Origin of the sequence: Pseudomonas sp. KCJK9000, from assembly GCF_046230725.1 — a bacterium.
Lineage (GTDB): Bacteria > Pseudomonadota > Gammaproteobacteria > Pseudomonadales > Pseudomonadaceae > Aquipseudomonas > Aquipseudomonas promysalinigenes.
Map to the genome: position 1 here is coordinate 1 of NZ_JBJJLN010000037.1, position 45,342 is coordinate 45,342.

General features: G+C 61.5%; 44 protein-coding genes and 1 tRNA gene. 25 read left to right on the forward strand and 20 right to left on the reverse strand.

What is annotated here, in order from left to right:
- Positions 1–8: 8 nt before the first annotated feature.
- Entirely contained in the window at positions 9–1,337 is a 1,329-nt protein-coding gene (locus ACK59H_RS16155; protein WP_060478704.1) for an OprD family outer membrane porin, read from the reverse strand.
- Between the two features lie 487 nt (positions 1,338–1,824).
- Between ACK59H_RS16155 and tauA the strand changes: the two genes are divergently transcribed.
- The 4 genes from tauA to tauD are packed head-to-tail and all read left to right on the forward strand — an operon-like array spanning position 1,825 to position 5,329.
- Positions 1,825–2,796 (forward strand): taurine ABC transporter substrate-binding protein, encoded by a 972-nt coding sequence (gene tauA, locus ACK59H_RS16160; protein WP_060478703.1) that lies wholly within the window; start codon positions 1,825–1,827, stop codon positions 2,794–2,796.
- Between the two features lie 24 nt (positions 2,797–2,820).
- On the forward strand, positions 2,821–3,609 hold the full coding sequence (gene tauB / locus ACK59H_RS16165) for a taurine ABC transporter ATP-binding subunit (RefSeq protein WP_060478702.1): 789 nt from the start codon (positions 2,821–2,823) through the stop codon (positions 3,607–3,609).
- A complete protein-coding gene (gene tauC, locus ACK59H_RS16170) occupies positions 3,606–4,445 on the forward strand; it encodes a taurine ABC transporter permease TauC (RefSeq protein WP_060478701.1) in 840 nt (279 codons plus the stop codon). Before tauB ends, tauC begins: the two co-directional genes overlap by 4 nt.
- Positions 4,446–4,495: 50 nt before the next feature.
- Positions 4,496–5,329 (forward strand): taurine dioxygenase, encoded by an 834-nt coding sequence (tauD, locus tag ACK59H_RS16175; RefSeq protein ID WP_060478700.1) that lies wholly within the window; start codon positions 4,496–4,498, stop codon positions 5,327–5,329.
- A 56-nt stretch (positions 5,330–5,385) separates the two neighbouring features.
- On the opposite strand, the gene betT is transcribed toward tauD, so the two are convergent.
- Both betT and epsC read right to left on the reverse strand, forming a co-directional pair.
- Positions 5,386–7,347 (reverse strand): choline transporter BetT, encoded by a 1,962-nt coding sequence (gene betT, locus ACK59H_RS16180; protein WP_196375139.1) that lies wholly within the window; start codon positions 7,345–7,347, stop codon positions 5,386–5,388.
- Positions 7,348–7,562: 215 nt separating this feature from the next.
- The gene (epsC, locus tag ACK59H_RS16185; protein WP_060478698.1) at positions 7,563–8,495 is read right to left on the reverse strand and encodes a serine O-acetyltransferase EpsC; all 933 of its coding nucleotides are present in this window, start codon (positions 8,493–8,495) and stop codon (positions 7,563–7,565) included.
- A gap of 273 nt (positions 8,496–8,768) precedes the next feature.
- Between epsC and tcyJ the strand changes: the two genes are divergently transcribed.
- From tcyJ to ACK59H_RS16230, 9 genes are all read left to right on the forward strand, one after another.
- Complete coding sequence (gene tcyJ, locus ACK59H_RS16190) at positions 8,769–9,563, forward strand: cystine ABC transporter substrate-binding protein (protein ID WP_060478697.1); 795 nt, start codon at positions 8,769–8,771, stop codon at positions 9,561–9,563.
- A complete protein-coding gene (gene tcyL, locus ACK59H_RS16195; RefSeq protein WP_060478696.1) occupies positions 9,560–10,228 on the forward strand; it encodes a cystine ABC transporter permease in 669 nt (222 codons plus the stop codon). The genes tcyJ and tcyL overlap by 4 nt, the downstream gene beginning before the upstream one ends.
- Position 10,229: 1 nt before the next feature.
- Positions 10,230–10,988, forward strand: a complete 759-nt coding sequence (gene tcyN / locus ACK59H_RS16200) for an L-cystine ABC transporter ATP-binding protein TcyN (protein ID WP_060478695.1) — start codon at positions 10,230–10,232, stop codon at positions 10,986–10,988.
- A gap of 291 nt (positions 10,989–11,279) precedes the next feature.
- Positions 11,280–12,521, forward strand: coding sequence for an SfnB family sulfur acquisition oxidoreductase (locus tag ACK59H_RS16205; protein ID WP_060478694.1), 1,242 nt, complete (start codon positions 11,280–11,282; stop codon positions 12,519–12,521).
- Positions 12,522–12,628: 107 nt separating this feature from the next.
- Positions 12,629–13,810 carry an SfnB family sulfur acquisition oxidoreductase gene (locus tag ACK59H_RS16210; protein ID WP_060478693.1) on the forward strand — a complete coding sequence of 394 codons (1,182 nt, stop codon included), beginning with the start codon at positions 12,629–12,631 and terminating at the stop codon, positions 13,808–13,810.
- Positions 13,810–15,201, forward strand: a complete 1,392-nt coding sequence (locus ACK59H_RS16215) for an LLM class flavin-dependent oxidoreductase (protein WP_060478692.1) — start codon at positions 13,810–13,812, stop codon at positions 15,199–15,201. Before ACK59H_RS16210 ends, ACK59H_RS16215 begins: the two co-directional genes overlap by 1 nt.
- Positions 15,194–15,994, forward strand: a complete 801-nt coding sequence (locus ACK59H_RS16220; protein WP_409264631.1) for a MetQ/NlpA family ABC transporter substrate-binding protein — start codon at positions 15,194–15,196, stop codon at positions 15,992–15,994. Before ACK59H_RS16215 ends, ACK59H_RS16220 begins: the two co-directional genes overlap by 8 nt.
- A gap of 1 nt (position 15,995) precedes the next feature.
- Positions 15,996–17,105 (forward strand): methionine ABC transporter ATP-binding protein, encoded by a 1,110-nt coding sequence (locus tag ACK59H_RS16225; protein ID WP_060478690.1) that lies wholly within the window; start codon positions 15,996–15,998, stop codon positions 17,103–17,105.
- Positions 17,095–17,739 carry a methionine ABC transporter permease gene (locus ACK59H_RS16230; RefSeq protein WP_060478689.1) on the forward strand — a complete coding sequence of 215 codons (645 nt, stop codon included), beginning with the start codon at positions 17,095–17,097 and terminating at the stop codon, positions 17,737–17,739. Before ACK59H_RS16225 ends, ACK59H_RS16230 begins: the two co-directional genes overlap by 11 nt.
- Before the next feature lie 68 nt (positions 17,740–17,807).
- Here the strand turns inward: ACK59H_RS16230 and dibA are convergent, their stop codons facing one another.
- Positions 17,808–19,703 carry a phosphodiesterase DibA gene (gene dibA, locus ACK59H_RS16235; RefSeq protein ID WP_409264632.1) on the reverse strand — a complete coding sequence of 632 codons (1,896 nt, stop codon included), beginning with the start codon at positions 19,701–19,703 and terminating at the stop codon, positions 17,808–17,810.
- Positions 19,704–19,851: 148 nt separating this feature from the next.
- On the opposite strand from dibA, the gene desA reads away from it, so the two are divergent.
- Both desA and ACK59H_RS16245 read left to right on the forward strand, forming a co-directional pair.
- Positions 19,852–21,036, forward strand: a complete 1,185-nt coding sequence (gene desA, locus ACK59H_RS16240; RefSeq protein WP_060478687.1) for a delta-9 fatty acid desaturase DesA — start codon at positions 19,852–19,854, stop codon at positions 21,034–21,036.
- A gap of 142 nt (positions 21,037–21,178) precedes the next feature.
- A complete protein-coding gene (locus tag ACK59H_RS16245; RefSeq protein WP_060478686.1) occupies positions 21,179–22,165 on the forward strand; it encodes a sensor domain-containing diguanylate cyclase in 987 nt (328 codons plus the stop codon).
- Positions 22,166–22,189: 24 nt separating this feature from the next.
- Here ACK59H_RS16245 and ACK59H_RS16250 read toward each other — a convergent pair whose 3' ends face one another.
- The 3 genes from ACK59H_RS16250 to gabD form a co-directional block, all read right to left on the reverse strand.
- Positions 22,190–23,452, reverse strand: a complete 1,263-nt coding sequence (locus ACK59H_RS16250; RefSeq protein ID WP_060478685.1) for a response regulator — start codon at positions 23,450–23,452, stop codon at positions 22,190–22,192.
- Between the two features lie 137 nt (positions 23,453–23,589).
- Positions 23,590–24,867, reverse strand: a complete 1,278-nt coding sequence (gabT, locus tag ACK59H_RS16255) for a 4-aminobutyrate--2-oxoglutarate transaminase (protein WP_060478684.1) — start codon at positions 24,865–24,867, stop codon at positions 23,590–23,592.
- A 181-nt stretch (positions 24,868–25,048) separates the two neighbouring features.
- Positions 25,049–26,491 (reverse strand): NADP-dependent succinate-semialdehyde dehydrogenase, encoded by a 1,443-nt coding sequence (gene gabD / locus ACK59H_RS16260; RefSeq protein ID WP_060478683.1) that lies wholly within the window; start codon positions 26,489–26,491, stop codon positions 25,049–25,051.
- A 631-nt stretch (positions 26,492–27,122) separates the two neighbouring features.
- Between gabD and ACK59H_RS16265 the strand changes: the two genes are divergently transcribed.
- The 5 genes from ACK59H_RS16265 (at position 27,123) to ACK59H_RS16285 (ending at position 29,480) form a co-directional block, all read left to right on the forward strand.
- A tRNA-Arg gene (locus tag ACK59H_RS16265) sits at positions 27,123–27,199 on the forward strand.
- Between the two features lie 212 nt (positions 27,200–27,411).
- Entirely contained in the window at positions 27,412–27,915 is a 504-nt protein-coding gene (locus tag ACK59H_RS16270) for a hypothetical protein (RefSeq protein ID WP_060478682.1), read from the forward strand.
- Between the two features lie 11 nt (positions 27,916–27,926).
- Entirely contained in the window at positions 27,927–28,457 is a 531-nt protein-coding gene (locus ACK59H_RS16275; protein WP_060478681.1) for a DUF5384 family protein, read from the forward strand.
- 57 nt (positions 28,458–28,514) lie between these two features.
- On the forward strand, positions 28,515–28,838 hold the full coding sequence (locus tag ACK59H_RS16280; protein WP_060478680.1) for a hypothetical protein: 324 nt from the start codon (positions 28,515–28,517) through the stop codon (positions 28,836–28,838).
- 204 nt (positions 28,839–29,042) lie between these two features.
- Positions 29,043–29,480, forward strand: a complete 438-nt coding sequence (locus ACK59H_RS16285) for a CBS domain-containing protein (protein ID WP_060478679.1) — start codon at positions 29,043–29,045, stop codon at positions 29,478–29,480.
- A 7-nt stretch (positions 29,481–29,487) separates the two neighbouring features.
- Here ACK59H_RS16285 and ACK59H_RS16290 read toward each other — a convergent pair whose 3' ends face one another.
- The 4 genes from ACK59H_RS16290 to abc-f form a co-directional block, all read right to left on the reverse strand.
- On the reverse strand, positions 29,488–30,126 hold the full coding sequence (locus ACK59H_RS16290) for a hypothetical protein (protein WP_060478678.1): 639 nt from the start codon (positions 30,124–30,126) through the stop codon (positions 29,488–29,490).
- Positions 30,127–30,195: 69 nt separating this feature from the next.
- Positions 30,196–30,438 carry a DUF2789 domain-containing protein gene (locus tag ACK59H_RS16295; RefSeq protein ID WP_060478677.1) on the reverse strand — a complete coding sequence of 81 codons (243 nt, stop codon included), beginning with the start codon at positions 30,436–30,438 and terminating at the stop codon, positions 30,196–30,198.
- A 211-nt stretch (positions 30,439–30,649) separates the two neighbouring features.
- Positions 30,650–31,282 (reverse strand): LysE family transporter, encoded by a 633-nt coding sequence (locus tag ACK59H_RS16300; protein ID WP_060478676.1) that lies wholly within the window; start codon positions 31,280–31,282, stop codon positions 30,650–30,652.
- A 150-nt stretch (positions 31,283–31,432) separates the two neighbouring features.
- Positions 31,433–33,343, reverse strand: a complete 1,911-nt coding sequence (gene abc-f, locus ACK59H_RS16305) for a ribosomal protection-like ABC-F family protein (protein WP_409264633.1) — start codon at positions 33,341–33,343, stop codon at positions 31,433–31,435.
- 50 nt (positions 33,344–33,393) lie between these two features.
- Here abc-f and ACK59H_RS16310 point away from each other — a divergent pair, with 50 nt between their 5' ends.
- Positions 33,394–33,876 carry a TIGR02444 family protein gene (locus ACK59H_RS16310; protein ID WP_060478674.1) on the forward strand — a complete coding sequence of 161 codons (483 nt, stop codon included), beginning with the start codon at positions 33,394–33,396 and terminating at the stop codon, positions 33,874–33,876.
- Here the strand turns inward: ACK59H_RS16310 and ACK59H_RS16315 are convergent.
- Positions 33,852–34,817 (reverse strand): AlgP family protein, encoded by a 966-nt coding sequence (locus ACK59H_RS16315; RefSeq protein WP_060478673.1) that lies wholly within the window; start codon positions 34,815–34,817, stop codon positions 33,852–33,854. The genes ACK59H_RS16310 and ACK59H_RS16315 overlap by 25 nt on opposite strands.
- A gap of 224 nt (positions 34,818–35,041) precedes the next feature.
- Between ACK59H_RS16315 and ACK59H_RS16320 the strand changes: the two genes are divergently transcribed.
- Positions 35,042–35,707 carry an FKBP-type peptidyl-prolyl cis-trans isomerase gene (locus ACK59H_RS16320; protein WP_060478672.1) on the forward strand — a complete coding sequence of 222 codons (666 nt, stop codon included), beginning with the start codon at positions 35,042–35,044 and terminating at the stop codon, positions 35,705–35,707.
- Positions 35,708–35,716: 9 nt separating this feature from the next.
- Here ACK59H_RS16320 and ACK59H_RS16325 read toward each other — a convergent pair whose 3' ends face one another.
- The 7 genes from ACK59H_RS16325 to ACK59H_RS16355 all read right to left on the reverse strand — a co-directional run bounded on the left by ACK59H_RS16325 (position 35,717) and on the right by ACK59H_RS16355 (position 42,099).
- Positions 35,717–36,187: an Rsd/AlgQ family anti-sigma factor gene (locus ACK59H_RS16325; RefSeq protein ID WP_060478671.1), complete on the reverse strand. Its 471-nt coding sequence runs from the start codon at positions 36,185–36,187 to the stop codon at positions 35,717–35,719.
- A gap of 239 nt (positions 36,188–36,426) precedes the next feature.
- Entirely contained in the window at positions 36,427–36,933 is a 507-nt protein-coding gene (locus ACK59H_RS16330) for a disulfide bond formation protein B (protein ID WP_186478349.1), read from the reverse strand.
- 220 nt (positions 36,934–37,153) lie between these two features.
- A complete protein-coding gene (locus ACK59H_RS16335; protein WP_060478669.1) occupies positions 37,154–38,392 on the reverse strand; it encodes a heme biosynthesis HemY N-terminal domain-containing protein in 1,239 nt (412 codons plus the stop codon).
- Positions 38,389–39,489 carry a uroporphyrinogen-III C-methyltransferase gene (locus ACK59H_RS16340; protein ID WP_060478668.1) on the reverse strand — a complete coding sequence of 367 codons (1,101 nt, stop codon included), beginning with the start codon at positions 39,487–39,489 and terminating at the stop codon, positions 38,389–38,391. The genes ACK59H_RS16335 and ACK59H_RS16340 overlap by 4 nt, the downstream gene beginning before the upstream one ends.
- Before the next feature lie 31 nt (positions 39,490–39,520).
- Entirely contained in the window at positions 39,521–40,303 is a 783-nt protein-coding gene (locus tag ACK59H_RS16345; RefSeq protein WP_060478667.1) for a uroporphyrinogen-III synthase, read from the reverse strand.
- Positions 40,300–41,241, reverse strand: a complete 942-nt coding sequence (gene hemC / locus ACK59H_RS16350; RefSeq protein WP_060478666.1) for a hydroxymethylbilane synthase — start codon at positions 41,239–41,241, stop codon at positions 40,300–40,302. The genes ACK59H_RS16345 and hemC overlap by 4 nt, the downstream gene beginning before the upstream one ends.
- Before the next feature lie 114 nt (positions 41,242–41,355).
- Complete coding sequence (locus ACK59H_RS16355) at positions 41,356–42,099, reverse strand: LytTR family DNA-binding domain-containing protein (RefSeq protein WP_060478665.1); 744 nt, start codon at positions 42,097–42,099, stop codon at positions 41,356–41,358.
- Positions 42,100–42,408: 309 nt separating this feature from the next.
- On the opposite strand from ACK59H_RS16355, the gene argH reads away from it, so the two are divergent.
- Complete coding sequence (gene argH / locus ACK59H_RS16360; protein WP_060478664.1) at positions 42,409–43,803, forward strand: argininosuccinate lyase; 1,395 nt, start codon at positions 42,409–42,411, stop codon at positions 43,801–43,803.
- 82 nt (positions 43,804–43,885) lie between these two features.
- Here argH and ACK59H_RS16365 read toward each other — a convergent pair whose 3' ends face one another.
- A complete protein-coding gene (locus tag ACK59H_RS16365; protein WP_060478663.1) occupies positions 43,886–44,548 on the reverse strand; it encodes a glutathione S-transferase in 663 nt (220 codons plus the stop codon).
- 147 nt (positions 44,549–44,695) lie between these two features.
- Between ACK59H_RS16365 and ACK59H_RS16370 the strand changes: the two genes are divergently transcribed.
- Both ACK59H_RS16370 and ACK59H_RS16375 read left to right on the forward strand, forming a co-directional pair.
- Positions 44,696–44,995, forward strand: coding sequence for a hypothetical protein (locus ACK59H_RS16370; protein ID WP_060478662.1), 300 nt, complete (start codon positions 44,696–44,698; stop codon positions 44,993–44,995).
- 69 nt (positions 44,996–45,064) lie between these two features.
- Entirely contained in the window at positions 45,065–45,310 is a 246-nt protein-coding gene (locus ACK59H_RS16375; protein ID WP_060478661.1) for a TIGR02647 family protein, read from the forward strand.
- The last annotated feature ends 32 nt before the right edge of the window (positions 45,311–45,342 follow it).

The following is a 45,342-nucleotide window of genomic DNA, read 5'->3' on the forward strand; positions in this document are numbered from 1 at the left end:
ACTAAGACTTACAGGAAGCTGTAAGTGTAGTTCACGATGAAGCGAGTCTGGTCCTGATCGGCAGAGGACTCACCCTGACCACGGAACACGCCCTGGCGCAGGCTGAAGCCAAGGCCTTTGAGGGTGCCTTGCTGAACGGTGTAGTCGATGCGCGCATCACGTTCCCACTCGTTGTAGGTGCCGTGGCCGGACTTGTAACGGATGTCATCACCGCGCAGGTACGAAACCGAGGCCTTCAGGCCTGGTACGCCCAGCGAGGCGAAGTCATAGGCGTATTGACCGAAGTTGGTGTTCTCGCCAGCACGGGCGAACTGGTTGATCATGCTGTCGGTGAACAGGTAGAAGCTGGAACCGCCAGCGCCTTCGCCACGGCCGTTGCCGTCAACTACGTTACCCTGGTTCAGCCAGACGAAACCGCCGTCATCGCTGACTTGCTGACGACCCAGCATGAGCGAGTGACCGCCCAAGGTGTAGGTGAACATGGCAGTCCAGGTCTTGTTGTCGACCTTGCCATTGTTCTTGGCATAACCACCGTTGTTGTTGAAGTTGTAGCCGCCGCCGTGGCCGTTGTTACCGTCGCTGCTGCTGTCGAAGTAGCGCAGGTCGGTCTTGAACGACTGGTTGTCAGCGATCTTGAAGATGTGGGTCGCACCCAGGAAGTGCTGCTTGTAGAAGTCTTCCAGGTTCGAGTAGTAGTACTGCAGGGTCAGGTCTGGAGTGAGCTTGTAGTCCAGGCCGCCATAGCGGAACTTGTTGCTGTCGGCAGTGGCACCAGCGATCGACAGGCCAGTACGGTTGCTCGAAGCACGGCCCATGGCGTGAGTCAGCTGACCGGCGTTGATGGTCAGGTTGTCGATTTCCTTCGACTGGATGGTGCCACCCTCGAAGGTTTGTGGCAGCAGTCGACCGTCGTTGGCCACCAGGATCGGCAGGTTAGGGGCCAGGGCGCTACCGTAGTGAACTTCGGTCTTGGAGAAGCGAGCCTTGGCGTTGGCACCGGCACGTGCCCACTGGCTTACCGCCGAACCGTCGGTATCGCTTGGGAAGAAGGAGCTGTTGTCGGGGTGCTTACCGCGACCGCCGTCCAGGTGAATACCCCAAAGGGCCTGGGCATCGACACCGAAACCAACAGTGCCTTGAGTGAAACCGGAGATGTAGTCGAGCTTGAAGCCCTGACCCGACTCACGGTTATCGGCACCACCTTCACGGTTGTCACCGTTGAAATACATGGTACGCGAGCTCACCGACAGCTTGCTGTCTTCTACGAAACCGGCGGCACCTGCTGCTTGGGCGAAAACCCCCACTGCCACGGCCAGAGCCAGGCTGGACTTGTACATGTTTTGCTCCTCTACGTTCTAATTCTTGTGTATCACTGGCGGCAGGGTCTTGTGCCCCGCTCGGCCGTGGATGGGCGATTAGCCCCAAACCGTGACCGTTTAGTCAATAGTTTCTAAACATTTCTCGACTTTGGTCTAAGACGGCCCTGCGCTACAGGATAATGACAATCCTATAAATCCAAAATGACCGTTTTGTGAATTTGTAAGATTATTACGGAATATCAAAGGAACCAATCCTACAAAAAGTTGTATCGTCGCCTTCAACCATATCTTTAGGTTATTTGCAAACGTTTGCTGACCAGCGCGCAGTCTTTCCATAGGCGGTGAAGGAACAGGAGCCTAGCAGCGCATTTGCATTGCGCCACTGCCGTTGGGCGTAAAGCGATTGCCTCCTAAGCTAATTCTAAAAGGTTATTTATATTTGATTTCTTAGATCATTTAGTCTTTTCGTCATTCAGCTCATTCTTTGCCCGACGAGAGGTCCTTCATGATCCCGCATGCTCCGCTGCGCCTGTTCGCTGCCATCGCTGTGGTTGGCGCCACCTGGCCGGTTCAGGCCGCCGACCTTACCGTTGCCTACCAGACCACCGTCGACCCAGCCAAGGTTGCCCAGGTCGATGGGGACTACGAAAAAGCCAGCAAAACCAGTATCGACTGGCGCAAGTTCGATAACGGCGCAGATGTGATAACCGCTGTGGCCAGCGGCGACGTGCAGATCGGCTACCTCGGCTCCAGCCCATTGGCCGCCGCGGCCACCCGCAAGCTGCCAGTCGAAACCTTCCTCATCGCTACCCAGATCGGTGCCGGCGAGGCCCTGGTGGCCCGCGACGGTATTCAGACCCCACAAGATTTGATTGGCAAGAAAGTCGCCGTGCCGTTCGTCTCCACCGGCCACTACAGCCTGCTCGCCGCGCTGAAGAACTGGAACATCGACCCGTCCAAGGTGCAGATCCTCAACCTCGCACCACCGGCGATCATCGCCGCCTGGAAGCGCGGCGACATCGATGCCACTTACGTGTGGGACCCTGCCCTGGGTGTGGCCAAGGAAAACGGCAAGGTGCTGATCACCTCGGGTGATCTGGCCAAGAAGGGCGCGCCGACCTTCGATGCCTGGATCGTGCGCAAAGACTTCGCCGCCAAGCATCCCGATGTGGTCAAGGCATTCGCCAAGGTCACCCTGGACGCCTATGCCGACTATCGCAAAGACCCCAGAGCGTGGCTGGCCAACCCGGACAACGTGGCCAAGCTGGCCAAGCTGTCCGGCGCCAAACCTGCGGATATCCCGGTGCTGCTGCAAGGCAACGTCTACCCGCTGGCCGCCGACCAGGCCAAAGAGCTGGGCGCACCGACCACTCAAGCGCTGACCGATACGGCTACCTTCCTCAAACAGCAAGGCAAGGTCGAAGCAGTGCTACCCGACTACTCGCCCTACGTCAGCGCGCAGTACATCCCGCAGTAAGACTGCAACCACACGGAGCCTGCCATGGCCTTGCTAGAGCTGGAGCGCATCAGCGCACAGTACCCCGGCGCCACCTCCCCGGTGCTGGCCGATATCAACCTAAGCCTGGGGCCACGCCAACTGCTGGTGGCCCTGGGACCATCGGGCAGCGGCAAAACCTCGCTGCTCAACCTTATCGCCGGCTTCGTTAGCCCCAGCGCTGGGCGCATCACCCTTGATGGCGCACCGGTACAAGGCCCCGGGGCCGAGCGGGGCGTGGTGTTTCAGGACGACGCCTTGCTGCCGTGGCAGAACGTGTTGGGCAATGTTGCCTTCGGCCTGGAGCTGGCCGGTGTACCACGCGCCGAGCGCGAGGCCAAAGCCCGCGAAATGTTGACCCTGGTGGACCTCGACGGCTTCGCCGATAGGCGCATCTGGCAGTTGTCCGGCGGCCAGAAACAGCGTGTTGGCTTGGCCCGTGCGCTGGCCGCCGACCCGCGCGTGCTGTTGATGGACGAACCCTTCGGCGCCCTCGATGCCTTCACCCGTGAACAGATGCAAGAGCTGCTGCTGCAGGTTTGGCAGCGCACCGCCAAGCCGGTTTTCCTGATTACCCACGACATCGAAGAGGCGGTGTTCCTGGCCACCGAGCTGGTGCTGCTGGCGCCCAACCCTGGGCGTGTGGTCGAGCGCCTGCAACTGGATTTCGGCCAGCGCTACGCGGCTGGGGAGTCGGCTCGGGCCATCAAGTCCGACCCAGCTTTCATCGAAACGCGCGAGCACGTTCTGGCCCGCGTGTTCTCCCAACGCCAAAGCCTGCAGGAGCGCCCATGAGCAGCCTGGATCTGCCGATTGCCGGCAAACACACTTCCCATAAACGCCCGGCGCATAAGGCTAGGCCCTGGCTGTCAACCCGCTGGATCAGCAGCCTGACCCTGGCCAGCCTACTGCTTGTATGGTGGCTGGTGACGGCAGCAGGATGGGTCGAGCCGCTGTTCCTGCCCTCCCCTGGGGACATCGCGGCCAAGGCCTGGGGCCTGCTCACCCAAGGCTACATGGACGCAAGCCTGTGGCAGCACCTGGGTGCCAGCCTCGGCCGTATCGGCCTGGCCCTTGCTGCAGCGACCTTGACCGCCATCCCGGTGGGCATCGCCATCGGCTACAACCGTGTGGCGCGGGGGATTCTCGACCCACTGATCGAGTTCTACCGGCCCATTCCCCCGCTGGCCTACCTGCCACTGATCGTTATCTGGTGCGGCATCGGCGAGTTGTCCAAGGTGCTGCTGATCTATTTGGCGATATTCGCGCCCATCGCGATTGCCACGGCCACCGGCGTGCGCACGGTAGACCCCGCTAAGCTGCGGGCGGCGCAATCGCTGGGCGCCACCCCCACACAACTGATTCGCCACGTGATCCTGCCTAGCGCCCTGCCAGACATTCTGACTGGCATCCGGATCGGCCTGGGGGTCGGTTGGTCGACCTTGGTCGCCGCCGAGCTGATCGCCGCCACCAGCGGCCTGGGCTTTATGGTGCAGTCGGCGGCGCAGTTCCTGGTCACTGACGTTGTGGTGCTGGGCATTCTGTTGATCGCCCTGATCGCCTTCGCCCTTGAAATGGGCCTGCGCGCCCTGCAACGCAAGCTGGTGCCCTGGCATGGGCAGAACCACTGAGCATCCGACTGACCACGCCGGCAACCCGGCGCCTGATTGAAGAGACCGCCATGAGCCTGACCATTACCCCACTCAGCCCTGCGCTCGGCGCGCAAATCAGCGGCGTGGACATCAGCCGCGACATCACTGACCCACAGCGAGATGCCATCGCGCAGGCGCTGCTTGAGCATCAGGTACTGTTCTTTCGCGATCAGCCGCTCACCCCAGAGCAACAGGCACGGTTCGCCGCATACTTTGGCGACCTGCACATTCACCCGATCTACCCCAACGTGCCAGAGACGCCCCAGGTGCTGATCCTCGATACGGCGGTCACGGACGTGCGTGACAATGCGGTCTGGCATACCGACGTAACGTTTCTGCCGACCCCGGCACTGGGTGCGGTGCTCAGCGCCAAACACCTGCCGGCCTATGGCGGCGACACGCTTTGGGCCAGCGGTATTGCAGCGTTCGAAGCACTTTCGGCGCCACTGCGCGAAATGCTCGATGGCCTGAGCGCCACCCATGACTTCACCAAGTCATTTCCGCTGGAGCGCTTCGGTACCACGGCACAAGACCTGGCCCGCTGGGAGGCCACGCGGCGCAACAACCCGCCGTTGTCGCACCCGGTGGTGCGCACGCACCCGGTCAGCGGGCGCAAAGCGTTGTTCGTCAATGAGGGGTTCACCACGCGCATCAACGAATTGAGCGAAACGGAGAGCGAGGCGCTGCTGCGACTGCTGTTCGCCCATGCAACACGGCCGGAATTCAGCATTCGCTGGCGTTGGCAAAAGAATGACATGGCGTTCTGGGACAACCGCGTGACCCAGCATTTCGCTGTGGATGACTACCGGCCTCAGCGCAGGGTGATGCACCGAGCGACCATACTGGGGGATGCGCCTTTCTGAGACATCCTGCTCGGGCCCTTTCGAGGGTGAACCCGCGAAAGGGCCCGAGCAGATGACTACCTGACCAGATGCAAGAACTGCATGTGCCGTTCGTACTGGTCAAGGATGTCGTTGATGATCTGCTCCTTGCTGTAGCCGACCAGGTCATAGTTCTGGCTGCCTTCGCTCAGATGCACCTCGGCACGGTAGTAGCGGCGGTTCTTGAGCTCCTGCGAGCCCAGCCCACCCAGCGCGAACGACGGGGTGAAATAGCCGCGCATCTGCACCTGATAGATGAACGGCTGCTCCTCGCCATGGCCCACTTTCAGGCTGACATTGTCATGGCTCGGGTCGTCCTGGGTCACCAGCACCAGCCCCTTCTGCTCGAACACCTCGCGCACATCGGCAATCGCCGGGCGCACCACATCGTCCATGAAGCGGTACACCTCATCGCGCGAGGGGAAGTGCACTGCCTGGCTCAGGCGCTGGCGCCAGCCACCGCGGCCACGGCGGGACTGGGCGAACGGTGCCAACGAATGCATCTGCGCGATCTGCCTCTGGCTCTCGAGGTAGAAGGCCTTGTGCAGCCCCCACATCATGCACAGCAGAATCAGCGAGAACGGCAACGAGGTCAGTACCACCGCCGATTTCAGCGAATCGATGCTGCCGGCGAACAACAGGCCGCTGGTGATCAATGCGGTCATCGCGCCCCAGAAAATCCGCAGCCAGTTCGGCCCGTCTTCGTCAGCGTTGCCGCCTTTGGCTGACAGGGTCGACAGCACCACGGTGCCCGAGTCGGCCGATGTGACGAAGAACACGAAGCTGATGAACACCGTGACGGCGATCACCGTCTTGCTCCAGGGGTAGGTTTCCAGCAGCAGGTACAGGCTCATCGACGGGTTGTCCAACGCCGACTGGCCAAGCGCGGTCATGCCGTGGTTGAGCACTTGGTCCAGCGCGCTGTTGCCGAAGATCGACATCCACGCCAGGGTAAAGCCCAGCGGAATCAGCAATACACCGAACACGAACTCGCGGATGGTACGGCCACGGGAGATACGCGCAATGAACAGCCCTACGAACGGAGCCCAGGCAATCCACCAGGCCCAGTAGAACACCGTCCAGCCGCCCAGCCAGTCACGCTGCTCGCCGTACGCGTACACATCGAAGCTTTTGCGCGGCAAGGCGCCGAGGTAGTCGCCAAGGTTCTGGATCAAGGTATTGAACAGGTGCTGGGTGGGCCCTGCGAACAATACGAACAACAGCAAGGCACAGGCCAGGAACAGGTTGATGTCGCTCATCACCCGCACGCCCTTTTCCACCCCAGCCACGGCGACCGCCACCGCCGCGCCCATCATCAATGCAATCAGCACCACCTGTACCCATTGGCTATGGCTAATGCCAAACAGGTAGTCGAGGCCGGCGTTCAGGTGCAGCACACCAAAGCCCATGTCGGCGCCCAAACCGAACACCGTAGCGATGATGCCGAAACCGTCCACGGCGTAGCCAATCGGCCCGTTGATGCGTTTACCGATCAGCGGATACAGCGCCGAGCGCAGGGCCAGCGGCAGGTTATGCCGATAGGCGAAATACGCCAGCGCCATGCCGACGAAGGCGAACACGCCCCAACCATGCAGGCCCCAGTGCAGGAACAGAATCTGCATCGCCTGACGCCCGGCTTCGGCCGTGCCACCTTCGCCTTGGGGCGGGGTAAGCATGTGGGTCAAGGGTTCGGATACGCAGAAGAAGAACAGCGTGATGCTGATGCCGGCGGCGAACAGCATGCCGGCCCAAGACAGGTAACTGAACTCAGGTTCGTCGTGGTCGGCACCGAGCTTGATCTTGCCGTAGCCCGACACCGCAGTGACCACGACGAATACCAAGTACAGGCTCATGGCAAGCATGTAGTACCAGCCGACCGTATTGGCCGCCCAGTTCTGCGCCGCCAGCAACCACTGGCCGGCAGCCTCGGGAAAGGCGATTACCACTAGGCCGAACAATAGAATGAACGTTGCCGCAAAGTAGAACACCGGCGGGTTCATGCGGATCTTGCCGTCGGCAAGGGATGGGGACGGTGCACTCATGCGTAAGGCACCTCGTCAATCGACGTGAGGTTCGGGATGAACGGGTTCAGCAAAGGAATCCTCCTGTTGAACACCGGCAGCGGACCAGCGTTTTTTTAATTGAACAAGCATTCAAGTTAAACATGGATCGCCGCTCAATGCGAACTGGGGCGCCGATTGGCACCCCATATGGGTCAATTTTTGACCTGGCAATCGAGCTGGAGGTTCGCTTGAGTGATGTTGCTTTCGGCCGGCACGCTGCGGGTCAGCCAGACGTTGCCGCCAATGGTCGAACCCTTGCCGATGGTGATCCGTCCAAGGATCGTCGCGCCGGCGTAGATCACCACGTCATCCTCGACAATTGGGTGACGCGCCAAGCCTTTGTGCAGCGTGCCCGACTCATCGCTGGGGAAGCGCTTGGCGCCCAGTGTCACCGCTTGGTAGATGCGCACCCGCTCACCGATGATCGCCGTTTCGCCAATCACCACGCCGGTACCATGGTCGATGAAGAAACTCGGGCCGATCTGGGCGCCTGGGTGGATATCGATGCCAGTCGCCGAATGTGCCAGCTCCGAGCTGATACGCGCCAGCAGCGGCAAACCGGCCTGGTAAAGGTAGTGGGCAAGGCGGTGGTGGATGATCGCCAGAATGCCGGGGTAGCACAGCAGTACTTCATCCACGCTGCGCGCGGCGGGGTCGCCGTGATACGCCGCCAGTACATCGGTATCGAGTAGCTCACGCAGGCCGGGCAAGGCCGCCGCGAAACCTTGAATCAAGTGTAGGGCCTGGGCATCGATGTCGTGCACTGGAGCTTTGCTCTGGCGCGCGGCGTAGCGCAGCTCTAGCCGCGCCTGCACCAGCAGCGCGGTAAGCGCCGTGTCGAGGGTATGGCCGACATAAAAGTCCTCGCTCTCTTCGCGAAGGTCGACCGGCCCCAAGCGCATCGGGAACAACGCGCCGCAAAGCTGCTCGAGTATCTGCCGCATGGCTTCGCGAGAAGGCAGCTCACGCCCGCCTTGCTCGCCGATGCTGCGCCCATTGCGGCTGCGCCACTGTTCGCGGGCAGTGCGCAGGCCGCTGACGATAGTGTGCAGGTGCCATTGCCCAGATGAAGGTTGTTCGCTCACGGTGTTCTCCTGCCAAAGGGGCTGATCTGACGTTGTGCAATTCACTCTACGGCAAATCCACCCCTTGGAAAAAACAACGCTTTATTCCATCCTGCGCTAAGTACGGCATAAGCCGTGATGACGGTGGCCAAGTCCTGGCCTACCCTCAAGAGCAGCCGGACCACGGCACTGAGTCAATTGGTAATAATAAGATAAGTTTTTATTATTTCCCGGCCTAAAAGGCCAGCTCTATAGTCGCCACCCACTACTTCCACTACAAGCGCGGGGCCTGACATGTCGAAATTCGCCAAACCCTTACTCAACGCCAGTCTAGCCCTCCTTCTGGGCGCCGGCCTGCTTGGCCAGGCCTTCGCAGGCGAGCAGCTGAAAACCATCGAAGAGAAAGGCGTGATCAACGTCGGCCTCGAAGGCACCTACCCGCCTTTCAGCTTCCAGGATGAAAACGGCAAGCTCACGGGTTTCGAGGTCGAGCTGTCGGAGTTGCTGGCCAAGGAGCTAGGCGTCAAGGCCAAGATCCAGCCAACCAAGTGGGACGGTATCCTCGCCGCGCTGGAATCCAAGCGCCTGGACATCGTGGTCAATCAGGTGACCATCTCCGAAGAACGCAAGAAGAAATATGATTTCTCCGAGCCCTACACCGTCTCCGGGATCCAGGCACTGGTGCTGAAAAAGAAGGCCGACCAGCTGAACATCCATGGCGCCCAGGATCTGGCCGGCAAGAAAGTCGGCGTTGGCCTTGGTACCAACTATGAGCAATGGGTCAAGCAGGACGTGCCTAAAGCTGACGTGCGCACCTATGAAGACGACCCAAGCAAGTTCGCCGACCTGCGTAACGGCCGCATCGATGCGATCCTGATCGACCGCTTGGCAGCACTGGAATACGCCCAGAAAGCCAAGGACACCGAGCTGGCCGGCGATGCCTTCTCGCGCCTGGAAAGCGGCGTGGCACTGCGCAAAGGCGAGCCTGAATTGCTGGCGGCCATCAACAAGGCCATCGACAAGCTCAAGGCAGATGGCACGCTCGCCAAGCTGTCCGAAAAATACTTCGGTGCCGATGTCACCAAATGATTGCTGAAAGCCTGCAACTCGTTGCCGATTCCGCGCCCTTTTTGCTCAAGGGCGCGGGTTATACGGTGCTGCTCAGTGTCGGCGGCATGTTCTTCGGCTTGGTGCTGGGCTTTGTCCTGGCACTGATGCGGCTGTCGAAGATTCTGCCGCTTGACTGGCTGGCGCGCATCTACGTGTCGTTCTTCCGGGGCACGCCACTGCTGGTGCAACTGTTCGTGATCTACTTTGGCATGCCTCAGATAGGGATCGAGCTCGACCCGATTCCAGCGTCGCTGATCGGTCTGTCTCTGAACATGGCGGCCTACATCTGCGAAATTCTGCGGGCGGCCATCTCGTCGATCGACCGCGGCCAGTGGGAGGCGGCGGCCAGCATCGGCATGACCCGCACCCAGGCAATGCGCCGGGCGATTCTGCCCCAGGCGTTGCGCACGGCGTTGCCGCCGCTGGGCAACAGTTTCATTTCGCTGGTCAAGGACACCGCACTGGCCGCCACCATCCAGGTGCCCGAACTGTTCCGCCAGGCGCAGTTGATCACCGCGCGCACCTTCGAGGTGTTCACCATGTACCTGGCCGTTGCAGTGATTTACTGGGTCCTCTGCAGCATCCTTGCGTACTTCCAGAACCGCATGGAAGCGCGGGTCAACCAGCACGACCAGGAGCAATGAGATGATCGTCGTCAAAGGCCTGACCAAGCAGTTCAAGGGCCAGACCGTACTCAACGGTATCGACCTCACCGTGCAAGCCGGTGAGGTGGTAGCCATCATCGGCCCCAGCGGCTCGGGCAAAACCACCTTCCTGCGCTGCCTCAACCTGCTGGAAACCCCGGATGCGGGGCAGATTCAGATCGGCGCTATCAGCATCGATGCCAACCGCCCGCTCAGCGGCCAGCAAAGTGCGATTCGCCGCCTGCGCCAGCAGGCAGGTTTCGTGTTCCAGAACTTCAACCTGTTCCCCCACCGCACCGCCCTGGAAAACGTCATCGAGGGCCCGGTGATCGTCAAGAAAACCCCGCGCGAGCAAGCCATGGACCTTGGCCGGCGATTACTGGCCAAGGTTGGCCTGGCAGGCAAGGAAGATGCCTATCCAAGGCGCCTGTCCGGGGGCCAGCAGCAACGCGTGGCTATTGCTCGCGCGTTGGCCATGGAGCCTGAGGTGATCCTGTTCGACGAGCCCACCTCAGCCCTGGACCCGGAGCTGGTAGGTGAAGTACTGGCGACCATCCGCGGCTTGGCCGAGGAGAAGCGCACCATGATCATCGTCACTCACGAAATGAGCTTTGCCCGCGACGTTGCCAACCGAGTGATCTTTTTCGACAAAGGCGTGATCGTGGAACAAGGCGAAGCCAAGGCGCTGTTTGCCGCCCCCAAGGAAGAGCGCACGCGGCAATTCCTGCGCAAATTCCTCGGCACAACCGCCTCCGAGTGAACCCTCACGGGCCTTTTACCAGGTATGTCCACTGCGAGTAGCCTCTGTGGGAGCGCAAAGGCTCGTCGCGGTGGGTGGTACTCGCGGCTCAAGCCGCACCTGCGCGATGCCTGCCCATGCCCGCGAAAGGCCGTTACACCCACAGCAGATTCCTCCCTTCTATGCATATTCCAAAAATCTAGTTCATAAACAATTTATAAGCCATTAGGCTATATGAACCGGACCACCGGACCACAAACGCTTGTCGCCATCAACTGAAGCGACGCATCCACTTTGTGAGGTTCGGTTCTGATGACCATCCAACCCAATACCCCCTTCCACAGCGATATTGACAGCCCGCCACCGCTGCTGCACGCCAAGGTTCTGCGCAATGACGCCGAGGCATTGCAGGCTGCCCGTGAACTGGCAAGCCATGCCCGCGAGCAGGCCGCTCAGCGCGACCAGCATCGCAAATTACCCTGGGCAGAAATCGAACAGTTCACCCGCAGTGGCCTGGGCAGCATCAGTGTGCCCAAAGCCTACGGTGGCCCGGACGTCTCGTTCGTCACCATTGCCGAGGTGTTCCGTCTGATCAGCGCTGCCGACCCGGCCTTGGGGCAAATTCCGCAGAACCAGTTCGGCATTCTGCAACTGCTGCGCCTGACCGCGACCCAAGCCCAACAGGCGCTGATCTGGCGCAGCGTGCTGGACGGCTGGCGCATCGGTAACGCCGGCCCCGAGCGGGGCACCAAAGACACGCTGACGCTCAAGGCGCGCATTAGCCGCAGCGGCGACGGCTATCGCATCAGCGGCGAGAAGTTCTATTCCACCGGTGCGCTGTTCGCCCACTGGGTGGCGGTCAAGGCACTGGACGATGAGGGCCGCCAGCGCCTGGCCTTCGTACGCCGTGGCTCGCCAGGGCTACGCATCGTCGACGACTGGTCCGGCTTCGGCCAGCGCACCACTGCCAGCGGGACTGTGCTGCTCGACCAGGTACCAGTGGACGCCGAACTGGTCATCGACAACTGGCGCCAGCGCGATATCCCCAATATTCAGGGCGCGGCCTCGCAGCTGATCCAGGCAGCCATCGATGCCGGCATCGCCGAGGCAGCTATCGACGACGCCATCGCCTTCGTCGGGGAAAAGTCCCGGCCATGGATCGACGCCAAGGTCGAGCGTGCGGGCGATGACCCTTACGTGATCGCCGATGTCGGCCGCCTGAAGCTCGAGCTGCATGCCGCTGAGGCGCTGCTGCGCAAGGCCGCGCAGGTACTCGACGAGGTCAACGCAGGGCCCATCGATGCTGACGCTGCGGCGCGGGCCTCGATTGCCGTGGCTGAGGCCAAGGTCTTGACCACCGAAATCGCCCTGCTGGCCAGCGAGAAGCTCTTCGAGCTGGCCGGTAGCCGCGCGAGCCTGGCCGAGTTCAACCTTGACCGGCACTGGCGCAATGCTCGGGTGCACACCCTGCACGACCCGGTGCGCTGGAAGTATCACGCCGTCGGCGCCTACTACCTCAACGGCACCCTACCAGCCCGGCATTCCTGGATCTGAGTTCGAGGGCCTCGGGGCTGCTTAGCAGCCCCTTCGCGATATGAGGCCGCTCCTACACGGGATCGCGCTCGCCTGTAAAAGCGGCCCTATTGGCTGCGGAGATCACCATGACTACATCCGTTATCACCAGCGACGCCCAGGCACTTTCCGTCGCTGAACACATCGCCCAGCAACTCGAGCGTGACAGCGCTCTGCGCGACCGCGAACGCCGCTTGCCCCATGCCGAGCTGGAACTGTTCACCCGCTCCGGCCTATGGGCCATCAGCGTTCCCAAAGCTTTCGGCGGCGCCGGCGTATCCAACCTCACCCTGGCCAAAGTCGTCGCCCGAATTGCCCAGGCGGACGCCTCGCTGGGGCAAATCCCGCAGAATCATTTCTACGCCCTGGAAGTACTACGGGTGAACGGCAGCCCCGAGCAGCAGCATCGGCTGTATGCCGAAGTCCTCGCAGGCCGCCGCTTCGGCAATGCACTGGCAGAGCTCGGCACTAAAACCGCTCACGACCGCACCACGCGCCTGACCCGCGATGGCGCCGGTTATCGCATCAATGGCCGCAAGTTCTACGCCACCGGTGCCTTGTACGCCCAGCGTATCCCGACCTCGGTGATCGACGAGCAAGGCCGTCAGCAACTGGCTTTCGTCCCCGCCGACAGCCACGGCCTTGAAGTCATCGATGACTGGAGCGGCTTTGGCCAACGCACCACCGGCAGCGGCTCGGTGACATTCGACAACGTCTGGGTAGGCGCCGAAGACGTGGTGCCCTTCGAAAGCGCTTTCGAACGCCCGACCCCAGTCGGCCCGCTGGCGCAGATACTGCACGCAGCCATCGACACCGGCATTGCCCGTGCTGCGGTGCAAGACGCCCTGCATTTCGTGCGCACCCGGAGCCGACCGTGGGTTGATTCGGGCGTGGACAAGGCCAGTGACGACCCACTGACCCTGAAAAGCTTCGGCCATCTGGTCATCCGCCTGCATGCCGCCGAGGCGTTGCTCGAGCGTGCGGGTGAATACCTCGACCGCGCTCAGCTCGACAGCACTGCCGATAATGTCGCGGCAGCTTCGATTGCGGTAGCCGAAGCACGGGCGATCAGCACTGAGGTGTCTCTGTCCGCTGGCACCAGCCTGTTCGAACTGGCCGGCAGCCAGGCCACGCTGGCCGAGCACAACCTCGACCGCCACTGGCGCAACGCACGCGTGCATACGCTGCACGACCCGGTACGCTGGAAATACCACGCCATCGGCAATTACTACCTCAACCACGCAAACCCTCCACGCCGGGGGACCATCTGATGGCCAAGCAGATTCTGCTCAATGCCTTCAACATGAACTGCATTGGGCACATCAACCACGGCCTGTGGACCCACCCACGGGACACCTCGACCCAGTACAAGACCCTGGCCTACTGGACCGATCTGGCGCGCCTGCTGGAGCGTGGGCTGTTCGACGGTTTGTTCATCGCCGATATCGTCGGCACCTATGACATTTACGGCAACTCCGTCGACGTGCCGCTGAAAGAGTCGATCCAGTTGCCGGTCAACGACCCGCTGCTGCTGGTATCGGCCATGGCCGCGGTCACACGCCACCTGGGCTTCGGCCTGACCGCCAACCTGACCTACGAAGCCCCTTACCTGTTCGCTCGGCGCCTCTCCACCCTCGACCACCTGAGCAATGGCCGGGTCGGCTGGAACATCGTCACCGGGTACCTCGACAGCGCCGCCCGCGCCATGGGCCTGGCGCAACAGCCCGAGCACGACCGCCGTTACGACCAGGCCGACGAATATTTGCAGGTGCTCTACCAACTGCTCGAAGGTAGCTGGGCGGACGATGCCGTGGTCAGCGACCGCAAACGCCGGGTGTACGCAGAGCCGAGCAAAGTGCGCAAGGTGCGCCACCAAGGCGAGTTCTACACGGTCGAGGGCTACCACTTGTGCGAGCCGTCGCCACAGCGCACGCCGGTACTGTTCCAGGCAGGCAGCTCCCCGCGTGGCCTGGCGTTTGCCGGCAATCATGCCGAATGCGTGTTCATCAGTGGCCAGAGCAAAGCCGCCACCCGCGCCCAGGTCGACAAGGTGCGTGCGGCCGCACAGGCTGCCGGCCGCAGCGCCCAGGCAGTGAAGGTGTTCATGGGCATCACGGTGATCGTGGCGCCTACCGAGCAACAGGCTCAGGCCAAATACGCCGAATACCTGCAACACGCCAGCGCCGAAGCCGGTGTTGCCCATTTTGCGGCCTCGACCGGCATCGACTTTGCCAGCTACGGGTTGGACGAGCCGATCGGCGCCAGCAAAGGCAATGCTATTCAGTCGGCCACCCGGCAATTGCAGGAAAACGTCTGGACCCGCCGCCAGCTGTTGCAACAGCACGCCTTGGGCGGACGCTATGTGACGCTGGTCGGTGCCCCGGACCAGATTGCAGAGCAGTTGATTGCCTGGATCGACGAAACCGGCCTGGACGGTTTCAACCTGACCCGCACCGTGACCCCGGAAAGCTATGAAGACTTCATCGAGCTGGTGGTCCCCCAGTTGCAGCAACGCGGCCGCTACAAAACCGCCTACGCCGACGGCACCCTGCGCGAAAAGCTGTTCGAAAGCGATCACCCGTACCTGCCCGCCGAGCACCCAGGTTCCACCTACCGCAACCCACCTATCGTCAGCCCGACTGGAGCCCTGCACCATGCTTGAAAAATTGATCCGGCCCGTCGCGGCCTTTGCCATCAGCTTGAGTCTGGCCACCAGTGCCTTGGCTGGCGAACCACTTAAGATCGGTACCACCGCCGCCTTTGCCATCCCGCTGGAGGCAGCGGTGGAAGAGGCACACAAACAAGGCCTGGAGGTGAAGCTGATCGAATTCAGCGACTGGATTGCGCCGAATGTCAGCCTCAACAGCGGCGATATCGACGTCAACTACTTCCAGCACATCCCCTTTCTGGAAAATGCCAAGGCTGCGGCCGGTTTCAACCTGGTGCCCTATGCACCCGGCATCATCAACAACGTCGGCCTGTATTCCAAACGCTACAAAAGCTTCGCGCAACTGCCCGAAGGGGCAAGCGTGGCCATCGCCAACGACCCGATCAACAGCGGCCGCGGCTTGCAGCTGCTGGCCAAGGCTGGCTTGATCACCTTGAAACCGGGCGTGGGTTACAAGGCCACTGAAGACGACATCATCGCCAACCCCAAGCAGTTGAAGATCCTACAAGTCGAAGCCGTGCAACTGGTGCGCGCCTACGACGATGCCGATCTGGTCCAGGGCTACCCGGCCTACATCCGCCTGGCCAACAGTTTCGACGCCACCTCGGCACTGCTTTTCGATGGCCTTGAAAACAAGGAATACGTGATTCAGTTCGTCATCCGCCCGCAAAGCAAAGACGACCCTCGCCTGGCCAAGTTCGTGGATATCTACCAGCACTCGCCAGCGGTACGTGCGGCGCTGAACAAAGCCCACGGCAGCCTGTATCAAGCCGGCTGGGAGGGCTGAGATGAGACAGGCCAATGCGCTCAGGGCGCCAACTGCTCAACCATCACCAGCCCCGGCCACCCAGCACGCCCTGCGACCTGAGCTCGACCAGGCCCACGTGCGCTTCATCGGGCTGGGTAAGACCTACCCCGGCCAGCAGCAACCTGCCCTGCAGGGCATCGACCTGAATATCCGCCGAGGTGAGATCTTTGGCATCATCGGCCGCAGCGGCGCGGGCAAGTCGTCGTTGCTGCGCACCATCAACCGCCTGGAACAGCCAAGCCAGGGCCGCGTGCTGATCGACCAGATCGATATCGCACCCTTCGACGAAGAACGCCTAGTGGCGCTGCGTCGGCGCATCGGCATGATTTTCCAACACTTCAACCTGATGTCGGCCAAGACCGTGTGGCAGAACGTAGAGCTGCCGCTGAAAGTCGCGGGCGTGGCGAAGGCCGAGCGTCAGCGTAAGGTCCGCGAGCTGCTTGCGCTGGTTGGCCTGCAAGACAAACATCAGGTTTACCCGGCCCAGCTGTCCGGAGGCCAGAAGCAGCGGGTTGGCATCGCCAGGGCACTGGTGCATGACCCCGATATTCTATTGTGCGATGAGGCTACCTCGGCGCTTGACCCCGAAACCACGGCGTCCATCCTCCAGTTGCTGCGCGACATCAACCTGCGCCTGGGCCTGACGGTGGTGCTGATCACCCATGAAATGGCCGTGATCCGTGATATCTGCCATCGCGTGGTGGTGCTGGAGCAGGGAGCTGTGGTGGAACAGGGCGAAGTCTGGCGGGTGTTCGGCAGCCCCCGCCACGAGGTCACTCGTACCCTGCTTGAACCGTTGCAGACCCAGCTGCCTGCTGCGTTACAGGCAAGCCTGCGGGCCAATCCAGTGGGTCAAGACAGCGCCGTGGTGCTCAAACTGACCCTGCTTGGCGAACCTGCCCTGTCGGAGCTGTTCGCCGACCTGGGCGGGCGTGTGCGCCTGCTCCAAGGTGGCGTGCAAACCATTGGCACGCATGCGCTTGGCCAACTGATCCTGTCTGTTCAGGGCTCGGTGCATGACACCCAGCAATTGCTCGACCGTGCACGGTGCTGGGCCGAGAACGTGGAGGTACTGGGCCATGTGGTTTGATCGCTTGCTGCAAGGGCTGCTCGACACGCTATTGATGGTGGGCGTGTCTTCATTGATCGCGCTGCTGTTGGGTGTGCCGCTGGCAGTACTGCTGGTCACCAGCGATAAAGGCGGTATCTACCAGGCACCGTTGCTCAATCGCGTGCTGGGTGGCTTCGTCAACCTGTTCCGCTCCATCCCATTCTTGATCTTGATGGTCGCGCTGATCCCCTTCACTCGGCTGGTGGTAGGCACTACCTACGGCGTCTGGGCAGCCGTGGTACCGCTGACCATCGCTGCCACACCTTTCTTCGCGCGGATTGCCGAGGTAAGCCTGCGCGAGGTCGATCATGGTCTGGTGGAAGCCGCCCAGGCCATGGGTTGCCGGCGCTGGCACATCGTTTGGCATGTGCTGCTGCCTGAGGCGCTGCCGGGGATCATCGGCGGGTTCACTGTCACGCTGGTAACGCTGATCAACTCTTCGGCCATGGCCGGGGCGATTGGCGCAGGCGGGCTGGGGGACATCGCCTATCGCTACGGGTATCAGCGTTTCGACAGCCAGATCATGTTGACCGTGATCGCCATGCTGGTGGCTTTGGTGGCACTGATACAACTGGGTGGGGACAGGCTGGCGAAAGGGTTGAACAAGCGTTGACGCACTTGGCGTTGCCTCTGCTGCGCCTGTGAGATATCACAGGCGCAGAGAACCTGGCGCCCTACCTTTCAACCCCAGCGCAGATCGCCAGCCGGGACCGGCCGGCCGAACCAGTACCCCTGCCCCAGTTGGCACTGCTGCTCCAACAGGAACCGCGCCTGCTCGGCCTCTTCGATGCCTTCAGCATGCACCTGCATGCCCATGCTCCGCGCAAGGGCGATGATCACCCGCACGATCGCAATGTCATCATCGTCCAACGGCAGGCCAGCCACGAAACCTTGGTCGATCTTGAGCTTTTGCACGGGCATGCGCTTGAGCCGCAGCAGCGACGAATAGCCTGTACCGAAGTCATCGATGGCCAGGTTCAAGCCCAGCTCACGCAAGCGATGCAGTTGTTCAAGGGCCACCTCCGGGTCTTCCATGACCGCACTTTCGGTCACCTCCAGTTCCAACAAGGCCGGGTCCAAGCCGGTTTGGTGGAGCACATCGGCAACCTGCCTGTACAACTCACGCTGGCCGAACAAGCGGCTAGAGATATTTACGGCAACGAATTCCAGCGATCGCCCCTGGGCCTGCCACTGCATCATCTGCAGGCATGCTTCACGCAGTACCCAGGCATCGATCTCGGCAATCAGCCCAGTGCGCTCGGCGATCGGAATGAACTCCCCAGGCGGCACCAACCCGCGCTGCGGATGCTGCCAGCGAACCAGCGCCTCGACCCCGACCATCCTTGCCGTGAACAGGTCATGCACCGGCTGGAAAAACACCCGCAGCTCATCCTTGGCCAAGGCCCGGCGCAGTTCACTGGCGGTTTCGACACGGTGCTGTGCGTGCGCGGTCAGCTCCTCGGTGTACAACGCATAGCAGGCACGGCCACTGCTCTTGGCCTTGAACAGTGCCGAATCGGCATTGCGCAACAGCTGCTCGGCGCTCAGCGCATCGCTGGGGAACAGGCTGATCCCCACGCTGGCACTGATGAACAGCCGGTGGCCGTCGAACTCGAAAGGTTCGCGCATGCGCTCGATGATGCCTTGGGCCAGCTTGCCAGCCTGCCCTACCTGCTGGCAGTTCTCGGCCAGCACCCCGAACTCGTCGCCGCCCAGACGCGCCAGGGTAACGCTGCTGCCCACGGCCTGGCCCAGGCGCTCGCCAACCAGCTTGAGCAACTGGTCGCCGATGGTGTGGCCAAGGCCATCGTTGATGCTCTGAAAGTGATCCAAATCGAGCAACAGCAGCGCGCAGCCGCGCTTGTTGGCCTGCGCCGCGGCCAGGGCCTGCCGGGCACGGTCGTTGAACAGCAACCGATTGGGCAACCCGGTGAGCGGGTCATGGTGGGCCAGGTAAGCGAGTTCCTGTTCGGTATGTTTGATGGCACTGATGTCGCTGAACACCGCCACATAATGACTCAGCTCACCACGCTCATCGCGAATGGCGCTGATGGTCTGCCATTGCGGGTAGATTTCGCCGCTTTTGCGGCGGTTCCAGATCTCACCGCTCCACTCGCCCTTTTCTGCCAGCGCCCCGTAGATTTGTTGGTAGAACGCCGCGTCATGGCGCCCAGACTTGAACTTGCTGGGGCGCTGGCCGAGCACTTCCTCCTGCTGGTACCCAGTGATCTGCATGAAGGCACGATTGACATGCACGATCAGGCCGTGACGGTCGGTAACCAGTACGCCTTCCAGTGTACTGTCGAACACAGCTGCAGCCATGCGCAGGCGCTCGCGGTCCTCGCTGCGCAGGCGCGCGCCGACGCCGATGAAGTTAAGCAGACGGGCGCGGGTCACGAAGATCAGCAGGGCGCTGACCAGCACCCACACCACTACATTGATCTGGCGGCCCACGGTCAACGCAAGCGGGTCGTCAGTCATACTGCGCAGGACCACCTCGGCCAGCACCAGCCAAAGGAACGAGAGCACCACATACAGCGCGGCCATGCGCAAGGCGTCGCGAACGGAAACAGACATGTCGGGGGGGAAAGCCCATGAAAAAGGATGGGGCATTATAAAGGCTGAAACATGCCGTGACTTCCTATCGGAAACGGTGACTGGTTTTATTTCCCTGCCAAGGGATAATCACACCCTTCTCCCTGCATTCACGAGGGCTTCTACACCTATGTGGTACAACGGTTTGCTCGACTTGTCGGCCTGGCAACTGGTTGGCGTCACCCTGCTGATGACCCACGTGACCATCATCAGCGTCACTCTCTACCTGCACCGCTACTCCGCCCACCGTGCGCTGGAGCTTAACGGCGCGCTCAAGCACTTCTTCCGTTTCTGGCTGTGGCTGACCACAGCGCAGAACACCCGTGAGTGGACCGCCGTTCACCGCAAGCACCACGCCAAGTGCGAAACCCCGGACGACCCACACAGCCCCGTATACAAGGGCCTTGGTACGGTGCTGCGCAAAGGCGCCGAACTCTACCGCGAAGAGGCCCGCAACCCTGAAACGCTGCGCATCTATGGCAAAAATTGCCCGCAGGATTGGGTCGAGCGCAACCTTTACTCACGCTTCAAATTCGGCGGCATCGTGCTGATGGCCATAATCGACCTGCTGCTGTTCGGCACCGCTGGCATCACCATCTGGGCGGTGCAGATGATGTGGATTCCGTTCTGGGCCGCAGGCGTGGTCAATGGCTTGGGCCACGCGGTGGGCTACCGCAATTTCGAATGCCGCGACGCCGCCACCAACCTGGTACCGTGGGGCATCGTCATCGGTGGCGAAGAGCTGCACAACAACCATCACACCTACCCCAACTCGGCCAAGCTTTCAGTCAAGCGCTGGGAGTTCGACATGGGCTGGGCCTGGATTCGTCTGTTCTGCCTGCTGCGCCTGGCCAAGGTTCAGCGCGTGGCGCCCATCGCCCACAGGGTCGAGGGCAAGGCCAGCCTGGACATGGACACTGCCATGGCCATCCTCAATAACCGGTTCCAGATCATGGCCCAGTACCGCAAGCTGGTTATCGCCCCGCTGGTCAAGCAAGAGCTGGCAAAAGTCGATGAGTCTGTCCGTCATCGCTTTCGCCGTGCCAAGCGCCTGCTGTCCCGTGAAACCAGCCTGCTGGAAGACCGTCACCACCTGCGTATCGAGGGCATGCTAGCCCATAGTCAGGCGCTGAAGACCATCTATGAGAAGCGGCTCGCCCTGCAACAGATCTGGGCGCGCACCAGCGCCAATGGTCACGACATGTTGGCTGCAATGAAAGATTGGGTACACGAGGCCGAGGCCAGTGGTATTCATGCCCTGCGCGACTTCGCAGCACAGCTTAAAACCTACTCCCTGCGCCCCACTGGCGCCTGAAGGCCGCTGATCGGCGCGCCCTGCAATAGGGCGCGCCTGCTGGAACTTCCCTTGTGAAAACCGACTCAAAACCCGCACATCGCCCGCGTGGCGGGCCGGGTTCTTGGCCGCACGCCTCATTGTTGAGATCCGCTCCGTGCTCATGGCCAAACACCTTCCACCTTTGCTATCGGGTAGCCAACCTCCCGAAACTGCACAAACCTTGCTGGCCCTGCTCCACGCCCAAGGCGAAGTCGCCCGCTTGAGTGAACGCGACCAGCTCTATAGCTCACTACTGGACAGCGTCAATGCCGTGCTGTGGGCTTTTGACTGGGAAACCCGTCAAGTGCTTTATGTCAGCCCCGCCTACGAGCGCATCTTCGGCCGCCCAGCCAGCCTGGTACTGGCCGACTACAACGAGTGGCGCGACAGCATCTATCCCGATGATCTGGACTTCGCCGAGCGTAGCCTGGCCCAGGTGCTGCTCAAAGGCGCCGTGGAGGACCGGGAGTACCGTATTCTCAACGCAAGCGGCCAGGTCCGCTGGCTGAGCGATAAGTGCTACATCAATCAACAGAGCGAAGGTGAGCGGGTCATCGTCGTTGGTATTGCCGAAGACATCACCGAAAAGAAGCAATTGGAAGGTGAACTGCAGCGCCTGGCTACCACCGATGTGCTGACCCAGAGCAGCAACCGCCGGCATTTCTTCGAGTGTGCCCGACAAGCGTTCGATCACGCCCGAGAGGACGGCACACCTTTGGCCTTTCTGCTGTTGGACATCGACGACTTCAAGCGTATCAACGACAGTTACGGCCATCAAGAAGGCGACCAGGTGCTCCAGCGCATCGCCGACAGCGGCAAAGCCGTTCTACGCCGGGGCGACCAGTTCGGGCGTATCGGGGGTGAGGAGTTCGCCGCCATCTTCCCAGGTTGCAATGCGCAAGCTGCCGAGCTGATTGCCGAGCGCCTGCAGCGAGAGGTCCAACGGCTGAGTTTCAGCCACGGCGAACAGACCTATAGCGTCACGGTAAGCCAAGGATTGACCGCCCTGACCGATCAAGACACCTCGCTGGACGACCTGTTCGCCCGTGCCGATGCCGCTATGTACCGCGCCAAACGGCAGGGCAAGAATCAGATCGTTCACGGCTAACGGCCCCGTGGCTGCCACGGTAGCTCAAACGTTGCTGGAGGCGTCCGGGTCGAGCGGCCCATCGGCATGGGGCTCCCCTTCAGGATTCGCCACCTTGCGTAACCGGCGCAGCTCTGGCAGGCCAACCTTGAGCAAGCGTGCCGTCTTGCTACTGGCAAGCTTCTCCAGGCCTTGCTCTGCCGGCAGCCGGGCGAGTTGCCCAGCCAGGTTCATGGCCAGGATCTCCCGAGAATACACACCACCGCCTAACTGGTAGATCGCTGCAATCAGCTCCCGCAGGCTCAGCGGCAGGCGCCAGCGGGTGCGCAAGGCCGAGCCGAATGCCGCACCGAACTCCTCCAGTGATAGTGTCACCCGCCCCTCGTCCAACTCGCCCCCGGCCAGGCGCCACTCCTGCAGGCAGCGCAACACCGCCAGATCACCCAGGCAATGCAGCAGGCCGGCGCAGTAGCAGCGCTCTTGCTCCAGCTCGAGCATGCGTGCCAGCGAGCGGGCGTATTCCGCGCAATGCAGTGACAAGTTCCAGTAATGCGTGGCGTGTTGTGTAAGCAAGGGGTCGCTCAGGCGCGCGCTGCGCTTGAGAGTAAGACCCAGGATCAAGTTCATGCTCTGAGTGCTGCCCAGCTTGTTCAGCGCCTGCAGCAGGGTCTGCACAGGCGCGTCACGGTGCAGGCTGGCGCTGTTGGCAGCGGCGATCAGCACCGCAGTGATCTGCGGATCGCCACGCACCTCTTCTTCGAGCACTTTGAGGTTGAGGCCTTGGGGGTTGAGCGCACGCTTGATAGCCAGTTGTACATCCGCGAACAAAGGACCGCCATCGGCACTGGCGCGGCGCTGCTCAAGGTAAGCCGGCAGCCTGGTGCCAGGCTGCAACGGTGGCACAGGGCAGGCCACCTGCTCACCTACTGCCAGCAACAGCTCTTCGAGGCTTTTGCGCAATTTATCGAGATTCAGCGGCTTGCTCAGGTAAGCCGTGGGGTGCAGTGGTAAGGCTTCGCGAACGCTGGCGCTGTCGCTGCGGTTGCTCATGAGAATGAACGGCAACCCCGGGCCTTTGACCCGCACCTTGCGCAGCAGGTCCAGGCCATCGACGCCGGCCAGCTCGCGGGCGGCGATGATCAGGTCAGGCTTGCTGGCCAGTGCCGCAAGAGCCTGAGTGCCGTCGGCGCAGACTTGCAAGCGGGCATCGCAGCGCACGCTGAGCAGCATCTCGCTCAACATTTCCCTTACCCAAGGGTCACCTTCGGCAATCAATACGCAAGGTGGGGTGGGGTCTGCAGCACTCATCAGCAACTCCTGAATATCCCTGACACGCAATCCGTTGCAGCTTCCAAGGCAAGTCCTCACACCACCATAGCGCTACAGGGCTTTTCTTGGCACAAAAAAAACCCGCCGAAGCGGGTTTTTTCATGAAGCGCGTCACATCAGGCGAGTTCAGCGAAGCACTCTTCGATGATGGCCAGGCCTTTGTCCAGCAGCGCGTCTTCGGCGGTCAGCGGAACCAGGATACGCAGGACGTTGCCGTAGGTGCCGCACGACAGCAGGATCAGGCCCTTGTCGCGCGCTTTGGCCACAACTTGGGCAACGGCAGCAGCGTTCGGGGTGTGGGTGCCCTTCTCGAACACTTCCACAGCGATCATCGAGCCCAGACCACGGACGTCACCAATGATCGGATGCTTTTCCTGGATCTTGCGCAGGCCAGTGGTGAGGTGCTCACCGACCGCCTTGCTGCGGTCCAGCAGTTTTTCTTCCTCGAACACCTGGATAACGGCCAAGGCAGCGGCGCAGGCGATCGGCGAACCGGCGTAGGTGCCGCCCAGGCCGCCCGGGGCGATAGCGTCCATGATTTCGGCCTTGCCGCACACACCGGCCAGCGGGAAGCCGCCAGCAATGGATTTGGCGAAGGTGGTCAGGTCAGGGGCAACACCCATCTGTTCCATGGCGAAGAAGGTGCCGGTACGGCCAGCGCCAGTCTGCACTTCGTCGGCGATCAGCAGAATGCCGTGTTTGTCGCACAGCTCGCGCAGGCGCTTCATCAGCTCTTTCGGCGCTGGCAGGAAGCCGCCTTCGCCTTGTACTGGCTCGAGGATGATCGCGGCGATGTCGCGTGGCTCGGCGTCGTTCTTGAAGATGCGCTCGACCGAAGCGATGGCGTCGTCAACGCTGATACCGTGCAGTTCGCTCGGGAACAGGGCGCGGAAGATGCCGCCTGGCATCAGGCCCATGCCTGCGGAGTACGGTACGACTTTGCCGGTCAGGCCCAGGGTCATCATGGTGCGGCCATGGTAACCGCCGGTGAAGGCGATCACGCCAGCACGGCCAGTGGCAGCACGGGCGATCTTGACGGCGTTTTCAACGGCTTCGGAGCCGGTGGAAACCAGCAGGGTCTTCTTGTCGAAGTCACCTGGAACCAGCTTGTTGATCTTTTCGCACAGCTCTACGTAAGGCTCGTACGCCAGCACCTGGAAGCAGGTGTGGCTGACCTTGGTCAGCTGCTCTTGCACCGCTGCAACCACTTTCGGGTGCAGGTGGCCAGTGTTCAGTACTGCGATGCCGCCGGCGAAGTCGATCAGTTCGCGGCCTTCAACGTCGATCACCGTGGAGTTCTTCGCGGATTCAACGAAGATTGGGTGAATCTGGCCAACGCCACGTGGGACGGCGGCTACACGACGTTGCATCAAGGATTCGTTGGTCTTGCTCATAATGCCCTCATTTGCGCCAATCAGCGGCGCTTTTATTCGGGGGTGGCTGGGAGTGCTCGCGAACAGTATTCGTTGATCGACTGCCGTGAACGCCCTGGCCACCAGGTGCTGCGATGTCAAAAAAGCCAGCGAGACGTCGCTCTCGCGCCCCGCTGGCAGAGGTAAAAGCTTTACCCGGCGATCAAACGCTGATGCACAGGTACTTGATTTCGAGGTAGTCCTCGATACCGTACTTGGAGCCTTCACGGCCCAGGCCCGAAGCCTTGATGCCGCCGAATGGCGCGACTTCGTTGGAGATCAGGCCGGTGTTGATACCCACCATGCCGTATTCCAGGGCCTCGGCAACACGGAACACACGGCTCATGTCACGGGCATAGAAGTACGAGGCCAGGCCGAACTCGGTGTCGTTGGACATGGCAATGACTTCGGCTTCGTCTTTGAAGCGGAACAGTGGCGCCAGTGGGCCGAAGGTCTCTTCTTTAGCCACTGCTGCGGTTTTCGGCACGTCGACCAGGATGGTCGGCTCGAAGAAGTTGCCTTCGATCAGCTTGCCACCGGACAGCACCTTGGCGCCTTTGCCAACGGCGTCTTCGATGTGCTCCTGAACCTTGGCTACAGCCTTGCCGTCGATCAGCGGGCCAGTGGTGGTGCCCTCTTCCAGGCCGTTACCGATCTTCAGTTTGGCCACTGCGGCAGCCAGCTTCTGGGCGAACGCGTCGTAGACGCCGTCCTGCACATAGATACGGTTGGCGCAAACGCAGGTCTGGCCGTTGTTGCGGTACTTGGAGATGATCGCGCCCTCGACCGCCTTGTCCAGGTCGGCGTCGTCGAACACGATGAACGGAGCGTTGCCACCCAGTTCCAGGGAAACTTTCTTGATGTCCTTGGCGCATTCTTGCATCAGCTGGCGACCAATTTCGGTCGAGCCGGTGAAGGACAGCTTACGTACCAGGGAGTTGCCGGTCAGTTCGCCGCCGACTTCACCAGCGCTGCCGGTGACCACGCTCAGCACGCCAGCCGGGATACCGGCACGGTTTGCCAGTTCGACCAGCGCCAGGGCCGAGTATGGGGTCTGCGAAGCAGGCTTGAGCACCATGGTGCAACCCGCAGCCAGGGCCGGGCCGGCTTTACGGGTGATCATGGCAGCCGGGAAGTTCCACGGGGTGATGGCCGCCGTAACGCCGATGGGCTGCTTGATGACGATCAGGCGCTTGTCTGGCTGGTGACCTGGGATGGTGTCACCATAAACGCGCTTGGCTTCTTCGGCGAACCACTCGATGAACGAGGCCGCGTAGGCGATTTCGCCTTTGGCTTCGGCCAGCGGCTTGCCTTGTTCGGTGGTCATCAGGCGAGCCAGGTCGTCCTGGTTTTCGATCATCAGTTCGAACCAGCGACGCAGCTTGGCCGAGCGCTCCTTGGCGGTCAGTGCACGCCAGGCCGGCAGGGCCTTGTCGGCGGCTTCGATGGCGCGGCGGGTTTCCGCAGTGCCCATCTTCGGCACGGTACCGATGACTTCACCTGTGGCCGGGTTGGTCACATTGATGGTCTGGCCGCTGTCCGCATCCAGCCACTCACCGTTGATGAAGGCTTGCTGGCGGAACAACTGAGCGTCTTTGAGCTGCATGTCGGCTTCCCGAATTGTTGATTGTATGAAAAGCGCCCAACGCAGGGCATCGAGCGTTTGAAATCTCAAACGAATGCTAAGCGGGTGCTGGGGTGTTGGACAATAGGCTGTTCAAAAAAAAGAACGAATGGTTGAACAGCCTGGCTAAAAGTGCAGCACTTTGCAAAGCGGCAACTGACCTGTTCGCGGGTGAACCGGCCTGCACAGGTCATGCATAGCCATGTGATAGCCGATGGAGCAAAAGGCTTGTTGCGCTGTGCAGACCATTGGGAGCTAAGGCAGCTGTTACAGGCTGGGGCCGATCTCAACCCCGTGCTGACCCGTAGGTTTACCCGCGAAGGGCCGATAGAGGTTAGCCGATGCCGCTCAAGTAGAGGTGACGGGAGGACCGACGGCCCTCTCGTAGCGAATCAATCAGAAGATGTGCATTGGGGGCATGGGTCTGTTTGATGATTGATGACGTGTGATACCCAGTTGTGGCCAGCGGGTAAGCGACACTTAGTGCCCCGACAGATACGGATATCGCATATGAGCCAGACAGTTTCTGCAAGACACCCGCTGCGTCGGAAAAACGGCCGTAGATCAAGGCGATGGACGTCGTCGAATCAGATGGGTATCATGCGTGCGCGTTGCACTCGTAGCTCAGCTGGATAGAGTACTGCCCTCCGAAGGCAGGGGTCGTGGGTTCGAATCCCGCCGAGTGCGCCATATCCCTTTCAAAGCCCACCTTGCGTGGGCTTTGTCGTTTCACGCCCTTCCCCACTCTCGTTATTCCATTTCGCGATGCAAAACGGTGCCTTGGATGCTGCCGGCTTTACCTCGCCAAAACCCTTTGCTTACAATAGTGGCATTATGCCTCATCCTGTACACGGATAGTCGCGCGGTTACCCATACCCTCCAGGGAATTAGGAATGAAAACGATGCTGAAACATTGTCTGGCCTTGACCATCGCCGCCACATTGGTGGGCTGCCAGGCGACGGGTGAGCAATACCAATCCGATGTTTTCGATGCTAGCCAGGTCAACACCCAGCAAGAAGCCAAGACAGTGAAAATCATCACTGTCTCGCCTACCAAGATCAAAGTCAGCAACGAGAAGAACCAGAAAGCCGCCATGATGGTCGGCGGCGTGCTGGGCGCGCTGGGTGGCGCTGCGCTGGGTGCGGGCCACAACAAGGACACCGCGATCATTGGTGGCGTGGCAGGCGGTGGCGCGGGTGCCCTGGCCGGCTCGCTGGTCAGCGACACTTCGCTGGTGCCGGGCGTGCTGATCGGTTACTCGGAGAACGGCAAGATCTACACCTCGGCTCAAGTGGGCCGCCCGTGCGATTACGAAGTGGGTGGTATTTCCCTGATGGTGATGACCCTCTCCAATGAGACCCGCATCCAGCCGAATGCGACCTGCCCAGATCCGAAAAAGAGCTGAGGCCTGAGCACATGAAGCAATTTGTTCTGGGCACCGCCCTGGCACTCTCTGCTGCCACTGCGGTGGCGGGCCAGTTCGATCAGCTTTATCAGATCGAACAACAAACCAAACAATCCCAAGCCGCGCTGGAAGCAGAACGCCTACGCCAGGCCGCCGCTGCCCAGCAACGCGCCGAGGCTCGCGACGCTGCCGCCCGTCAACAGCGTGCAGCTGCCCAGCGTGCCGCGGCCCAACGTGCCGCCGAGCAACAGCAGGCCCAGGCTGCCGAGCGCAAGCGCGTGCTAACACGGGAAGAGGCCTACGAGGATGACCTGCGCGCACTGGAGCTGGAAGAACGCCGCCTGGCCTTGCAAGCCAAAAAAGCCAAGGTCGCCCGTGCCAACGACTACATCGATGCCGAACTTCGCGACAGCGCCGCACGCACCGATGTGATTCAGTCCAATGCCGACTCCGCCCGCAACGTTACTTCAGGGGCCAAGTCTTTTCTCGAAGACACCGGCAAGGCGCAAGTCAAACGCGCTGGTGGTCTGTTCGGCGAGTAACCATCCCGTGGCATCGCCAGCCCACGGGTTGGCGATGCTCGTTGCAGAGAATCCAACATGCTACGTCTGATAGTAGTGGCCAGTGCTGGCCTGGTGCTGGGCGGCTGCCTGCAGGAAGAAGCCAAGTTCCCGTCGGTCGACCTACACGGCCGCTTAGTCGTCGATCAAGAAATGACCGCGTCTCGCCAGGCGCAGGGTATCCAGGGCGAATACTTCAAACGCGTCCTAAGCGTGAACGGCCAGGACATGGCGTTCAATGACTTCGTCCAGCAATACTGCCCCGACAGCAATACCCGTAATGAAACCTGCATCAAGGCCTTGCGGATCAAGAAGATCGACGATGTCAGCGGTGCGACCAGGTTCCTTCCCAACGGGTTGTGATGATCGCTCGCAGACTGCTAAAAGGCCCCGGCAACCGCCGGGGCCTTTTCATTGGTCTGCCCACATCGTACTCATGGGCCACTTGGCACTACCGATGACGTTTTTCAATCGACTCCATGCCGTTTCCTGCATTGCCGTGCAGGCCGGCGTGCCGGATGCTTTATTTACTCAAGGAGCTCATTTTTCCCACCTGCAGAGGCCTGTATGAAGACCGTCGAACAAATCCTCAAGACCAAGTCCCAGCACCAGACCGTGTACACCATCGGCCCGGATGACTCGGTGCTCGACGCGTTGAAACTGCTGGCGGAGAAAAATATCGGTGCACTGCCTGTGGTGGAAGACAATCTGGTCGTGGGCATCGTCAGCGAGCGGGACTATGCGCGCAAGCTGGTACTCAAGGGCCGGTCCTCAGCCGCCACCCCCGTACGCGAGATCATGAGCGCGCCGGTGATCACCGTCGAGCCGAAGAAAAGCCTGGATTACTGCATGCAGCAAATGACCGACCGTCACCTGCGCCACCTGCCGGTGGTTGAAAATGGCCAGCTCCTTGGCCTGCTGTCCATCGGCGACTTGGTCAAAGAAACCATCGCCGAGCAAGCCAACCTCATCCAACAACTGGAGCAATACATCCGCGGCGAATGATTTCGGCTCAGTGGTAGGCGCGCTCCAGCTCGTCCAGCTGATGGTCGAAGCTGCGCAGGCGCGCCGACCAGGTGTACACCAAGACCTCCAAGTCACGATTGAGCACGGCAGTATTGCCGTAGCCATTGCTCGAAGGCTCGCACAGATCCAGCTGATAACGCTCGCGCGCCATGGCGGTGGCTACGCTGGAAAGGTCACGGGCGTTGGCCAGCCAGTGGTGGTGATGGTCATGGATTTCGCGGTCCAGGGTCCGGCACTGACGCTTGAGGGCATCCAGGCTCTGCTCCAGAGGCGTGCCCTTGAGCTCGCCCATGACCTCCTCGAAGGTGCGCCCGGAGTGCCAGTAGCTGCCCCAGAAATAACGATCGAACACCGTCTCGACGCGGCGCAATGCAACCTTGGTGTTCCAAATGGTAAGCAGCGTTCGGCCCTGGATCACTTCACGCTTGTTCAAGTGCAATTGCTGCCAGGCAATCCAGGCCAGCGCTACCAGCGCGGCAGCGGCCGTCACCGCCCCTGCCGCATAGAGAAACTGCGTCGCCTGATACATATGCTGGGCATGGCGAATGCCAAAGAAGTAACCGGCCGTCAGGGTGCCCAGGATGGTCACGGAGCACCAGAAGGCTGGTGCATAGGGATCTTTCATCACGCTATCCCCTATTGTTTTTCCTGAGCATAGCAACGGCCAATCACTCGTCAGGTGCCGCTCGGCACTTTATTTTTTGGGGCGGCGCAACGCCTCGTTGAGTTGATCGAAAGGCACTGCCCAATCACCATCTTCGAGGATGCTTTCTTTCAGGAAGGCGCGCTGGGATTCACTCCAGAACGGGGCATCCACAAGTTTGGTTTCATTCTTCAAAGGTGAATGGCTGGTGATGAACTGATCGATGCTCTGCGGATCATCAGGCAGGCCCAGTTGCTGGAACAGTTCGGCGAATGAATGAATCGGTGCGTCCATGGTTCCTCCTGTGAGCCGGGCTGGCCGTCGATGACGCAGACCCGGCAATGGCTTGCGGTACCCCTGAGTGGCACTGCTTCATGCTCAAATGGATTGGGTGATCACAGTCACCCGACTCCAGATAGACATCGCCCTGGCGGATAAGACTCGCAACAAAAGGAGGATGGGCAAGCAAAAGTAGCCAGGGCTGTAAACCAGCCCCGGCATTCGATCAGATGGGCGCGCGACGCAAAGTGGCGAGGAAGGTCGCCGCGCCGATGAACAAACCGGCGAAGGTACGGTTCAGACGCTTTTGCTGCCTGGGGGTACGCAGCAGGCGCAACACCCGCGCTGCCAGGCCGGTATAGCCGGCCATGACCAGCATGTCTACGCTGACCATGGTTACGGTAATGGCAATGTACTGCGGCAACAGCGCTGCGTGTGGATTGATGAACTGCGGCAAAACAGCCAGCATGAATACCAGCGCCTTGGGATTGCTGACGTTGACCAGAAAACCGCGGAACATCAGGCTCAACGGCTTGCCGATCGGCCGTACCGCTGATTCGTCAGTCATGTCCATGGGTAGCGCGCGCCATTGCTTGTAGGCCAGGTAGACCAGATAGGCGACACCGAACCACTTGATGACATGGAAAGCGGTGGCAGAAGCGGCAAGGATCGCACCCACGCCGGCGGCAATCACAGCGATCTGCACGACCAGGCCTAGCTGCAAGCCCAGGGCATTCCAGTAACCGCGCCAGAACCCGTATTGCAACCCACTGGACATCGAAGCAATCGCTCCGGCACCCGGCGAAAGGCTGATCACCCAACACGCGGCAAAGAACCCCAGCCACACTTCCATCGACATCACACACCTCGCTCAACATTTGTTGCAAAACAGTAAGCTAAGGGGTTGGCGAAAAAATAACCAGCGAATTCTGCTTGAGTGATGGCACCGGCACTGACCCTCGTGGGAGCGGGTCACCCACGAAATGGCCAGGACGGTGCCACCCATGCATCAGGACAACGCTTCGAGCTCAGCCTGCATGCTTTCCAGCGTTTCCAAAGCCTCCATCCAAGCCTCCTCCAGCTCGCCCTCGCGCTGTTTGAGCTTGGTCTGACGAGCCAGCAGCTCACGCAATTCATCCTTGCGCGCCGCTTCGTAAACGCCCCCGTCACCCAGCGCAGCCTCCACCTCGGCCAATTGGCCATGCACTTGGTTAAGCTCGGCCTCCAGTTTGTCGGCCGCCTTCTTGTGCGGCGCCAACTGCTGGCGCAAAGCTGCTGCAGCCTGACGCTGGGCTTTCTTGTCGGTCTTGTCCGGGTTGGGCGGGGCACTGCTGGTTGGCGCGCTGCGCTGACGGTACTCGACCAGCCAGCGGCTATAGTCGTCCAGGTCGCCATCGAAGGGCTCGACCTTGCCATCAGCCACGAGCAGGAAGTCGTCGGTGGTGCTTTTGAGCAGGTGACGGTCGTGGGAAACCACCACCACGGCACCGGCAAATTCTTGCAGAGCCATGGTCAGCGCCATGCGCATTTCCAGGTCCAGGTGGTTGGTCGGCTCGTCGAGCAGCAGCAGGTTAGGCCGCTCCCAGGCGATCAGCGCCAGGGCCAACCTGGCTTTTTCGCCACCGGAGAAATTGACCACCGGCTCGTCGACACGGTCGCCATGGAAGTCGAAACCGCCGAGGAAGTCGCGCAATGTCTGTTCGCGCTCGGTCGGCGCGATGCGCTGCAGGTGCAACAGCGGGCTGGCTTTGTCGTCCAGAGAATCGAGCTGGTGCTGAGCGAAGTAGCCAACGGCCAGGTTCTCGCCACGTACCAGGCGGCCCGACAGCGGCTCAAGCTCGCCAGCCAGGTTTTTGATCAGGGTCGACTTGCCGGCGCCATTGGGGCCGAGCAGGCCGATTCGGGCACCCGGTACCAGCTGCAGCTTGACCTTGTCGAGAATCGCCTTGTCACCATAGCCCAGGCGGCCCTCGGACAGGCTCAGCAACGGGCTGGAGATTTTCTGCGACTCGCGGAAGACGAAGTCGAACGGTGAATCGACATGCGCCGCCGACAGCTCTTCCATGCGCTCCAGGGCCTTGATGCGGCTTTGCGCCTGGCGTGCTTTGGTGGCCTGGGCCTTGAAGCGGGCGATGTACTTTTCCATGTGCGCGCGCTGCGCCTGCTGCTTCTCGTAGGCTTGCTGCTGCTGCGCCAGACGCTCGGCGCGGGTACGCTCGAAGGCGGTGTAGCCGCCCTTGTACAGGTTGAGCTTACGTTGCTCGACATGCAGCACATGGTCGACCACGGCATCCAGGAAATCGCGATCGTGAGAAATCAGCAGCAGGGTCCCTGGGTAGCCCTTGAGCCAGTCTTCCAGCCACAGAATCGCATCGAGGTCCAGGTGGTTGGTGGGCTCGTCGAGCAGCAGCAAGTCAGACGGGCACATCAGCGCCTGGGCCAGGTTCAGGCGCATCCGCCAGCCACCGGAGAAATCGCCGACGCGGCGGTCCATCTGCTCGTTGGTGAAGCCCAGCCCAGCGAGCAACTTACGCGCGCGGGCATCGGCGGTGTAGCCGTCGGCGACCTCCAGCTCACTGTGCAGGCGTGCCAGGGCAGTGCCATCGTGGGCGTGTTCAGCCACGGCAAGTTCCGCTTGCACCTTGCGCAGGCGGGCATCGCCGTCGAGCACATAGTCCACGGCCAGGCGCTCGAGGGTATCGACCTCCTGACGCATGTGAGCAATGCGCCAGTCAGCGGGCAACTGGCAATCGCCGGCATCGGGCGAAAGCTCACCGCGCAGCAGCGCGAACAGGCTGGATTTTCCGGCGCCGTTGGCACCGATCAGGCCGGCCTTGTGACCGGCGTGCAGGGTCATCTCGGCGCCTTCTAGCAAGCGCTGCGGACCACGCTGTAAAGTGAGGTTGGATAGTCTGATCATAGTGGTCGCGGAGTCTACCAGCTTCCTCGGCCCACAGCGTGAGTGGAATGATGCACACCGACCTGTGGAAACACGCCCTGGCGCTGTACGAACGCCCGGGTGTCGAAACGGCCTGCCTTGATGTGCAGGCAATGGGGGGCGATGTTTGCCTGCTACTCTGCGCCACCTGGCTACAGGCGCGTGAAGTGGCTTTCAGTGAACAGCGCGCTCAGGCGCTGCGGGCAATTGCCGAGCCCTGGCAAACAGCCGTGGTAGAACCGTTACGCCATTTGCGCCAGCAATGGCGCACGCCCGCTCAGCACGACCCATTGCTGGCGACATTGCGTGCACAGGTGAAGGGCCTGGAGTTACAAGCAGAACAAACGCTGCTTGAACGGCTGCAGAACTGCGCAAAGCAATGGCCTACAGGCGCCAGTGAAACGGCGAGTGATTGGCTGCACCGGCTAGCGCCGGAGCAGGCTCGCGGCCATGACGCGCTCAACACGTTGCGCGTCGCGGCCGCGGGGCTTCAGGACGCTGAAGAAGACGGCTGAACTGGGGTGCTGCTTGGCGCCGATGAGCTGGCCGACGGAGTCGATGGCTCATTGTTGGCGGGCGCAGCCGGCTTGGCGTCGGCAGGTTTTGCCGAAGTGGATCTTGCTGGCGCTTTCGCGGCAGGTTTTGCTGCTGGCTTGGCGGCGGCTCGCTTAGCCGCTGCTGGCTTGGCCGCTGTTTTGGCAGGCGCCTTGGTTGCTGCGGGTTTAGCTGTTGGCTTGGCGGCGGCAGTTTTCGCAGCCGGTTTGGCGGCGGCTGGCTTGGCCGCTGCTGACTTGGCCGCTGCTGGCTTGGCTGCTGTTTTGGCAGGTGCCTTGGTTGCTGCGGGTTTAGCTACTGGCTTGGCGGCGGCGGTTTTCGCAGCCGGTTTGGCGGCGGCTGGCTTGGCTGCTGCAGACTGGGAAGTAGTGGTCTTGGCAGCCGTTTTGGATGCAGCGGCGCGGGTCGGTGTTTTGGCTGCAGCTGGCTTGGCAGGAGCCTTTGCAGCGACCCGGCTCGCAGGTTTGCCAGCCGCTGGTTTCGCGGCCTTGTCAGCCACTGCACGCTTGTCCAGCGCCTTGCCAGCCGCTTCGCGCACCTTACCGACACCTTGGGCCAGTTTCAGGCTTTCCTGGGCATCGCGTTTTAGCTGTTGGATATAAGCTCGGGTCTGGGTCTGACGATCCTTGAGCGAGTCGAGCAAGGTTTCAAGCTCAGTAATAGCCTTTTGCGCCTTGCTTTGTGCCTTGGCTTTACCTGCCTTGGCTGAATCCTGCAACTTCAAGCGCCCGTTGTGCAGTTTTTCCTGGGCTTTGCCACGTTGCTTTTCCAACTTGGCCAGCAGTTTCTCTGCATCAGCCAGCGCTTGCGAGCAGGCCTCTTCCAAATGTTCGAGCAAGCTGCCCGAAAGTTGCTGGAGCAGGTGTAACGGCGTGCTTACTGGCTTCTTTTTAGCCGACATGGTTTACCTCCTGGCTGACGAGATTGCGGCTCATACTATGCTTGTGCTGCTACCGCCGCTAGGGCATGTTGACAGTATTGTGTGTGCCGCGTTGCATGCCTGGGCAAAGTTGTCATTTTGCAGCTGCGTGCAAGTGTAGTTGCTTAACAAAAGGTTGCTGATATTCACGCATATCGGCTGAATAAGACTGGCATACTCCACGGCTTGTCGAGCTGGAGTTGCCCATGTCGCGCTACCTTGTATTCAGCCTTTGCCTGATGGCGCCTTTAGCCTTGGCGACCACCAATACTGCGCCTGCCAATGATCGAGATCTGGCCTACAGTCTCGGCGCCAGCTTGGGTGAGCGCCTGCGCCAGGAGGTGCCTGGCCTGCAACTGGATGCACTGGTCGAAGGGCTGCGTGACGCGTACCAGGGCCAACCACTAAAGCTTGACCAAGCTACGATGCAGACCATCCTCCAACAGCATGAGGAGCAGGCCTACACAGCTGCTGAGCAAGCCAATGCAGCAAAACTGCAAGCCGTTGAGACCCGTTTCATGGCCAACGAGCGCGCCCGAGCGGGCGTGCACGAGTTGCCTGAGGGAGTGCTGTACACCGAGTTGAAGGCGGGTACCGGCGCGCAACCGCAACCCCATGGCAAGGTCCAGGTACGTTACGTGGGTAGGTTGCCCGACGGCACGGTATTCGATCAGAACCAGCAACCGCAGTGGTTCAGCCTGGACTCGGTAATTGAAGGGTGGCAGGTGGCACTGCCACACATGAAAGCGGGTTCGAGCTGGCGTGTGGTCATACCCTCGGCCCAAGCCTACGGTGCCGAGGGGGCCGGCGACTTGATCGCGCCCTACACGCCGCTGGTGTTCGAAATCGACTTGCTGGCCGTCGGCGGCTGAGGCCCGCCGTCAGGCCTCGACCGCGCCCTCTTCCTTGTGCGCGTTATGCAGCACTTCGATGAGGCAATCTTCGAGTTCGAAACGCTCGTGCAACAGGCTGCCCAACTTGCCGAGTTTCTCGGCGAAGCGTTCGGTGTCCTTGCACTCGCCCTTCTCGCAATGGTCATTGAAGGCCAGGGCGATCTGGGTAATGTCGCTGATCCGCGGGCTGATCTCGTCGGCCAGTTTCAGCGCTTTCTCATCGCCGAACGCCTTGGCCTCGGTGACTAGCTGCTCACTGACTTCAAAGTGCCAGGCGGACACATAGTCGACCAGCACCGCACAGAAATCGCGGTTCTTGTCTTTGTCGGCAAACGCCGGCTTGGCGTCGCGCAAGGTGCGGAAAGCCTGGATCAGTTCCTTTCGCTCCTCGAGCCAACGGTCGATCAGCTTGTGAACCCCACCCCAGCGTTCCTGGGCGTTCTGACAACTATCGAGCATGGCGATCTCTTCCCTTCTGGCCTTCTGGGTAGATGCCCCTGCGCCTCGCACCACGACCATGCAGCACAAAGTGACATCAGCAGGACGACATCGGGCAGTTGTATTCTCGGTATGCGTGCTGGGAGATTATTCCCGCGCGTGCTTGGCATCAAGGTACGCAGCAGACTAAGTTCATACAAGTGTTTAATGGCCGGCTTCACCACCATTGGTCGTGCGAAGGCTGATCGGCGCGCGGCAGGTCAGGGATGACCGAGCGAGCGAAAGCGAAAGGCGAGCAGGCAGCTCAAGGGGACCGCCGCCAGCAGGAGAAAGGCGAGCAAACTCCACTCTGGCAAGGTCAGGTCGAGAAAGCTCCAGGCCAACGAGCTGCAATCGGGGCCGCCGAGCAGGAGCTGGCGGGCAGCCTCACGCCAGGACAGTTCGAACATGCGCCCTATTGGCAGCCAGCACATCGGGCTCGCATCGACCGAGCCCTGCACCCACACATGCCGCGCTGCAAGTGCGGCACCGCCGAATGCGCACAACAGCGCGGTTTGAGCGTAGCGCCTGACCCCGGTAGTACCAGGCGCGTGCACTGCCGCACAGAGGCACACCAATGCGTACATGCCCAGCAATACACGCTGGCTGAAACATAAAGCGCAAGGTACGAGCCCAAGCACACTTTCGAGATAGAAAGAAGCGCCCAACACTGCCAACGAGGCAAGGCATACCGGAATGAACAGTGCGCGCAGACTGGCCAACGACATGGGCAGTAGAAATCCCGGAAAAGTTGTAGTGGCTTGGAACGGTAGAGGAAAATCCGGGGTTGTTTCAAGGCGCTACTGGAATGAGAAGTCCCTATATGAGCGGGGAAGTTTCCACTTGGCTTGTAGGAAACTTCTCAGGGAAGGTTGCGAAATTAACTTTCCACTAGAAAGGAGTCACCCGCCCACATGAGCCCGCGCGCCACGCGGGCTCATGGAGCACTCAGGCCCGCTCGCTCTCGGGCAATGGCAGCGCCAAAAGGCGCTCATCAAGCAAGCCCAAACCTTCTTGAAACAGCTGATTACTGCGTTCGGTTTCGCCCAAGCTGGCCAACAGGCGCGCAAGCTCGGCGCAAGCTTCTGGATTACGCTCCATGCGCAGGCTGCTCTCGAGATAATCGCGTGCTTTGCCCCACAAACGGTTCTGCAGGCTCAGCCGACCAAGCGTGAGCAAAAGGCTTGGGTCTTGCGGATGTTCTTTCAACCAGCCCTCTGCAGCCTGCAACTGCCGCGAAGGGTCATCGCCGCGTACCAGGCCATACAAGCGCGCAAGGTGGCTTTCGTAGTTGCGCTTGAGCGCGGTACGCAGCACCTGCTCGGCTTCACCTTGAGCACCCAGCTGGCGCAACTGTTCCGCATAGGCCAGCACCAGCTGCGGCTCCTGGCGCTGGGCTGCGGTCAATTGCTGCCAGGCGCGCTCGAGTGCCTGGCGCGAGGCTTGCAAATCCTCGCCTCGGGTGGTGGCCAGGCCAAGGTTCTGGCCCCATGCCCGCTTCTCCAACGCGGCGAGCTCATCGACCGGGAGTACCTTGCCCTTGCGCAGATCGGGCAGCAGACGAATCAACGCCGACCAGTCACCACGCTCCAGGTGCAGGCGCTGCAACAGGCGCAACACCTGGGCGTTATGAGGATGGCGCTCGTTCATGGCCATCAACGTCTCTAATGCAGCATCGTGCTCGCCTCGGTCCATCTGCAATTGCGCGTGGGTCAGTGCAATGGCCAGCTCGGCCTGGGGCTGGCGCTCCAGCGCACGCTCCAGCAGGTTGTCGCTGTCCTCCTTACGCCCCAGCTCATTGGCTGCACGAGCGGCGCCAAGGTAATAAAGCAATGGCTGGCGCTCGGCCTCGGCAGCACGGTGCAGGTGACGCTGCGCACTGGCCCAGCGACCCTCGGCCAGGTCCAGTTGGCCTTGTTCGATGGCGATTCGCACCCTTCGGCTGCGGTTGCGCCGCGACCATGGGTTGACCACGCCACTTGAGGTCAGCAGCAATCCAACCAGGTAGCGCAGCAGCAACAGCAGCAGGATCACGCCAGCCAAGGCCGCGAGCGCAGCCCACAGCCCGGACTGATAACGGAAGCTCCCATAGCTGATCAGCACATAACCCGTATGCTTGGCCACTGCGATGCCCAAGGCTGCAGCGACCACGATCGCCAGCACGGCCAGCAGGTAGACACGCTTCATGGTTTGCTCCCTTGCGCCTCGGCAGGCAGATGGCGGCGCTGGATATAGGCCTGCACCGCCGCCAGGCTTTCGCTCAGGTCCGGGGTGACTACCGATACCGGCTGATCGGCCAACGCGTTGAGGCTGTCGAGCATCGCCTTGCTTTGCGGGTTGTCTGCGTTGAAGTTGGCCAGCAGCACGCTGCGCGCATCATCCAAAGCCTGGGTATAGACCTTGGCTTCGCCGTTGAGGGCAGCCCACTGGGCCTGCTCAAGGGTCAGGCTCAAAGCCAGTCGCAGCTGGTTCAACTGCTGCCCGGCCAGCAAAGGCCGCACATTGTCGTCAGCATTGAAGTCGATCTGGAAGTACTTGGAAATTTCCGACCACCACTGGGACAGGCGGCTAGCCACATCGCCGTCGCTGCTCAGCGCGCCGAGCGCGTTGGCATTGCTGGTGAACTCCGGGGATTGGGCGCTCAGTTGCTGCACCAGGTCGCGCTGGGCGGCAAGCTTGAGGAACAGGCCGGTGCGGTCGGGTTGTTCGGTGCTATTGAGCGTAGCCAGGCTACGCGCCAGTTCCTCGCGAGCGGCAAATGCACCCGGGTCGCTCTGTTCGCGCAGGATTTGGTCGGCACCTTCGACCAGCGCTTTGGCACTAGTGATGTCCTGCAACGCCGACAAGCGCAGGGTCGCCAGGCGCAGTAGATGTTCAGCTTCGGCCAAACGCCACTCTTTGCGGCTTTCGCCCAGCACGGTTTCCAAGCGCTGGCTCAGACGTTGCTGATCGCCCTGCAGTTGCGCCACCAAACGGCGACGGTCTTCCAGTTCGCTGGCTGCCGGCAGGCTCGCCAGCTGCGCGCTGATCTGCTGCTCGCGCTGCTGCAGCGCTACGGCGCGCTGGTCAAGCGTTTCGATGTGCTGGCCCTGGTTCAGGGCGCTGCTTTGAAGGTGGCGCACCTGCCAGACACCCCAACCACCGGCGGCTAGCCCAGCGGCACCCAGCAACAGCGCTAGCACGGCCAGACCATTGCCAGAGCGCTTGACGGGCTTGTCGGTGAAAGGTTGCGCCGGCTCCTGCGCCGACGGCTGATCATTGTTGGACAAGACAGTTTCGCTCACGTATCCATCCTTCGCATGGGGGCGCTTCGCGCTAGTTCGAAGCGCCTTGAGAGGCAGGTGCAACACTACGCTGCACCGCTGCCAGCAAAGCCGTGGCGCTCGCGCCATGGCAATCCACAACCTTTAGGGCACCAGCGGCCCGGGCCTGCTCCGCGACCCGCGGGCTCGGCACGAACAACGGCAGGCTGGCCAGCTGCGGCCAATCGGTGGCGGCCAGCTGCTGCAGATGTTCAAGACCCTGCCCACTGCTGACCACCAGGCCATTGAGGCGTTCCGCTTCAATGCGTCGCATCAGCGTACCGGCCGGGTACTCCGGCAGGCAGCGACGATACAGTTCCAGATAATCGACACTAGCACCTTGCTCTGCAAGACGCTCGGCGAGCAGTTCACGACCTCCCACGCCTCGAACGATCAGCACACGCGCCTGAGGCACGCTGATGGCCTGGTGCAAGGCCGCAAGCTTGAGCAATGCTTCGCTGTCGTCACCTTCGGTAGGGAACGACACCCGAAGCCCGGCGCCCTGCAAGACGGCTGCCGTGGCCTGCCCCACGGTAAACCAGGCTGCCACGGGCGCCTGCCGGCCAGCTCGCTGCAACTGCTCAAGCAATAGGCGCGCAGCGGGCTTGCTGACCACAATGATGGCTTGGTACTGCGCCAGCCCGGCCAATTGGCGCAGGGGGCCGTCTGCCAAGGTAACGGGCTCGATGGCCAGCAACGGCAAGCAACTGCTGGCCACACCCGCGCAGGCCAGCTGCTGCGCCAGTACCGCGCAGTCCTCTTCAGGCCGGGTCAGCAGCAGGCGCCAGGGGCTCACGGATGCCCGGCCTCACCGTAGACCTCTTCGAGGATGGCTTGCGCGCCCTGCCCCAGAAGATCTTCGGCAACCTGCACACCCAGGCGTTGCGCAGCTTCGCGCGGCGCGCGCGCCTCAGCCATCAGCAGAGTGCCGCCACTGGGCTGGCCGACCATGCCGCGCAGCCACAGCTGATCACCTTCAAGCACCGCGTAACAGGCGATCGGCACCTGACAGCCGCCATTGAGGCGTTTGTTCAAGGCGCGCTCGGCGACCACGCGGTCGGCGGTATCTGCATGGTGCAGTGGCGCCAGCAATTGATGAATTTCGCTGTCCGCGCTGCGGCACTCGATACCCACTGCGCCCTGGCCGCCGGCTGGCAGGCTGTCGTCGACGCCCATGCTGGCAGTGATGCGGTCCTCGAAACCAAGGCGGATCAGACCTGCCGCCGCGAGGATGATGGCGTCGTACTCACCGGCATCGAGCTTGGCCAGGCGAGTGTTGACGTTACCGCGCAGGAAGTGGATTTTCAGGTCCGGCCGACGGGCCAGCAACTGCGCCTGGCGGCGCAAGCTGGAAGTGCCGACGATGCTACCGGCGGGCAAAGCCGCAAGGCTGGCATAGTTGTTCGAAACGAAGGCATCGCGCGGGTCTTCGCGCTCGCAGATGCAGTACAGCCCCAGGCCGTCGGGGAAGTCCATGGGCACATCCTTCATCGAATGCACCGCGATGTCGGCTTCATTGTCCAGCAGGGCGGTTTCCAGCTCCTTGACGAAAAGGCCCTTGCCGCCGATTTTCGCCAGCGGTGCATCGAGCAGCTTGTCGCCGCGGCTGACCATCGGCACCAGGGTCACCAGCAGCCCGGGGTGGGCCTGCTCAAGGCGGGCTTTGACGTATTCGGCCTGCCACAGGGCCAAGGCACTTTTACGGGTGGCAATGCGGATTTCGCGAGTGGACATGAAACGCCCCGATCCAAAGAAATGCCGCTGATGATAACAGCATCATCGGCATCGCTAGCAGATGTGGGTCAGGAACCTGTCGAGACCTGTAGCGGCGGGCGCGACAGCGCAGCCTCAAAGGGACTGCATCATTTTGCGCACGCCCGCCACATGCCGACGGCTAACGGTCAGCGCATCACCGTCCAAGCCCTTGAGGAACAACTGAAAATGCCCCAGGGGTGTGCGTTGCAGGCGCTCGATGCGCTCACGGGCTACCAATGCGTTACGGTGGATACGCACGAAACGGTCGCCGAATTCGTCCTCCAAAGCCTTGAGCGGCTCATCCAGCAATACCTCGCCGGTTTCGTGACGCAAGGTGACGTATTTGTGATCGGCTATGAAATAAATGACTTGTGGCAATGGAATCAGCTCGATCCCTTTGCGCGTGCGGGCACTGATATGGCTGCGCGGGCTGCCACCCTCGCTGCCAGGCCGAGTCAGTGCTGCCAACTGGGCACGGTTGGGTTTATCGGCCTTGCGCAGTGCATCGCGCAGGGCCTGAGGCTGAATCGGCTTGGTCACGTTGCTGAGGGTGCTGTCTTTGAACGCCTCGGCGCCGTATTCATCGTCACCGGTACAGAACACCACCGAAGGGGGCGACTCGCGCTCGCAGAGGCGAGCGGCGACCTGCAGGCCATCCAGGCCTGGCATGCCGATGTCCAGCAGCACCACATCCGGCTTGAGGCTTTCGATCAGCGCCAGGGCCTCTTCGCCATTCGTGGCGCTGGGCTCCAGCACGGTGTACCCCTCCAGTTCAGCGATCATGCGTGTAAGGCGGTCACGGGCTTGGGGTTCATCATCAACGATCAGGACATTCATAATTGCTCTGGATTCCTGAGTGAGTCTCGCACAGGTATAGCGTAGACAAGAGCAGGTCGAGCGACGCTGCGGTCACGCTCTAGACCTGTACGAAGGCCAAAGATTCACTGAGCCGGCAGAAACGCTGCCAGTCCTCTGTCCAACTGTAGACGGTCCATGGAACACTGCCGTTCAATCGGTGAATATCGTCGTGTGCGACCTTGGGGTGTGTTTTGCAACGGTTTCTGTCGACCGACGCCCTGCGGCGCAAGGCCCAACCCTGCTATCATCGGCGCCACTTTTTCGTTCACGCCTGCAATGAGTGAATCCATGAGCACCGACAAGACCAATCAGTCCTGGGGCGGCCGCTTCAGTGAACCCGTCGACGCCTTCGTCGCCCGTTTCACCGCCTCGGTCGACTTCGACAAGCGCCTGTACCGCCACGACATCATGGGTTCGATCGCCCACGCCAGCATGCTGGCGCAGGTCGGCGTACTGAGCGATGCCGAACGCGACACCATCATCGATGGCCTGAAAACCATTCAGGGTGAAATCGAGGCCGGCAGTTTCGACTGGCGCGTCGACCTTGAAGACGTACACATGAACATCGAAGCGCGCCTGACCGACCGCATCGGTATCACCGGCAAGAAGCTGCACACCGGCCGCAGCCGCAACGACCAGGTGGCCACCGATATCCGTCTGTGGCTGCGTGACGAGATCGACCTGATCCTTGCCGAAATCACCCGCCTGCAGCAGGGCCTGCTGGAGCAGGCCGAGCGTGAAGCCGAAACCATCATGCCTGGGTTCACGCACCTGCAAACCGCCCAGCCGGTGACTTTCGGCCACCACCTGCTGGCCTGGTTCGAAATGCTCAGCCGCGACTACGAGCGCCTGGTGGACTGCCGCAAGCGCACCAACCGCATGCCTCTGGGCAGTGCCGCACTGGCCGGTACCACCTACCCGATCAACCGTGAGCTGACCTGCCAGCTGCTGGGCTTCGAAGCCGTGGCCGGCAACTCGCTGGACGGCGTTTCGGATCGTGACTTCGCCATTGAGTTCTGCGCTGCCGCCAGCGTGGCGATGATGCACCTGTCGCGCTTCTCCGAAGAGCTGGTGCTGTGGACCAGCGCCCAATTCCAGTTCATCGACCTGCCTGATCGCTTCTGCACCGGCAGCTCGATCATGCCGCAGAAAAAGAACCCCGACGTACCTGAACTGGTGCGCGGCAAGAGCGGCCGAGTGTTCGGCGCGCTGACCGGGCTGTTGACCCTGATGAAAGGCCAGCCACTGGCCTACAACAAGGACAACCAGGAAGACAAAGAGCCACTGTTCGACGCTGCCGACACGCTGCGCGACTCGCTGCGCGCCTTCGCCGACATGATCCCGGCGATTAAGCCCAAGCATGCGGTCATGCGCGAAGCGGCCCTGCGCGGCTTCTCGACCGCCACTGACCTGGCCGACTACCTGGTCCGTCGTGGCCTGCCGTTCCGTGATTGCCACGAAATCGTCGGCCATGCCGTGAAGTATGGCGTGGACACCGGCAAAGACCTGGCCGAAATGAGCCTGGACGAGCTGCGCCAGTTCAGCGACCAGATCGAGCAGGACGTGTTCGCCGTGCTGACGCTGGAAGGCTCGGTGAACGCGCGTGACCACATCGGTGGTACCGCCCCGGCCCAGGTTCGCGCTGCGGTCGCGCGCGGCAAGGCGCTGCTGGCTTCGCGCTGACGCCTATCGCCAGCGCGTGCTCTGGATCGCCGGTGAAGCCTTTACAGCGAAGGCTTCACCGGCGACGGCTTGCGCTGAGCCCTCAGCGTTTACCGCTGCGGATCATTTCCATGAAGGCTGGCATCGCAGCCTCCTTATCCGCCACGATCCGCGCCATGTGCGGGTTCTCGCCCATCAGCTGCAGCAACGCCTTGGCCTGGGGGAAGTCCGCCAGCAGGTCGATGCCCAGTACCTTCTTGCCCACTGCGCACGCAAGGTCCACCGAGAAGCAGAACATCAGGTCGGCCAGGGTCAGCTGTTCACCCGCCACGTAAGGCGCGAAGCGACCATTGCGCTTGAGGGTGGCGAACCCGGCCAGCAATTCGGTGCGCGCACGCTCCTTGATCAGCGGCTCCACCGCCATGCCGAAGAACGACTCGGCATAGCAGGTACGTGCTGGCAACTCGATATACAGTTCGATTTCTTTAAGCAGCTCGCGCACTTTGGCCTGGCTGAACGGGTCGCTTGGCAGCAGCGCTTTACCTGGTTGGGTCTGCTCGATGTAGTCGAGGATGACGCTGGTTTCGCTGATAAAGCCGTGCTCGGTTTCCAGCACTGGCACCTTGCCGCGCGGGCTGACATCCAGCGCATGCGGCGCTTGCCCGCCGTAGAACGTGACCTCTTCAAAAGGCACGCCTTTCTCCAGCAAGGCCAGCTTGACCATGTTGTAGTAGTTGCTGACCGAGAATCCGTGAAGCTTGAGCATGGGGTTACAGCCTCCAGGCCGTGTGGGAATGGCCCGGCTGTTATAGACCGTCTACCGTTGCCTGACCAGCGTCATGCACACGGTCGATGACCGGGCATTGCCAGCGAAGGCATGGCAAACTGTCCCTCCCACCCAAGGAGTACCGCCATGAGCGAACATGACGAAATCGACAACGACGACGAAGCCTTCGCCGAGGCGACCCTGACCGAAGCCATCGAGAACCAGATCGAAAGCGGTGAACCGCCGGCCGCCAAGGCCACGTTCAACAAACTGACGCTGGTGGGCTACGAGCGCGAAGACATTCTCAACCTCATGGCCCACGTGCTGGCCATCGAAATCGACAACATGCTCAAGGAAGATCGCCCATTCAACGGCCAGTGGTACGAAGACGCCCTTCGCGCCTTGCCCGAGCTGCCGCCTGAGGCAGATCAAGGCGACGACGCATAACCCGACTACACTCCAGGGTCAGGCACCGCTGGCGGTGCCGCCATCCTTGTCTGGAAGTCAGGAGTCGCCATGTCCTTCACCCCCGAACTGATCGCCGAAATGGAAGTGCTCGCCCTGTTCAACCTGGACAGCAACCAAGAAGGGATCAAGATCCACGCAAACGCCTCCCCCACCCTGGTTGCCGCCGCGCAACGCCTGTATGACAAGCAGGTGACCGATCAGCCTGACGGTGGCTACCTTACAAGCCTTGGGCATGATGCGGCAGAAAGCGTGCAACTGCTGCTCAACATCCTCAAGGCACCGCAGCCGGCCTGAACCCATGCTGCCCTCTTCGCGCAACGCTGCGC

Excerpts from the sequence above, each read along its gene's own strand:
- ACK59H_RS16155 (WP_060478704.1), bottom strand. The coding sequence starts at position 1,337 with ATGTACAAGTCCAGCCTGGCTCTGGCCGTGGCAGTGGGGGTTTTCGCC.
- tauA (WP_060478703.1), top strand. The coding sequence starts at position 1,825 with ATGATCCCGCATGCTCCGCTGCGCCTGTTCGCTGCCATCGCTGTGGTT.
- tauB (WP_060478702.1), top strand. The coding sequence starts at position 2,821 with ATGGCCTTGCTAGAGCTGGAGCGCATCAGCGCACAGTACCCCGGCGCC.
- tauC (WP_060478701.1), top strand. The coding sequence starts at position 3,606 with ATGAGCAGCCTGGATCTGCCGATTGCCGGCAAACACACTTCCCATAAA.
- tauD (WP_060478700.1), top strand. The coding sequence starts at position 4,496 with ATGAGCCTGACCATTACCCCACTCAGCCCTGCGCTCGGCGCGCAAATC.
- betT (WP_196375139.1), bottom strand. The coding sequence starts at position 7,347 with ATGAACCCGCCGGTGTTCTACTTTGCGGCAACGTTCATTCTATTGTTC.
- tcyJ (WP_060478697.1), top strand. The coding sequence starts at position 8,769 with ATGTCGAAATTCGCCAAACCCTTACTCAACGCCAGTCTAGCCCTCCTT.
- tcyL (WP_060478696.1), top strand. The coding sequence starts at position 9,560 with ATGATTGCTGAAAGCCTGCAACTCGTTGCCGATTCCGCGCCCTTTTTG.
- tcyN (WP_060478695.1), top strand. The coding sequence starts at position 10,230 with ATGATCGTCGTCAAAGGCCTGACCAAGCAGTTCAAGGGCCAGACCGTA.
- ACK59H_RS16205 (WP_060478694.1), top strand. The coding sequence starts at position 11,280 with ATGACCATCCAACCCAATACCCCCTTCCACAGCGATATTGACAGCCCG.
- ACK59H_RS16210 (WP_060478693.1), top strand. The coding sequence starts at position 12,629 with ATGACTACATCCGTTATCACCAGCGACGCCCAGGCACTTTCCGTCGCT.
- ACK59H_RS16215 (WP_060478692.1), top strand. The coding sequence starts at position 13,810 with ATGGCCAAGCAGATTCTGCTCAATGCCTTCAACATGAACTGCATTGGG.
- ACK59H_RS16220 (WP_409264631.1), top strand. The coding sequence starts at position 15,194 with ATGCTTGAAAAATTGATCCGGCCCGTCGCGGCCTTTGCCATCAGCTTG.
- ACK59H_RS16225 (WP_060478690.1), top strand. The coding sequence starts at position 15,996 with ATGAGACAGGCCAATGCGCTCAGGGCGCCAACTGCTCAACCATCACCA.
- ACK59H_RS16230 (WP_060478689.1), top strand. The coding sequence starts at position 17,095 with ATGTGGTTTGATCGCTTGCTGCAAGGGCTGCTCGACACGCTATTGATG.
- dibA (WP_409264632.1), bottom strand. The coding sequence starts at position 19,703 with ATGTCTGTTTCCGTTCGCGACGCCTTGCGCATGGCCGCGCTGTATGTG.
- desA (WP_060478687.1), top strand. The coding sequence starts at position 19,852 with ATGTGGTACAACGGTTTGCTCGACTTGTCGGCCTGGCAACTGGTTGGC.
- ACK59H_RS16245 (WP_060478686.1), top strand. The coding sequence starts at position 21,179 with ATGGCCAAACACCTTCCACCTTTGCTATCGGGTAGCCAACCTCCCGAA.
- ACK59H_RS16250 (WP_060478685.1), bottom strand. The coding sequence starts at position 23,452 with ATGAGTGCTGCAGACCCCACCCCACCTTGCGTATTGATTGCCGAAGGT.
- gabT (WP_060478684.1), bottom strand. The coding sequence starts at position 24,867 with ATGAGCAAGACCAACGAATCCTTGATGCAACGTCGTGTAGCCGCCGTC.
- gabD (WP_060478683.1), bottom strand. The coding sequence starts at position 26,491 with ATGCAGCTCAAAGACGCTCAGTTGTTCCGCCAGCAAGCCTTCATCAAC.
- ACK59H_RS16270 (WP_060478682.1), top strand. The coding sequence starts at position 27,412 with ATGCTGAAACATTGTCTGGCCTTGACCATCGCCGCCACATTGGTGGGC.
- ACK59H_RS16275 (WP_060478681.1), top strand. The coding sequence starts at position 27,927 with ATGAAGCAATTTGTTCTGGGCACCGCCCTGGCACTCTCTGCTGCCACT.
- ACK59H_RS16280 (WP_060478680.1), top strand. The coding sequence starts at position 28,515 with ATGCTACGTCTGATAGTAGTGGCCAGTGCTGGCCTGGTGCTGGGCGGC.
- ACK59H_RS16285 (WP_060478679.1), top strand. The coding sequence starts at position 29,043 with ATGAAGACCGTCGAACAAATCCTCAAGACCAAGTCCCAGCACCAGACC.
- ACK59H_RS16290 (WP_060478678.1), bottom strand. The coding sequence starts at position 30,126 with ATGAAAGATCCCTATGCACCAGCCTTCTGGTGCTCCGTGACCATCCTG.
- ACK59H_RS16295 (WP_060478677.1), bottom strand. The coding sequence starts at position 30,438 with ATGGACGCACCGATTCATTCATTCGCCGAACTGTTCCAGCAACTGGGC.
- ACK59H_RS16300 (WP_060478676.1), bottom strand. The coding sequence starts at position 31,282 with ATGTCGATGGAAGTGTGGCTGGGGTTCTTTGCCGCGTGTTGGGTGATC.
- abc-f (WP_409264633.1), bottom strand. The coding sequence starts at position 33,343 with ATGATCAGACTATCCAACCTCACTTTACAGCGTGGTCCGCAGCGCTTG.
- ACK59H_RS16310 (WP_060478674.1), top strand. The coding sequence starts at position 33,394 with ATGCACACCGACCTGTGGAAACACGCCCTGGCGCTGTACGAACGCCCG.
- ACK59H_RS16315 (WP_060478673.1), bottom strand. The coding sequence starts at position 34,817 with ATGTCGGCTAAAAAGAAGCCAGTAAGCACGCCGTTACACCTGCTCCAG.
- ACK59H_RS16320 (WP_060478672.1), top strand. The coding sequence starts at position 35,042 with ATGTCGCGCTACCTTGTATTCAGCCTTTGCCTGATGGCGCCTTTAGCC.
- ACK59H_RS16325 (WP_060478671.1), bottom strand. The coding sequence starts at position 36,187 with ATGCTCGATAGTTGTCAGAACGCCCAGGAACGCTGGGGTGGGGTTCAC.
- ACK59H_RS16330 (WP_186478349.1), bottom strand. The coding sequence starts at position 36,933 with ATGTCGTTGGCCAGTCTGCGCGCACTGTTCATTCCGGTATGCCTTGCC.
- ACK59H_RS16335 (WP_060478669.1), bottom strand. The coding sequence starts at position 38,392 with ATGAAGCGTGTCTACCTGCTGGCCGTGCTGGCGATCGTGGTCGCTGCA.
- hemC (WP_060478666.1), bottom strand. The coding sequence starts at position 41,241 with ATGTCCACTCGCGAAATCCGCATTGCCACCCGTAAAAGTGCCTTGGCC.
- ACK59H_RS16355 (WP_060478665.1), bottom strand. The coding sequence starts at position 42,099 with ATGAATGTCCTGATCGTTGATGATGAACCCCAAGCCCGTGACCGCCTT.
- argH (WP_060478664.1), top strand. The coding sequence starts at position 42,409 with ATGAGCACCGACAAGACCAATCAGTCCTGGGGCGGCCGCTTCAGTGAA.
- ACK59H_RS16365 (WP_060478663.1), bottom strand. The coding sequence starts at position 44,548 with ATGCTCAAGCTTCACGGATTCTCGGTCAGCAACTACTACAACATGGTC.
- ACK59H_RS16370 (WP_060478662.1), top strand. The coding sequence starts at position 44,696 with ATGAGCGAACATGACGAAATCGACAACGACGACGAAGCCTTCGCCGAG.
- ACK59H_RS16375 (WP_060478661.1), top strand. The coding sequence starts at position 45,065 with ATGTCCTTCACCCCCGAACTGATCGCCGAAATGGAAGTGCTCGCCCTG.